The following is a 57671-nucleotide window of genomic DNA, read 5'->3' as shown; positions in this document are numbered from 1 at the left end:
TCCGTGTCGGGGGATGGCCATACGCTTACCGGGTTCTTGGATACGAACGGTGACAGCAGCTATACTGCCGGTACGGATACGCCGGTGTTCACTGTCGCCCTGAATCTCGACGGCAGCTTTGCCGCAGCCAACGACACCTACACGGTCAACCTCATCGGAACGATCGATGGCGGCGCGCAGAGCATCAATTTCAACGATGGCAACATATATCAATTTGTTGGAGGCAACACGGCTTGGGTTGGCTACGTTGACAAGACGGCGGCCGATCCACTTACAGCTCATGACCTTCTGGTGACGCCGTTAAGCGTCAGTGGCAGCACAGTCGCGAGCGGCGGAACCATGAACGGTACCGCCAATGCATTAGGCGTGAGCGGGGGGGCTTCCATAGGCAGTGGAGAGGGCGCACGGGTGGATTATGTAACCGGGCTGGCGGGCACCCCTGGCAGCTCTGGCGATTACGGCACATCAACAAGCCAAAACGAAACCTATACGGGCCATTATGATGTCAATGGCGCCACCGTCAGCTTCGCTCTCACCGGCAGCAAGTCGACATCAGTTGAGCTCTCCGCCTATGTGGATACCAGCGCAGACAATAGTTCCGGCGGTGGAAGCGTGATGGCCAATGATGGTACGCCAGACTCCGTCACGGGCGTCACCATCAAATATGGAGCCGGCAGCACGGTGTTCAATTATGCCGGCCATGCACTCAATACATTCTACGTTGTTGCGGTTGGCGGCCATAACTTTACGGTAGAGTTTGTGAACACCAGCGGCACCATACATGCCATCGTTGGCGGCATTGTCGACGGCACAACGCTGGGCGTCTATGGCGCAACAAACTATAATGCGCTCCAAGTCGATTATTATGGCACCAATCATATTTCAGCCAACGGCACCAGTGTCACTAGCACTACCAGTGACACCTTCCAGATCTCCGGCTTTGGTACGACGTCGATCACGCCCGGTCTTCCGGTCGACATGCATCTGCCGGTCAATGTGGTGGATGGCGATGGCGATGTCGCCCACGGCATCATCGGCGTGTATCTGATGCCGTCGTCACCCACGACGGCTGATCATTCGGCCGACTCCGCGGCTGTCTCGCATGTTTACACGGCGACCGCCTCGCAGCCCGACGTGATCGGCTCGCTCTACGATGACACGATCAGCGCAGCCGGCGTTTCGGGGAATCACATCCTCTATGGCGGCGCCGGCGGCAGCGACACGCTCACCGGCGGCGCAGGCAACGACACGCTGATCGCCAGCTCGGGCAACAACACGTTGACGGGCGGTGCTGGCGCGGACATCTTCGTGATCAATGCCGCCACATGGACCAGCCATGGCAGCATCCAGGACCTGATAGCCGACTATCACCCCGGCGAGGGTGACACTGTCGATCTGAGCAAGGTCCTAGATGCCGTTTTCGGCGGCAGCCAGACCCAGGCGGATACGTTCAGCAGTGTCAGCGCGACCAATGACGGGACAAACGTCCACGTCAACGTTACCCACGGCGGCTCGACTGTCGAAGTGGCGACTTTGACGGCCAATGCGGGCATCTCCCATACGATCAACATCGTGTATGACGATGCGCATCACGCGACGACTGTGAATGTGCCGTAAGCTACATGCTCGGCGATCAATCAGCTTCACCGAAGGGAAACGAATATCCCTTCGGTGAATCCTGGTTTGAGGAGGCATGAAGCCGTCTTCTCGTTGACTGTTTGGCTGGGGCGGACGGACAGGCGGCAGACACGAGTACCGTCCTTTGCGGCGATGACTGTGGCCTAAGTGGCACAGTACGCAGCCATGCTTGCATGCTATGCATTAGCGACGCGTGAATTGTAATCCGGGGAGGGGAGCTCATCATGAAGACTGTTGCAAAGCTGCTGGTTTCGGGGGCGGCCCTGTTGTTGACGGCCGGATCGGCGGGCTACGCCGCCGACATCATCGGCGGCTCGACGGCTGACTATTGCCGTGTCGCCGGCAACTCGGACCTGGTGCGGACCGACAACATCGTCGATCTGAAGAACCAGGTGGTGAAGCTGATGGACGAGTCGGTCGCTGTCGCCAACAGCCCGGAATGGATCAACTCGTCCAGGCCGGTTTTCGTCTGGGCGTCGGAAGCCAAGGTGGCCTGCGGCATGGCTTACGGCTACCTGAAGACGAATTATCGCGACGAGGATACACTCGACAAATGCGAGTGTTTTCACGAGCGCATGGTCGAGTACATGAACTGACCAGGCAGGCGGGAACGTCGGGCCGATGATTGGCGATCCCATGTCGCTCGCTGCGATCGCGGGAGCGACCGCATTGGTCGCCCTCTTGCCGTGGGTCACGCCGGCCGGTTCGAGGGAGCAGGCCGGCGAGCGAGCTTCCACTTCCATCCGCCACTGCCAGCCTGCGCCAGGACAAGGGCTGGAGGTGACCAAGCAGAAGAACGCAGTCCTTCCGCAGCCGAGGACCTCGGCGAGAACGGCGCAAATCCGCCGTAACATATTTTGACGATGAGACCGGGAAGGGCAAGGTCACACAATCTGGCGGCGTATCGGGTGGGAGCAAGCATGGGATTTGGCCGACAGGTACACCGTCTGCGAACGTTGGCGGCGGCCTCCGTGCTGGCGGGATCGTTGCTGGGTTGTCAGTCGAAAGGCAGCGTGTCCGACGCACTCGATCCGGCCGCCATCCAGGCCGGCAATCAACCGACTGTTGTCGCTGCCGCCAACGCAAGCCAGGCGACGCAGTCTCTCGGCACTGGCCCCACGAAGGTTGCCATGCTGCTGCCCCTCTCCGCGCCGGGAACGGCGGGGGAAAGTGGCAGGAAGATGCTCGACGCCGCAAAACTCGCGATGACCGATCTTGGCAATCCGCTGCTTACGGTGACCGTCGAGGACACGCGAGGCGACGTGGGTTATTCCCAGCAATTGGCGATCAAGGCCATAACGTCGGGGGCGAAAATTGTCATCGGCCCGACCGAACTGCCCGCGGCACAGCATGTCGCTCAACTGTCGGGGTCGAACCGGCCGCCGGTTCTGGCTCTTGCCGACAATTTCGCCGGCGGTCCGGGCGTCTACGCCGTGTGCCTCACTGAAGCAGACAGCGCCGCGGCGGGTGCTGGCGCCATCGCGGCCAAGGGCGGCAAGAAATTCGTCCTGCTTGTCCCGGCAGGGTCGAATGCCGGCATAGTCGAGAAGCGGGTTGCCAACAGCCTCAGCGTATACGGAGCCACACTTGCGGTCACCATACCCTATTCGGCCGCCGACAACGGCGCCAAGGCGGTCGCCGATATGGGTTCGCTTGTGGAGATGCCCGATGCCGTCGTCGTTGCCAGCGGTGATGGCAGCCCGTCGCCGATCCTCATCGCTCTGAAAGCAAAAGGCATTCCGGGAAAGTCGACCTCCGTGGTCGGCACAAATCGCTGGCTGGATCGCCCGATCGATCCGCTTTTCGAAGGCGCTTATATCGCAACGCTCGATCCACGCGAGACGGGTCCCATCGCGGATCGTTTCAAGACGACCTTCAAATACGAGCCCGACGTCAATGTCGCTTATGCTTATGATACAGTCGCCCTGACAGCCGGGATCGCAAGCGCACTTGGACCTGCCAGTTTCAGCAGAAAAGTCTTCGAGAATCCGAGCGGGTTTCGCGGGTCGACCGGTTTGTTCCGGTTTCGCGCCGACGGATCCAGCGAACGGTCGATGCCTTTCTATCGAATTGAAAAAGGGGCGCTCAAACTGGTTGCCAAATCGACGTCGGGTTTCTGACTGGGCGTAGACCCGATGGGCAAAGCACAACGGGTCCGCATCATGATCGCGATCGGAAGCCTTGAGCTCTTGATCGGAATTTTGTTGATTGTCCGGGCAGCGCACCTGTTCCGGGTCGATCCGCCAATTGTCGCCTCGGCCCCCGAAGCCGGGCACAAGGACCGTTGGCGCCCGGTTCGCTTCCTTTCCAGTTCGGCACGCACGATCGCTCAGGACCTCATCGCACCGCCGCAGATCGACGCGACGGGCATCGAGCGAGCGGAGCCACGTTCGCCGCTCGGCGAACTCGGCCTCGCGTCCCCTCCGAAAACGCCGATGCCGCAGGATTGGCGGGAGATGCTGCTGTACGGCCCGCAGGCCACGTCGTCAGCCGGCTTCGAATCCATGGGCCGAAGAGTGACGATCAGCGGCGTGCAGGGCGTCGAGATAGACAGGACTTGCCTGTTTGGCGATATCTCCTGGCCTTGCGGGCAAAGGGCACGCGCTGCTTTCAACCGCTGGCTTCGCGGACGAGCATTGAAATGTTTCGTGCCACCGGAAATTGACCGTTTCCCGATCGCCGCGCCGTGCCGGCTGGGACAGCAGGATGTCGGCGCCTGGCTCGTATCCAACGGCTGGGCCCTGGCTTTGCCTGATAGTATCTATGGCAAGGCCGAGGCGACAGCCAGAGCCGCGGAAATGGGAATCTTCGGCCCACCTGTGTAGGCGCTTCGGCCAACGATACCATCACACGCTGAACCGCTCTAAGGGCGGCTGCGCAAGATTATCCACCTCGATCCGTCAAATTGTATTGTTCCTGGAGACTAAAATCGTAACTTGCCGGCCATATGCTTGCCGATCAAACAGGAGATTGGCCGTGACGAAAGCATCGACGGGGACCAACGCATGGCAGGATGTCGTGCGTTTAGCCCTCTTGGGAACCATCGCCAGCCTGTGCGTTTCCTTTGGCTTGAATTATCTGCTTCTGTTCATCGATGCCTTGACCCCGTTCGGCCGCGGCGTGATCACCGCAGCGGTCCTGCCTCTGGTGATTTGCCTGCCGCTGTTTGTGTTCATAGGTCTGAAGTTGGCCGATATCCGCCACTATCGACGCGAACTCAACAAGGCGGCGAGCTATGATGGGTTGACCGGCTGCCTGAACGGGACTGTTTTCGCATCGCTCGTCGAACGCAGAGCGGTCAAGCCCTCGGCGCCGGGCTCGCGATCGGGCGCCTTCCTGGTGATTCACCCCGAGCATCTGCGCGCCATCAACCTGCGCTTCGGCCTTGGCTGGGGCGATGAAGCCCTGCGCCTCATCGCCTCGGCCATCCGATCCTCCGTTCGCTCGGAGGATGTGATTGGCCGCATCGGCGCTTCGATGTTCGGGGTGTTTCTGCCCGGAGCAAGCGAAGCCGACGCCAGAAAGGTTGGCGAGCGTATTCGTGCCGGCGTCTCGCAAGTCTATTTCGCGCCCCAAGGAGGCGAAGAAGTCCTGGCCGTGAAACTCGGAGGTGTGGTGTTTGAGCAGGAACTGGAGTTCGAGGACATGTTCCGGTCTGCGGCAGAGCGCTTGTCGGCGCCTCGACCGGACGGCGGTTTCGACTTGTCGCATCTTCACGCCTAGCCGCAGCTGACCAGCCGCGAAGCCGGCCGGTCTCTTCACCGCCGGTACTTGCGCAATTGCTAAAATAATGAAAAACCTTCAAACCGGGATGTGGCGTTCCAGTTAGGGAGACGTTTCGAGACTGGTGACAGTTAGAACGTTCTGGCAAAAATGTATTTTCCGCAGTTTCTGATAGGTATGTTCGGCACGCTGGGCTTCGTGGCTGTCTGGATCTTTGCGGCAACGGGTTCCTTATGGCATGCGCTTGGCTGGACCGCGGTCGCCGCGATAGTTTTGCAGATTGGGTATTTCGTCGCCGTAATGATGCTGGTCATTGGGCGCGCATCCCGGAAAATGGACTCCGAGGATTTTGCCGACAGTGATGCCGACTTGCCTGCGCCCTTTGAACATGACGGCGTCGCCTAAAAGCAAAGAGATAGGGCGGTTCTGCATTTCCGCGAAATGATGGAACGCTCTAACAGGCAGGGCAAAAGCCGGCCAAACCTGTCGGTCCCCTCTCCTTGTCGAAGGCAGGATGGCGGTCGACATTGATCGTGTGCAGCGCGACGCCGCCGGCAAGCGCCAGCGAATGCACGCCATTGGCGCGGTGAAGCAGATCGCCCCAACCGGCACTTGGCCGCCGGACCCCACGGACAGCGCCGGATCGCCTCCTCAGGCCGATCCGCCCGCCTGGTGCGCGGCGATCGCGGCGAGAAAAACCTGGCCGAACTCCTTGAGCTTCGCCCCGCCCACGCCATTCACCTCGGCGAAGGCGTCGAGATCGCGCGGGCGGCGTTCGGCCATGTCGATCAGCGTGCGATCGGAGAACACGACATAGGCCGGCACCTGACGCTCCCTGGCAAGACGCAGCCGCAGCGATTTGAGCGTGGCGAGCAGCGATGCATCCACGCCTTCGACGTTCGCGGCGCCCTCGGCCACCCACATCTTGCGCATGGCGCGGCCGCGCATCTCGACGCGGTAGTGGAACGGCACCTCGCCCCGGCCAAGCGCATGGCCTTTGTCGGCAATGGCAAGGCCGCCATGGCCGCTCGGGTCCGGCTCCAGGAAGCCTCCGGCGACGAGCTGCCGGATCAACGATATGAAGAAATCCTTCTTGTGCGCCACGCCGCTGCCGAAGCTCGCCAGCCGCTCATGGCCCCTGGCCAGGACCTTCTCGGTCTCGTGGCCGAGCAGGATGTCGATGACATGGGTGGCGCCGAAGCGCTCGCCACTCTGCGCCACCGCCGCCAGGATGACACGTGCCTCGGCGACGCCGTCCGCGCGCGGCACCTGGTCGAGGCAGTTGTCGCAATTGCCGCAAGGCTGCGCCTCCTCGCCGAAATAGCCGAGCAACACCTGGCGGCGGCACTGCGCCGTCTCGCAATAGCCGATCAGCGTGTCGAGCCGGCGATGCGCCCTCCGCTTGTGCTCGGTGGACGCGTCCTCGTCGTCGATGAACAGCCGGCGCATGCGGATATCGCCAAGGCCGTAAAGCATATGCGCCTCGGCCTTGCGCCCATCGCGGCCGGCGCGGCCGATCTCCTGATAATAGGCCTCCAGGCTGCCCGGCATGTCGGTATGGAAGACATAGGCGACATCGGGCTTGTCGATGCCCATGCCGAAGGCGATGGTCGCCACCATGACGACGCCGGAGAGCGTCATGAAGGCGTTTTGATTGGCCTCACGCGTCTCCTTGCTCATCCCGGCATGATAGGCGAGCGCGGTGACGCCGTTCTTCTCGAGGAAGGCTGCCATCTCCTCGGTCTTCTTGCGTGACAGGCAGTAGACGATGCCGCTCTTGCCGGCGTGGCGCTCGATGAAACGCAGCAATTGCCGCTTGCTGTCCTGCTTGGATTCGATCGCCAGCTTGATGTTTGGCCGGTCGAAACCCAGCACCAGGGTTTCGACCCGCTCGGCGAACAGCCGGGATTCGATGTCGGTGCGTGTGCTCTCGTCCGCCGTTGCCGTCACCGCGATGATCGGCACGTTGGGGAAGATGCCGCGCAGCCGCGACAAGTCCTCATACTCAGGCCGGAACGCCGGCCCCCATTGCGAGATGCAATGCGCCTCGTCGATGGCGATCAGGCTGACGTCGAGCCGCGAAAGCGCCTCGAGCATGCGCTCGGTCATCAGCCGCTCCGGCGCCAGATAGAGCAGCCGCGTCTGGCCGGAAGCGATACGGCGCCAGGCCGCGACATTGGCCTCGCGGTCGAGCGAGGAGTTGATCGTGTCGGCCGCCACGCCGGCAAGGCGCAAGGCGGCGACCTGATCCTGCATCAGCGCGACCAGCGGCGAGACGACGATAGTGAGCCCGCCCAGGACCAACGCCGGAACCTGGTAGCAGAGCGACTTGCCGGCGCCCGTCGGCATCACGGCCAGCACGTGTCGTCCGCTTAGCAGCGCGTCCATGACGTCGGCCTGGCCGGGGCGGAAGTCATCGAAGCCGAACACGTCCTTCAGGACGCGCCGCTTGGCATCCGGCTTGTCCGCCGATCCGTGCATGGAGAGATGGTTCCTCTTTGGCCGAACCATGGTCCTAAAGCGAAGCGCGCGGGAATGCCACCGGGAACTCATTCGTAAAGTCCGAGCTAGCAATTCATCTAAGGCCGCGTCGGTCTGCAGATTCCCGCATAGGGTGTATAGGTTGGCTCCCACACTTTAAGAATCGGACCCGAAACGGGAGCACCTGAAGGGCTGGCTGCGCCGCACTGGCTTGGCACCTTTCCTTGCGGGAGCCGCGGGCCGACTGGATTCCTGCAGGGACCGGGATGTAAGCTCAGCCCCTACGACAGGGGGAGGACGCGATGCTGCAGGTCAGACAGGACACGCTCGGCGACCGGTTCAAACGGCAGCGTGCGGCCTTCCAGGCACAGCCCTTTCCGGACCTTGGCGTACGAAAGGAGCGCCTGAAACGCCTGCTGGCGCTCACCGAAAAGCATGAGGCGGAAATCTGCGCGGCGATCGACGCCGACTTCGGCGGCCGCTCGGCGCATGAGACCCGCCTTGCCGAACTGTTCGTCGTGCGCGCCGGCATCCGCCACACGCTTTCCCATCTTCGCGGCTGGATGCGGAAGCGTCGTGTCGCCACCACCTTGCCGTTCCTGCCCGGCCGAAATCGCCTGCTGCCGCAGCCGCTTGGCGTCGTCGGCATCGTCTCGCCCTGGAACTACCCCTTCCAGCTCGCCATCGCACCGGTCACGGCAGCCCTGGCCGCCGGTAACCGCGTGCTGGTCAAGCCTTCCGAACTGACGCCTGCTTTCTCGGCGTTGCTCGCCAGACTGGCCAGCGAGCACTTTGCCCCCGACGAGTTGAGCGTGATCACCGGCGACGCCGAAATGGGCAAGGCCTTCGTATCGATGCCCTTTGATCATCTCCTGTTCACCGGCTCGACCGCGGTCGGCCGCCAGGTCGCTATCGCCGCTGCCGCCAATCTGACCCCGGTCACGCTCGAACTCGGCGGCAAGTCGCCGGCGATCCTCGATCCCTCATGCGATCTCGATGCGGCTACATCCAGCGTTGCTTATGGCAAGCTGCTCAATGCCGGGCAGACCTGCATCGCGCCGGATTATCTGCTGGTGCCCAGGGGACAGGCAGGCACGGTCGCCGCGAAGCTCGCCACGGCGGTGGCGCGGCTCTACCCCACCCTGCGCGACAACCCCGACTACACCGCCATCATCAGCGACCGGCATTACCAGCGCCTGCGCGCCATGATCGCGGAAGCCCGCCACGCCGGCGCCGATGTCGTCGAAATCAATCCGGCCGGCGAAGAGCTCGGCACTGCGAACCGAAAGCTGCCGCCGACCTTGGTCAGGAATGCCGGTCCGGACCTGCGGCTGATGCGCGAAGAGATTTTCGGCCCGGTGCTGCCGATCGTCGAATATGACACCGTCGACGATGCGATCGACCATGTGAACCGGGCCGACCGGCCGCTGGCGCTCTACTGGTTCGGCCACGACAGCCGCAACCGCCAACGCATCCTGCATGAGACCCTCGCCGGCGGCGTCACGATCAACGACTGCATGCTGCATCTGGTACAGGAGAACCAGCCTTTCGGCGGTGTCGGCGCCAGCGGCATGGGCGCCTATCACGGCGAATGGGGGTTCCGCACCTTCAGCAAGGACAAGCCGGTTTTCCTGCAGTCCAGACTGAGTGCGGGAGGACTTCTACGCCCGCCCTACGGCAAGACGTTCGAGCGGCTTTTCAGCCTGCTCAGGCATATCAGCTGACCAACGCCGGGCGTTTTAGTGCCGGAATGACCAGCGCACCGGCGATGATAGCGGTTGATACCGCCCCTATTATTGCGTTTGGCACATATTCCCTCTGGATTCGGCCGGAATTTGCTGTCTTTTTGCACGATCTTTTCCGACTTATTCCCGATCTCATAGCTAACGGATCCGCCTGGCCATGGATTTGCCCGCGCCGCTGCTTATCTTCTACGTCCGCAACGACGCCCTCGGCGACGGGTTGCTGAGGATACCGGCGTTGCGGGCGGCAAGAACGGCCTTCCCGCGAAGCCATATCGTCTATGGCAGCCAGGGCAAGTCCTCGCTTACGGGCATATTGCACAAGCATGCCGCCCCCTCGTCGACGACTTCAGGACGATTATGCCGCTTTCCGCCATTCTGGCTGAGTTCGCCCGGCCCGGCGGACAAACGACGGTCGTCGACTTCCGGGCGGGCGTGCCCGGGCTGATGGTGACAGCATTGCAGCTTGTCGGCCGCGGCGTCCGCTACGAGCCCAATTTTGCCGGTCATCTCCTGTCGCTGCGGTGGGGCACAAGATGGACCTTGCGGCCCGAACACAATGCCTGGCGCTACCACCGGCTGATCGAGCGCCTCGCCGGCCGGCACTTGCCATTCGACCATCGGCTCGATGTCCCGCAGGCCGCCCGGACCCAGGCGCGCCGGCTTCGCGGAAGCGGCGACCGGCCGCTGGTCCTGCTTGGCGGCAATGCCAGGGGCAACAAGTTCATGAGCGAGGCCCAGGTCGCCGCCATGGCCAGCAATCTCATCGATGCCGGCTATCAGGTTCTGTATCTGGTGACCCCCGGCGACGGACCGACGCCGCAGGCCCTTCTCGCCAGGGAGAGCCGTCTTTCGGTGGTCGGTCCGGAACGCGAGCTCGGTGTCGAGGCGTTCGGCGACCTCCTGCTGGCGCTTGGCGAGATGGCTGCCGCCTATGTGGGCATGGAAGGCGGGCTGGGGCACCTGTTCGCCACCGTCATGACGCCGACGGTGATCGTCAACAATGGCGCCAATCTCGAGCGGTGGCGGCCGCTGTCGAACCGGGTCGAAGTGGTGACGGCGCCGAGGCGCGGCAGAACAGCCAACGTCTCCGACACGCCGGTCGAGTCCATTCTCGAGGCCACGCACCGCTTGCTCGCCGCCGGTCGCCGCGACCACGCGGATTTAGTCTATTAAGTTAAGCTTATATTCACCACAATCCGGCAGGTTCCCAATCCTGCGGTGATGTTTTGAGTACCGCGGCGCCACAAGCGCCCAGGCAACGCCCGCGCCTCTTCGGAGGCGCGGGTTTTGATTTGCGCAAGGGATCAACGCAAGCGTGCATCCTCCGCCCGGCTCGCGGCAAACTGGCGGCGTCCGTCAGATCAGAAAATCAGCCCGGCGCGGCGTGAAACTGTCGACCAGCCGCCCCGCTTCCAGCGCCTTGACGCCATGCACCAGACCGGACGGCACGATGAAGCTGCCGCCGGCATCGAGGACCTTGGTCCGACCGTCTATGGTCACCTCGAAGCGGCCCTCGGCGACGTAGCTTGCCTGGACATGCGGATGCGAGTGCAATGCACCGATGCCGCCCTTGTCGAAACCGAACTCGACCATCATCAATTCGTCCGTGTGCAGCAGAACGCGCCGCCTGTTGCCGTCCGGCGTCGGCGTCCAGGCACCCTCGCCGGCTTGCGCGAACATCTTCGGCTCCGTCATCGTCACCTCCTCACCGCGCCAGCCAGCCGCCATCCACCGGCATCACCGCGCCATGCATGTAGTTCGATGCCTGAGCCAGCAAGAAAACGGCGGCATCGCCAATGTCTCCCGGCTCGCCCCAGCGGCCCGCCGGAATGCGCGCCAGGATGGCAGCGCTTCTGTCAGGGTCGGCACGCAGCGCCTGCGTATTGTTGGTTTCGATATAGCCCGGCGCGATGCCGTTGACGTTGATGCCTTTCGCCGCCCATTCGCAGGCGAGCAGCCGGGTGATGCCAAGCACGCCATGCTTGGAGGCGGTGTAGGACGCGACGCGGATGCCGCCCTGAAAGCTCAGCACCGAGGCGATGTTGACGATCTTGCCCTTGCGCCCACCGGCCAGGACGCGCCTGGCGAAGACCTGACAGAGCAGGAAGACCGTCTTCAGGTTGACGTCGAGCACGTCGTTCCATTCAGCCTCGCTCAGATCGACGGCATCGGCGCGCCGGATGATGCCGGCATTGTTGACCAGCCCGTCGAGCGGTCCGCTTTCTTCCCAGACCCGGTCCAGCATCGGTCCGGCCGCCGCCGTGTCGGCAAGGTCGGCGGTAACAGCTTCGAACTGCCCGCCGACCTCGGCGATCCTTGCCGCCGTCTCGTCCATCGATGAGCGGCCGACGCCGACGACCGCGCCGCCCGCACGCGCGATCGACACCGCTATGCCTTGGCCGATTCCGGTATTGGCGCCGGTAACGAGGATGCGTTTGCCGGCCAGACTGAAAGCGGAGAGGTCGCTCACCGCAGTTCTTCCATCGCCACCGGATCGACATCGGTGTAGTCGACATTGTCGCCGGCCATTGCCCAGATGAAGGCGTAGTTCGACGTACCGGCACCCGAATGGATCGACCAGCCGGGGGACAGCACAGCCTCCTCGTTGCGCATCACGATATGGCGCGTCTCGTCGGGTTCGCCCATGAAATGGAAGACCCGCGCCGTGTCCGCCAGATCGAAATAGAGATAGGCCTCCATGCGCCGGTCATGCACATGGCATGGCATGGTGTTCCAGACAGAGCCGGGTGCGAGCTGCGTCATGCCGACGACGAGCTGGCAGGTTTTCGCGCCATCGGCGTGGATGAACTGGAAGATCGAGCGCTCGTTGCAGGCGTCCTTGCTGCCGAGATCGACGCGCCTGGCGTCGCCGATGCGGATCAGCCGATTGGGATGAGCTTGATGCGCCGGCGCGCTCAACAGGTAGAACTTAGCCGGCTCATCGGCATTCGCCGACGCGAACAAGACGTCGCTGGTGCCCATGCCGAGATAGAACATGTCGCGCGCCAGGAGCGTGAACAGCTGGCCACCGGCTTCGATCGTGCCCGCACCGCCGATGTTGACGGCGATCAGCTCGCGGCGATCGAGAAAGCCCTTTGTTCCTGTCGGCTTGATCGCTTCCAGCCGAAGCGGACTGCCGGCCGGCACGGCGCCGCCGACGATCATCCGGTCGTAGTGGGTGTAGGTCAGGCGGATGCGGTCGAGCTGAAACAGGTCTTCGATATGGAAGTTATGGCGCAGTTCGTCGGCGCCCATGGCCGCCGCGGCGACGGGGTCGATGGCGAAACGCAATGTGTAGTCGGTATGGCTCTGGTTCATCTCTGCCCTGACTTCCAATAATCACTCGCCGGCGGCGGCTTTGACCGAACTGGCATAGAAGACCTGCCTAGCATGCAGGCGTTCGCGGTAGCGCTGCTGGCTGGCGGTGAGGTGCGTGCGCATCGCCTCGCGCGCGGCTTCTGCATCGCCGGACGTGATCGCGTTGAGGATCACCAGATGCTCCTCCTGCAGACCGCGCTGGTAGCTGTCGGATTGCACAAGTTCCGTCGACCAGGGCGAGGTCACGTCGCACGGTATGGCGCGCCGGCCGAGCACGTCGAGCATTTCGACATAGAACGGATTGTTGGTGGCGCTGGCGATGGCGCGGTGGAAGGCGAGATCGGCCGGCCCGGTCGGCTCGCTGTTGAGCAGCAGTCGTTCGAACTCGAAGAAGGCTTCCTGGATCGCCGCTTCCTGCGCGGCATTGCAGCGGATGGCGGCGAGCCCGGCGGATTCGATCTCGATCGCCAGGCGTACCTCCAACACGTTAAGCGCGATGGAATCCTTGGTGCCCATGTCGGCGGCCAGCGCGCCGAATATCGTCGAGATGTGCTCGATGACGAAGACGCCCGCCCCCTGGCGAGGCTCGACCAGGCCGTCGGCGGCAAGCTTGGCCAAGGCCTCGCGGATGACGGTGCGGCTGACGCCGAAGGTTTCGGTCAGCTGGCCTTCGGTCGGCAGTTTGTGGCCGGGCAGGATCTCGCCCGCCTGCAACTGCTTGCGGATCGCCGCCACGACGGTCTCCGAGAGTTTGGGTTTTCTCTCGACCCGGAGGTCGGCAACTGTTTCGGACACGTGGTGAACCTCCTAAAGCAATTCCAGGAAAGTGCGTAGCCGTCTTCCGTCCGGAATTGCGTAAAAACAAAAAGTTGGAGCGGGCCAGCGATTCTATCCGTCGCTGGCCCGCTCTAGTGGAACAGGCTCGGCAGCCATAACGAGATTTCCGGTATGTAGGTGACGAGCATCAGCACGGCGAAGGCCGCGCCATAGAACGGCCAGATCGAGCGCATCGCCGTCCAGATCGGGATGCGGCCGATGGCGCAGCTGACGAAGAGCACGGCGCCCACCGGCGGCGTGCACAGGCCGATGCCGAGATTGAGGATCAGGATGACGCCGAAATGCACGGGATCGACGCCATAGGCCATGACCACGGGCAGGAAGATCGGGGTGGTGATGATGATCAGCGGCGACATGTCCATGAATGTACCGAGGATGAGCAGGACGATGTTGATCAACAGCAGGATGACCAGCTTGTTGTCGGATACCGACTGTAGAAAGGCGACCAGCGCGGCGGGAACCCTGAGATAGGCGAGCAGCCAGCCAAAGGCGGCGGCGCAGCCGATGATCATCAGCACCATCGCCGTCGTGCGCACCGCCGCCGTGGTCGCGGCGACGAAGTCGCCCCAGCTCATCGAACGGTAGATGACAAGCGTCACCAGGAAGGCGTAGACGATGGCGATGCACGAGCTTTCCGTCGCCGTGAAGACGCCCGACCTGACGCCGCCGAAGATGATGCCGATCAGCACGAGGCCAGGAATAGCGGCGACAAGAAGTTGCATCGCGCGACCGAAGCCGGCGAAGGGCTCGGTGGGATAGCCGCGCCGGCTGGCGACCCAATAGGCCGTGATCATCAGCGAAAGCGCCAAGAGCAGGCCTGGTATGACGCCCGCCGTGAACAGGTCGGCGATCGAGATGCGGCCGCCAGCCGAGATCGAATAGATGATCATGTTGTGCGACGGCGGGATCAGCAAGGCGATGATGGCGCCGACCGAGGTGATGTTGACGGCATAGTCGACGCCGTAGCCGCGCGCCTTCATCTGCGGGATCATCAGCCCGCCGACCGCCGAGGCGTCCGCCACCGCCGATCCGGAAATGCCGCCGAACATGGTCGAGGCGGCGATGTTCACCTGGCCCAGGCCGCCGCGCAGATGGCCGACCAGCGATCCGGCCAGCGCCACCAGGCGCGCCGCGATCCCGCCGCGCACCATCAGATCGCCGGCGAAGATGAAGAAGGGAATGGCCATCAGCGAGAACACGCTGACCCCGGAATTGAGCCGCTGGAACACCACCACCGGCGGCAGGCCCAGTATGAGGATCGTCGCGAAGCTGGCAACGCCGAGGCAGAAGGCGATCGGCGTGCCGATAACGAGCAGGAACACAAAGGTTCCGAACAGGACGATCAGCGCCATGGTTCAGGGCTCCTCGCCGGTCGCATAAATGTCGGCGTCGACCGGCAATCCGGCAAAACGCCCGGCCAGGCGCTCCAGCGAAAACAGGCAAACCAGCGCACCGCCCAGAATAACCGGCAGGAAGCTGACCCCGCCCGGCAGGGCGAGCGAGGGCATCACGGTATTCCAGGTCAGCCTTGCCAGTTGTATGCCGTAGATGATCATGCCGGCGCCGAAGGCCAGAACGACAAGGTCGGAAATACTGCGCAGCACCGCCTTCGCCGAGGCGGGCAACACATAGAGCAGCACATCGAAACCAAGATGCGTGCGTTCGCGCACACCGACCGCGGCGCCCAGGAAGATGAACCATCCCATCAAAAGCACCGAGAAGGATTCGGTCCAGCTTGGCGACCGGTTGAGCACGTAGCGCGAGAACACCTGCCAGAAGATGATAATCGTCATCAGCGTCAATCCCGCTCCGCTGACCCATAGGGCCAGCCGGGCAAGCCCGGAAAGAAGGCGCTCCGCCCGCAGCCAGAACCCAGTCTGGCCCGACCGGCCGGAAGGCAGCGCGGGGGTCTCCGCGCTGCCCGGCGTGCTGCCCGTCATCGTCATTTCTCGGCTTGTATCCGAGCGGCCAGGTCTTTCAGCTCGGGCGTCGACAAATACTTGTCGTAGACAGGCTTCATCGCATCGATCAGCGGCTGCTTGTCGATGTCGCTAACCTTCACGCCGGCGGCCTCGACTATGCCGCGCGACTTCTTCTCCTGCGCGTCCCAGAGTTCGCGCATCTTGACGACGCTGTCCTTGGCTGCTTGCCGCACGATCGCCTGGTCTTCCGGCGACAGCTTGCCCCAGCTGGCCTTGGACATCACCAGCACTTCCGGGACGATCTGGTGTTCGTCCATCGTATAGTGCTTGGCAACTTCGTAATGCTTGGCGGATTCGAAGCTCGGCCAGTTGTTCTCGGCACCGTCGATAACGCCTGTCTGCAGTGCCGAATACACCTCGCCATAGGCCATTGGCGTGGCATTGGCGCCGAGCGCATTGACCATGTCGACGAACACGTCCGACTGGATGACGCGGAACTTCATGCCCTGCATGTCGACCATCGAGGTGATGTCCTTCTTGGTGTTGTAGAAGGAACGCGCGCCCGAATCGTAGAAGGCCAGGCCGATGAGGTCATGCGCCTCGAAGGCCTTCAGGATCTGATCGCCGATCGGACCGTCCATGACATGGCGCATATGCTCGACCGAGCGGAACATGTAGGGCAGCGACGGCACCGCGGTTTCCGGTACGATGCCGTTGAATGGACCCATCGAGACGCGGTCGAGATCGATGACGCCGGCCTGGGTCTGTTCGATCGTGTCCTTTTCCTCGCCAAGCTGCGCGGAATGATAGACCTCGATCGAATAGCGGCCATTGCTGCGCTGTTTGATCAGGTCACCCATGTATTTCACCGCCTCGACCGTCGGATAGCCGTCCGGATGGGTATCCGACGATCGCAGTACGGTTTCAGCGTTGGCAATGCCGATCAGCAGCGAGCCGAAGGCGAATGTGGCCGCCGTCACTTTCGATAAAAACAACATGACTTCCTCCCTTTGAAATCAAAACGCCCGGCTCACAGCCGGTACGCCTTCTTGGCAAGCGTGTAGGCAAGCTCTCTGGCCAGTTCATGCGCCTCGTCCTCGCGCAGCCGGTGCGCGGCGACGAGGCGCGCGAGGAACGCACAGTCGACCCGCCGGGCCACGTCATGACGAGCCGGGATCGAGGGAAAGGCACGGGTGTCGTCGTTGAAACCGACGGTGTTGTAGAAGCCCGCTGTTTCCGTCGTCATCTCGCGGAAACGGCGCATACCTTCCGGACTGTCATGGAACCACCAGGCTGGCCCGAGCTTCAGTGCCGGATAGACGCCGGCAAGCGGCGCCAGTTCGCGCGCATAGCTGCTTTCGTCCAGCGTGAAGACGATGACGGTCAGGTCGCGTTCCAGCCCGACGCAATCGAGCAGTGGTTTCAGCGCCGTCACATAATCGGTCCGCGTCGGGATATCGAAGCCCTTGTCGCGGCCGAACTTGTGGAAGATGCCAGGCGAATGGTTGCGCCAGGAGCCGGGGTGGATCTGCAGCACCAGCCCGTCGTCCCGGCTCATCTTGGCCATCTCGGTCAGCATCTGGGCGCGGAACAGTTTTCGCTCGCGTTCGTCCTCCGAGCCGCCGCGGATGCGGTTGAACAGCTCTTGCGCCGCCGCATCGGAAAGATTGGCCGTCTCGGCGGTCGGATGGCCGTGATCGGACGAGGTTGCGCCAAACTCCTTGAAGAAGGCGCGGCGCTGGCGATGCGCGTCGAGATAGCCGGCCCAGGTGCCGGTGTCGCGGCCGGTGATTTCGCCGAGCCGATCGAGATTGGCCGAGAACCCCTCGAAATCGGGATCGACAACCGCGTCCGGCCGATAGGCGGTGACGACGTGGCCATCCCAGCCACTGTCGCGGATCATGCTGTGCCACTTGAGATCGTCCAGTGCACCTTCGGTCGTCGCGATGACCTCGATGTTGAAGCGCTCGAACAGGGCGCGGGGGCGGAAATTCTCCCACTGCAGCAAGGTCGCGATCATGTCGTAGTGACGGTCGGCCGTCGCGGCACTCAGCGGCTCGTCGATGCCGAACAGATGCTCCAGCACATGGTCGAACCACAGCCGCGTAGGCGTGCCCCGGAACAGATGATAGTGCTCGGCGAAGCGCCGCCAGATCGTCCTGCCGTCGGTCTCGACCGGCGCGCCGTCCACGGTCGGCACGCCGAGATCCTCCAGCCGCACGCCCTGGCTGAACAGCATGCGGAAAATGTAGTGGTCGGGCACGATGAGCAATTGCGCCGGATCCGGGAACGGCTCGTTGAGCGCATACCAGCGCGGATCGGTGTGGCCGTGCGGGCTGACGATCGGCAGGTCCTTGATCCCGGCATAAAGGCCCCGGGCGATCGAACGCGGATGGGCCTCGGTGGGAAACAGCAAATCCGCATTGATCAGTGCCACGGTCATCCTCCCGAAGGCGCTATCGGTAGGTTCGGCGGGAAATAATGTCAACATACAAAAATTAGATTGTTGTATGATGACTTCTCTCATTGTGTGGCAGGAGATCGGATGTTACGCCGTCTGCCGATCAGTGCTGAGGCGATTTCATGCCGTCCGACCAGACCAGCCGCGCCACGACGAATAACCGTCTCTCGGGCAAAACCGTTCAGGCGTTACCGGCAGCGGTCGCGACACCCTCCTATGACCGCAGCCGTATTGTCCCGGGTCTCGTGCATCTCGGCGTCGGAGCTTTCCATCGGGCCCATCAGGCCGCCTATGTCGACGACTGCCTGGCGGCGGGCGAGACGGACTGGGGCATAACAGGCGTCTCCTTGCGCAGCGCCGACACGCGCGACGCGCTGGCGCCGCAGGATGGGCTCTACACGCTGGCAATCCGCGGCAGCGGCGGAGAGCGGCTTCAGGTCATCGGTTCCGTCGGTTCGATGCTGGTCGCGCCGGAAGATCCGGACGCGGTGCTGGCGGCGCTGACCGATCCGCACACCCGCATCGTCACGCTGACCATCACCGAGAAGGCTTATCTGAGGGCGGCGGGCGGCGGACTGGACACCACGCATCCCGACATCGTCCACGATCTCGCCAATCCCGGGGCGCCTAGGACGGCGCATGGTTTTCTCGCCGAAGCGCTTGCCCGCAGGCGGGCCGCCGGCACACCGCCCTTCACCGTGCTCTGTTGCGACAACCTGCCCGCCAACGGCGCCACCTTGCACCGGCTGCTGACCGAATTCGCAACGTTGCGCGATGCCGGGCTCGGCTCAACGGGCGAACCCAGCCTCGCTCCGCACATTGCCGACCGGGTCGCATTTCCGTCGAGCATGGTCGACCGCATCGTCCCGGCGACCACGGATGCCGACCGGGCAAGGATATCAGGCGAACTCGGTGTCGAGGATGCCTGGCCCGTGATGACCGAGCCCTTCCGCCAATGGGTGGTCGAAGACAAGTTTCCGTCGGGCCGTCCTGCCTGGGAAAAATTCGGCGTCACCATGGTCGATGATGTCAGGCCCTTCGAGGACATGAAGCTGAGGCTGCTCAACGGTGCGCATTCGGCCATCGCCTATCTCGGCCTGCTCAGCGGCCACGCCACCGTCGATCGCGCCTTTGCCGATCCGGCGATAAGAAGCTTTGTCGATGCGCTGTGGGCCGAGGCCATCCCGACATTGCCGACGGACGCCGGGCTCAACACATCCGCCTATACGGCGGAACTTGCCGAGCGGTTCTCCAACACAGCGCTCGCCCACCGCACGGCGCAGATCGCCAATGACGGCAGCCAGAAGCTGCCGCAGCGCATCGTTGCTGGCGCGATCGAACGTCTCCACGCAAGTGCCGCGCCAAGGCATCTCGCGCTAGTGGTCGCTGCGTGGATCGCGGCTTGTGAAGCGCGCGGCAAGTCGCTGCCGGAAGCGCATTTCACCGATCCGCTCGATGGACCGCTGACGGCACTTCTTGACCGACGGTCGCCGGCGGACGAAACGGTGGCGGCGGCGTTCGACGTGGCCGGCTTTGCCATGGGCGACCGGGCGCGCGAAACACTGATAGGTCTTGTCGCCGACAGTCTCGGACAGGTGCGCGGCGGCGGACCGGCAGCGGCCATCGCTGCATTGGACTTTTAAACAAAAAAGCGAGGCGAGGCCCCGCTTTTCAGTCGGTGATCTGGTGCCGATCTCAGGCCGGCAGAATGGCGCCTTCCAGGGTGGTGAGCTGGCCGAGGAACTGTTCCGCCTTGCTGCGCGCCTGGTCGTCCTTGGCGTCGGCGGCATCTTCCTTGGCTTCCTGGATGCGGCGCGCGAGATCGGCCCGGTCGACATCCTTCACCGCGACAGCCGATTCCGCCAGCAGCGTGCAGCCGGCCGGGACGATGTCGGCGAAGCCGCCGAACACGACATACCGCTCTTCGCCGCCGGACGCGGCCTTCACCGTGACGACACCCGGCTGGATCGTGGTCATGACCGGCGCGTGATGCGCCATGACGGTCATCTCGCCCTCGGCGCCCGGGATGACGACCGACTCGACCTCGGCGGAAACCAGCAGGCGCTCCGGTGAGACCAGTTCGAACTTGAAAGCTTCAGCCATGTCCATTTAGCGAGTAGGGAATAGTGAGTAGAAAGTAGGGAGAGAGGACAACTGCCCCGATAACCCAGCTGCTATTCACTATCGACTACCGACTACTCCCTATTGCCTTGATTACGCCGCTTCAGCCGCCAGGCGCTGTGCCTTCTCGACCGCTTCCTCGATGCCACCGACCATGTAGAAGGCGGCTTCCGGAAGATGGTCGTAGTCGCCGTTGCAGAGGCCCTTGAAGCCCTTGATGGTGTCGGCGAGATCGACCAGCTTGCCCGGCGCGCCGGTGAACACTTCGGCGACAAAAAAGGGCTGCGACAGGAAGCGCTCGATCTTGCGGGCGCGCGCCACCGTCTGCTTATCCTCTTCGGAAAGCTCGTCCATGCCCAGGATGGCGATGATGTCCTGCAGCGACTTGTAGCGCTGGAGGATCGACTGCACCTGGCGGGCGACGCCATAATGCTCGTCGCCGACGACCAGCGGGTCAAGCATGCGCGAGGTCGAATCGAGCGGGTCGACCGCAGGGTAAATGCCTTTTTCGGCGATGGCGCGGTTAAGCGTCGTCGTCGCGTCAAGGTGCGCGAACGAGGTCGCCGGCGCCGGGTCGGTCAAGTCGTCGGCCGGCACGTAGATGGCCTGCACCGAGGTGATCGAGCCCTTGGTGGTGGTGGTGATGCGTTCCTGCAGCGCGCCCATGTCGGTGGCGAGCGTCGGCTGATAGCCCACGGCCGACGGGATACGGCCCAGAAGCGCGGACACTTCCGAACCCGCCTGCGTGAAGCGGAAGATGTTGTCGACGAAGAACAGCACGTCCTGGCCCTGGTCGCGGAAATATTCGGCAACCGTCAGGCCGGTCAGGCCGACGCGGGCGCGCGCGCCCGGCGGCTCGTTCATCTGGCCGTACACCAGTGCCGCCTTGGAGCCTTCGCCGCCGCCCTTCTTGTTGACGCCGGACTCGATGAACTCGTGATAGAGGTCGTTGCCTTCGCGGGTGCGCTCGCCGACGCCGGCGAACACCGAATAGCCGCCATGCGCCTTGGCGATGTTGTTGATCAGTTCCTGGATCAGCACGGTCTTGCCGACGCCGGCGCCGCCGAACAGGCCGATCTTGCCGCCCTTGGCGTAAGGCGCGAGCAGGTCGAGCACCTTGATGCCGGTGATCAGGATCTGCGCTTCCGTCGACTGGTCGATATAGGCCGGAGCCGGCTGATGGATCGAACGCAGTTCGACCGCGTCGACCGGGCCGGCTTCGTCGACCGGCTCGCCGATGACGTTGATGATGCGGCCGAGCATGCCGGGGCCGACCGGAACCGCGATCGGGCCGCCGGTGTCACGCACTTCCTGGCCGCGCACCAGGCCTTCGGTGGAGTCCATGGCGATGCAGCGCACGGTGTTCTCGCCAAGATGCTGGGCAACTTCGAGCACGAGCCGGTTGCCGACATTGGTCGTCTCCAGCGCGTTCAGGATCGGCGGCAGATGCTCGCCGAACTGAACGTCGACGACGGCGCCGATGACCTGGCGGACCTTGCCGACTACGCCCGTTGCCTTGGTCGCCACTGCCGAAGTCCCGGCCGCCGCTGCCATGGCCGGCGCTGCCGCCGTGCTGGCAGGAGCCGCCTTCGCTGCTGCCGGAACCTTTGCCGCCTTGGCGGGAACCGCGGATTTCGGGGCCGCCGTCTTGGGGGTCGCTGCTTTCGCCATCGTCTTTACCCTTTTTCGTCCTTTGTTTTTCACGCGGTCCAGTCGCGGGCCGATGACCCGCGAACCGCGCCTAGAGCGCCTCGGCGCCCGAAATGATTTCAATCAGTTCCTTGGTGATCTGCGCCTGCCGCTGACGGTTGTAGGTGATCGACAGCTTGTTGATCATCTCGCCGGCGTTGCGCGTCGCATTGTCCATGGCGCTCATCTTGGCGCCCATTTCGCCGGCCGCGTTTTCAAGCAGCGCGCGGAAGATCTGCACCGCGATGTTGCGCGGGATGAGGTCGGACAGGATTTCGCCCGGCTCCGGCTCATATTCATAAACGGCGCTGGCGCCATCCGCCGACTCGGCCTGGGCCGAAGAAGCGGTAGCGGCCGGAATGATCTGCTGCGCGGTCGGAACCTGGCTGATCACCGACTTGAACTGCGAGTAGAACAGGGTGCAGACGTCGAAGGCGCCCTCGTTGAAGAGATTGATGACCTTGCGGGCTATCGCGTCGGCATTGACGAAGCCGAGCGTCTTGACCTCGCGCAGATCGACACGCTCGAGAATCATCGACGCATAGTCGCGGCGCAGTATGTCGAAACCCTTCTTGCCGACGCAGATGATCTTGACCTGCTTGCCGTCGGCCAGCAGCCGGCGGATGTGGTCGCGGGCATGACGGGCGATCTGCGAATTGAAGCCGCCGCAAAGGCCGCGCTCGGCCGTGCAGACGATGAGCAGATGCACATCATCCTTGCCGGTGCCGGTCATCAGCGCCGGGGCATCGCCACCGCCGCCGACCGCCTGGGTGATGTTGGCCAGCACGGAACCCATGCGCTCCGAATAGGGGCGCGCCGCTTCCGCGGCCTCTTGCGCGCGGCGCAGCTTCGCCGCGGCGACCATCTGCATCGCCTTGGTGATCTTCTGCGTCGCCTTGACCGAGGCGATACGGTTACGAAGGTCTTTTAATGAAGGCATGCTTCAAACCTGATCCCGTCTTGTCTCATCCGGACTGGCGCTTCGCTCAGGCGAAGGTCTTGGCGAAAGCGTCGATCTCGGCCTTCAGCTTGGCGCGTAGATCGTCCGACAGCGCCTTTTCGTTGCGGATGGCGTCGAGAACGTCCTTGCCGGCCGAGCGCATGTGGCTGAGCAGGCCATGCTCGAACTTGCCGACCTGGTTGACCGGAAGCTTGTCGAGATAGCCGTTGACGCCGGCGAAGATCACCGCGACCTGCTCTTCCGTCTTCAGCGGCGAGAACTGCGGCTGCTTCAGGAGCTCGGTCAAACGCGATCCGCGGTTGAGCAGGCGCTGCGTGGCGGCATCGAGATCCGAGCCGAACTGCGCGAAAGCCGCCATTTCGCGGTACTGCGCGAGCTCGCCCTTGATCGAGCCGGCGACCTGCTTCATCGCCTTGATCTGCGCCGAGGAACCGACGCGCGACACCGACAGGCCGACGTTGACGGCCGGACGGATGCCCTGGAAGAACAGGTTGGTTTCGAGGAAGATCTGGCCGTCGGTGATCGAGATCACGTTGGTCGGGATGTAGGCCGACACGTCGTTGGCCTGCGTCTCGATGACCGGCAGGGCCGTCAGCGAGCCACCGCCGAGATCGTCATTGAGCTTGGCGGCGCGCTCGAGCAGGCGCGAGTGCAGGTAGAAGACGTCGCCCGGATAGGCTTCGCGGCCCGGCGGGCGGCGCAGCAGCAGCGACATCTGGCGGTAGGCGACGGCCTGCTTCGACAGATCATCATAGCTGATCAGCGCATGCATGCCGTTGTCGCGGAAAAATTCGCCCATGGTGCAGGCCGTGAACGGCGCCAGGAACTGCATCGGCGCCGGATCGGAAGCGGTGGCGGCGACGATGATCGAATATTCAAGCGCGCCGCGCTCTTCCAGCACCTTGACGAACTGCGCGACGGTCGAGCGCTTCTGGCCGACGGCGACGTAGACGCAGTAGAGCTTTTCCTTCTCGGGGCCGTTGTCGTGCACCGACTTCTGGTTGAGCATCGTGTCGAGGATGATCGCGGTCTTGCCGGTCTGGCGGTCGCCGATGACCAGCTCGCGCTGGCCGCGACCGACCGGGATCAGCGCGTCGATGGCCTTGAGGCCGGTTGACATCGGCTCGTTCACCGACTTGCGCGGGATGATGCCGGGCGCCTTGACGTCGACACGCCTGCGCTCGGTCGCCTTGATTGGGCCCTTGCCGTCGATCGGGTTGCCAAGCGCGTCAACGACGCGGCCGAGCAGGCCGGGGCCGACAGGCGCGTCGACAATGGCGCCGGTGCGCTTGACGGTGTCGCCTTCCTTGATGTCGCGGTCAGCGCCGAAGATGACGACGCCGACATTGTCGGCTTCGAGGTTGAGCGCCATGCCGCGGATGCCGCCGGGGAATTCGACCATCTCGCCGGCCTGGACATTGTCGAGGCCGTAGACGCGGGCGATACCGTCACCGACGGACAGCACCTGTCCAACTTCGGAGACCTCGGCCTCCTTGCCGAAATTCTTGATCTGGTCTTTCAGAATTGCGGAAATTTCCGCGGCGCGGATGTCCATCAGCCGACCTCTTTCAGTGCAAGCTTGAGCGAATTGAGTTTGGTTTTGAGCGACGTATCGATCTGGCGTGAGCCCATCTTGACCACCAGCCCGCCGAGCAGCGACGGATCGACGGTAACGGAGATGGCCACGTCCTTGCCGGCAACGCTCTTCAGCGTCGCCTTGAGTTCGGCCTCCTGGGCAGCGCTCAGTTCATGAGCCGACGTCACTTCGGCGGCGGCCTCGCCGCGATGTTCGGCTGCGATCTGGCGGAACGCTTTGATCATGCCGGGCACCGCGAACAGGCGGCGATTCTTGGCCACGACGCGCAGGAAATTACCGGTGAGGCCGGTGATGCCAGCCGTGTCGGCGATCGCCGCGATGGCCTTGGCCTGGTCTTCACTGGAAAACACCGGGCTGTTGATCAGCCGCGCCAAGTCGGCGCTACCGGCGAGCATCGCTTCGAAACTGTTGAGGTCGGCTTCGACCTTGGCAACGGAATTTGACTGCAGCGCGAGTTCGAACAGCGAACCCGCATAGCGTTCTGCGACACCTGAGATTGGCGATGACGATTGGGCCACGGACCGACTTTTCTCTTGTCTGACAGGCCGCAGATTATTGGCGCGAGCAAAAACTCTGGCTAAATCTTTGACCTTACTGCATTTTTTCAAGCACGGAGGCGCGGCTTCCGCTATCCCCGGCCGAAAGTCGATTGCCGTCTAGCACAGGCATTTTAAGACCGCAATGCGTCGTTCCGCATGGTTTTCAGGCACTATTGTCGCATCCGGCGAAAGATCGACGCCTCCGACACCGCAATACCCCTGGATTCAGGGCACAAAGCCGAAGGCAAAGGCGAGCGGCAATGCCGCCAGGGCCAATTCCACCACAATGGAAACCCAATTGAAAGGTGTGTTGGCGCCATCCGACATCATCGACAGCAGGCGGCCAAAGGCGGTGAACAGCCAGGAGAAGCCGAGTGCCATATAAACCAATGGCTGCGCGAGCAGGACGCAGCACAGGCCGACGCCGAGATAAAAGCCCGACATCCTGCCGCGCCCCTCGGCGATTGCCGCTGCCTTCTCCGGCCTTGCCTGCAGGCGCAGGATGCGGAAGGCAACGCCCGGCGCCAGGAAAAACAGCAAGCCCAGCAGCACTGTGACGACGGCGCTCGACCAGGCCAGCCACTCGCCCTGGCTCGTCGGCCATGGAAACGCAAAATCCATCTTGTCCCTCGAAACGCCTGCTTTGAAATTTTTGGCATTCTAGCTGAGGTAAAGCGCCGCGCCAGATGGCTCCAGGCACTTTAGGCCAAGCGCATCAACCGAGCGCGAATTGCACTGCCGCCTCGGCATGGATGCGCGTCGTGTCGAAGACCGGAATGTCGAAATCGCGGCGGCCAATCAGCATGGTGATCTCGGTGCAGCCCATGATGAGGCTGTCGGCGGCCTCTTCCCGGCGCAGACGCTCGACCTCGGCGATATAGGCCGCCTTCGAAACGTCGGTGACGATGCCCTGGCAGAGCTCGTCATAGATGACGCGGTGGACCATGTCGCGACCGGCCGCGTCCGGCACCACCGGCTGCAATCCATATTCGTCGGTGAGCCGGCGCTTATAGAAATCCTGCTCCATGGTGAACCGCGTCGCCAGCAGCGCCGGGCGCTGCATGCCGGCGCGCTTGATCGCGACCGCGGTGGCATCGGCGATGTGGATCAGCGGGATGAATATGGACGCCTGCACCTGGTCGGCTAGCTTGTGCATGGTGTTGGTGCACAAAAGCAGCCCTTCGGCGCCGCCCGCCTCCAGCTTGCGCGCCGCTTCGACGAGAAGCACGCCGGCGCCATCCCAGTCGCCATGGTGCTGCCGCTCGGCGATCTCGGCGAAATCGAACGACCAGAGCAGCAGTTTCGCCGAATGCAGCCCGCCAAGGCGCTCGCGCACGATCTCGTTCAGCAGGCGGTAGTAGATGGCGGTCGATTCCCAGCTCATGCCGCCGAGCAGGCCAAGGGTTTTCATGACGGGCTGTTCCTTTACCGTGCAATTCCTATATTATGACCACAAGAGACCACAAGGAGATTGCCGTGAAAACAATGCAGGTTCGGGAAGCCAAGGCAGGGTTCTCGGCACTCGTCGAGGCCGCGGAGAGCGGCGAGCCCACCATTATCACAAAGCACGGTAAGCCAGCAGCGGCTGTCGTTTCGGTCAAGGACTTGCAAAAGCTTTATCCAGCCAAGCGTCGAAACTTCGGGGAGTTTCTTCTGAGCTACCCGGGAGGGATCGAGCTGGAAAGGAATGAGTCACCGTCGCGGGATATCGATCTTTGAGCGGCTATCTTCTCGACACGTCCATCTTATCGGCGTTCGCGCCCGGCAGGCTGCCACTTGCGAAAGACATTGCCAATTGGATCGTATCGCAAGGTGAACAGCAAACGCTCTTCATACCGGTTATTGCTATCACCGAAATCGAGAAAGGCATACGCAAGCTCGATCGTGCCGGGGCATCAAAGCGCGCCGAGAACCTCGCTGTCTGGCTCAATGACACCATTGAAGAATTCGCGGATCAAATTCTGGGGATCAATGCCGACATAGCGCGAAGAGCGGGCCGAATGGAGGAAGCGGTCTCTGCGAAAGGCAAGAACCCGGACTTGGCGGACATACTGATCGCTGCTACGGCGGCAGCCAATGAGCTTACCGTGCTTACGGCAAACGTCAGGCACTTTGAAGCGCTTGATGTTGGGTGCTGGAATATACTGCAAGATCCGCCAGGCCCCGACTGATCCATTCTCACAAAAAGCTCTGCGGATCGATATCGACCTGCACCCGGACCGAGCCGCGCTGTTTCGGGCCATTGGCCAGCATGGCGCGGATGAAACCTTGCATGTCGGCCCGCCGTTCGCCCTGGATCAAAAGCCGGAAGCGATGGCGGCCGCCGAGCAGGGACAACGGCGCTTCGGCCGGCCCGAGCACGAACAGGTCCGACGCTTCGGGCGCCGCCCGGCGCAGGCCGCGCGCATGGCCCTCGGCCTCCGCTCGCGTCACCGCGCTGACGATGACGCCGGCGAGCCGTCCGAAGGGCGGCAAGGCAGCCCGTTCGCGCTCGGCGATCTCGCGCTCGTAAAAGGCTTCCGAATCGCCGGAGACGATCGCCCGCATCACCGGATGGTCGGGCTGGAAGGTCTGCAGCAGGCCGAGGCTCTTCTTGCCCGTGCGGCCGGCGCGGCCGGTCACCTGGCTGAGCAGTTGAAAGGTGCGCTCGGCGGCGCGCGGATCGCCATTGGCGAGACCGAGGTCGGCGTCGACGACGCCGACCAGCGTCATGTTGGGGAAGTTGTGCCCCTTGGCGACCAGCTGCGTGCCGATGACGATATCGGCCTCGCCATCGGCGATCGCCTCCAGTTCCAGTCGCAGCCGCCGCACGCCGCCCATCAGATCCGACGACAGGACGATGGTGCGCGCGTCGGGGAAATGCGTGACGACCTCCTCGGCGATGCGCTCGACGCCCGGCCCGCAGGCGACCAGATGATCGAGCGTGCCGCATTCGGGGCAAGCCTCGGGGCGGCGCTCATTGTGCCCGCAATGGTGGCAGACCAGCTGGCCGCGAAAGCGGTGCTCGACCAGCCAGGCCGAGCAGACCGGGCAGCCGAAACGGTGACCGCAGACACGGCACAGCGTCAGCGGCGCATAGCCGCGCCGGTTGAGGAACAGCAGCGACTGTTCCTTCTTCTCCAGTGTCCGGCGCATATGCTCGATCAGCACCGGCGACAGGAAGCCGCCACGCGCCGGCGGCGCGCGGCGCATGTCGATCGATTTGAGATCGGGCAATGCCGCCTCGGCGAAGCGGGCGGAAAGAACAGCCCTGTTGTATTTGCCCTGGCTGGCGTTGACCCGGCTTTCGACCGATGGCGTGGCCGATGCCAGCACCACCGGAAAGCCACCAATGTGGCCGCGCACCACGGCCATGTCGCGCGCATTGTAGAAGACGCGGTCTTCCTGCTTGTAGGCGGGGTCGTGCTCCTCGTCGACGACGATCAGGCCAAGCTCCTTGAACGGCAGGAACAGCGCCGAGCGCGCGCCGGCAACGACGCGCACGCGGCCTTCCGCCACCTGCCGCCAGACTTTTTCGCGCGTCCTGGGCGGCAGGTCCGAATGCCATTCGGCCGGCTTGGCGCCGAAGCGGCGCTGGAAGCGCTCCAGAAACGCGTGGGTCAGCGCGATTTCCGGCAGCAGGATCAGCACCTGTTTGCCCTGGTCGAGGGCCGCCGCCACCGCCTCGAAATAAACCTCCGTCTTGCCCGAACCGGTGACGCCGTCGAGCAGCGCCACATTGAAAGCACCGGCCGCGACATTGGTGCGCAGCATCGAGGCGGCATCATTCTGGTCCGGCATCAGCTCCGGCACGGCATAGTTCGGATCAGGCGCGGCCACGACCGGGCGCGGCGGGATCATCACCGTCTCGAACACGCCTTGCGCCTTGAGCCCCTCGATCACCGTCGAGGACACGCCGGCGGCGTGGGCGAGGCCGGAACGCGTCCAGGCAAGACCGCCCTCCGCCGTCTCCAGCACGCGCGACCGCGCATCCGTCATCCGGTCGGGAACGGCCGTGGTTCGCTGCAGCCCCTCGATCCAGGGTTCGGGATCGAAAGCCTCCGGCGCCCTGAGCAGCATGCGCGCCACCATGCCGGGCGCCGATAGCGTGTATTGCGCCACCCAGTCGACGAAGCGGCGCATGGCACGGTCGATCGGCGGGCAGTCGAAGACCTGTTCGATCGGGCGCAGCCTTTTCGCATCGACCTTCTCGACCGCGCCGTCCCAGACGATGCCGGCGACCTGGCGCGGCCCAAGCGGCACGCGCACGATCGAGCCCGGCACGACACGCATGCCGGCCGGTACGGCATAGGTGTAGGGGCGTTCGGCCGGCATCGGCACCAGCACCGGTGCGGCCGAGACAAAGGGCGAATCTTCACTCATGAGGCGTGACCTTGCCCCGACTTTGGTCTAGATCAAAGAGTAACGCTGAACGTGCCTTTCCCAAGCACGAGGAAATCGTCAGGAGACCGCCATGAAATTTTTTGTCGATACCGCCGACATCAAGGATATCCGTGAGCTGAACGATCTGGGGCTGCTCGACGGCGTCACCACCAATCCGTCTCTCATTCTCAAATCCGGCGGCAAGATCGCCGACGTCACCAAGCAGATCTGCGACATCGTCGAAGGCCCGGTTTCGGCCGAAGTGGTGGCGACCGAATACAAGGACATGATGGCGGAGGCCGAGGTTCTGGCCAAGATCGCGCCCAATGTCTGCATCAAGGTGCCGTTGACGCTCGATGGCCTGAAGGCCTGCAAGACGATCCGCACCGAGATGAACCGCATGGTCAACGTCACGCTGTGCTTCTCGGCCAATCAGGCGCTGCTCGCCGCCAAGGCCGGCGCCTCGTTCATCTCGCCCTTCGTCGGCCGCATCGATGACACCGGCTCGGATGGCATGGAACTGATCCAGGAAATCCGGCAGATCTACGACAATTATGATTACCAGACCGAGATCCTGACCGCGTCGGTGCGCACGGTGAACCACGTCAAGCAGGCCGCGCTCATCGGCGCCGACGTCATCACCGCCCCGCCGGCGACGCTGAAGGCGCTGGTCAACCATCCGCTGACCGACAAGGGCCTCGCCGCCTTCCTCGCCGACTGGGCCAAGACCGGCCAGAAGATCGGCTGAAGCCACTTGGTTTTCAAGAAAAAGGCCGAGTACCCGGCCTTTTTTGTGCGCTGCGGATCAAGGCGAGGCCGTCAATCATTCCGCTCCGTCATCGTCGGGCACGGTCGCCTGGGGGCGGCGCCCCATGATGATCTCGCGCTTGCCGACATGGTTGGGCGCGCCGACCAGTCCTTCCTTCTCCATGCGCTCGACCAATGAAGCGGCGCGGTTATAGCCGATGCCGAGGCGGCGCTGGATGTACGACGTCGAGCACTTCTTGTCGCGCAACACCACCTTGACCGCCTCGTCATAGCTGGAATCGCCATCCTCGGCGGCGACGGATCCCTTGTCGAAGACCGCGCCCTGGTCGGCTTCGTCTTCTTCTTCATCCTCGTCGGCCGTCACGGTTTCCAGATATTCGGGGCGGCCCTGCGCCTTCAGATGCGCCACGACATGTTCGACTTCCGCGTCGGAAACAAAGGGGCCATGCACGCGGGAAATACGCCCGCCGCCCATCATGTGCAGCATGTCGCCCTGGCCGAGCAGCTGCTCGGCGCCCTGCTCGCCGAGGATCGTGCGGCTGTCGATCTTGGATGTCACCTGGAAGGAAATGCGGGTCGGGAAGTTGGCCTTGATGGTGCCGGTGATGACATCGACGGACGGGCGCTGCGTCGCCATGATCAGGTGAATGCCGGCCGCACGCGCCATCTGCGCCAGGCGCTGGATGGCGCCTTCGATCTCCTTGCCGGCGACCATCATGAGGTCGGCCATCTCGTCGACGATGACGACGATATAGGGCATCGGTGCGAGGTCGATTTCCTGCTGCTCGAAAAGCGGCTCTCCGGTGCCCTTCTCGAAACCGGTCTGGATCGTCATGACGACCGTCTCGCCCTTGTCGCGGGCAGCGGCGGCGCGCTCATTGTAGCCATCGATGTTGCGCACGCCGAGCCGCGCCATCTTGCGATAGCGGTCCTCCATCTCGCGCACCGCCCATTTGAGCGCGGTGACGGCCTTCTTGGGATCGGTGACAACAGGCGTCAGAAGATGCGGGATGCCGTCATAGACGGAGAGCTCCAGCATCTTGGGATCGACCATGATCAACCGGCACTCTTCCGGCTTCAGCCGGTAGAGCAGCGACAGGATCATGGTGTTGATGGCGACCGATTTGCCGGAGCCGGTGGTGCCGGCGACCAGCAAATGCGGCATTTTTGCCAGCTCGGCGATGACCGGCTCGCCGCCGATGGTCTTGCCCAGGCATAGCGCCAGCTTGCAGCTGGTCTTGCGGAAACCCTGGGATTCGATCAGCTCGCGGAAATAGACCGTCTCGCGCGTCTCGTTCGGAAGCTCGATGCCGATGACGTTGCGGCCGGGCACGACGGCGACGCGTGCCGAGACCGCAGACATCGAACGGGCGATATCATCGGCGAGACCAATGACGCGGGAGGATTTGACGCCCGGCGCCGGCTCGAACTCGTAGAGGGTGACGACCGGACCGGGGCGGACATGGATGATTTCGCCGCGCACGCCGAAATCCTCGAGCACGCTTTCCAGAAGGTCGGCGTTCTGCTCGAGCCGCTCCTGCGACATGTAGAAGCCCTGGCCTTCCGGTGGCTGCTGCAGCAGCTCTTCCGAGGGAAGTTCGTATGCTTCGCCAGTGGTGGCCGGCACAATCTTGCCGACCATGGGCAGCGGCGAAGAGCCGCGCATGGCTGGAGCCGAGACGGCCTCCTCCGCCCCTTGCCCGACCTGCGCCGGAACGGCCTTGCTGGCAGCGACCGGAATTGCACCCGCCGCCTGAACCTCCTGCGGGGCGCTGTTCGCCACCGACTGAACCGCGGCTTCGTTCGAATTGGCCGGACGGACATCCGGCAAGGCGGGTGGAGCTTGCAGGCCCGGCAGGCATTCGATGACGCGGAACAACGCGGTGGGATCGGCCGTCGGCGCGCGGCGAATGTCCACCCGGCCGGCGACAGCCGGCGCTAGCGGGCGCGAAGCCGGGACGGCCTGCGGCGCCGGCACCGGGCCTTCGATCATGTAAGGCGCCATGAGCTCGAAGAAGACGTGATCCGACAGATAGGGCCAGCGGAAAGTCTCGCGCCCTGTTGTCTTGACCGGTGCCGCCGGCGTTCCCGGAGCAGAAGCTGCTGATGCGGATGCACGTGTCATTGCGGCCGTCCTCGGATCCGTCGGTGCGACAACCCGCGCCTTATCGCCGGCACGCCCTGGTGAAACGGATGCCACGGGCGGGGCAGGCTGCCTTTCATGGATCAAGGCTCTGTTGCCGGCCGGCGCCCGGGCAGCGTCTGGAGCGGGGCTCCGGTTTTTCATCGGCGATGACAAGGATGAGGCTGCCTGGAGCGCCGAGGCGGATCGCGCCATGGTTGGCGGCGCCGGTTGCCCCAGCGGTTCGTTTTGCACGGTGGCAGCGTGGTCGAGCGGCGGATGGCGTGGACTGGCCTCATAGTCCGGCGTGCGCGTAAAACGCACATTGGGGGCCAGGAAGAAATACTCCTGCCATGCCGGGCTTTCGTTGCCGCCGAGATCAACAGGCGGCGGCGGAGAACCGACCCTGGCCGCGCCGGAACGCTGGCCGTTCCCCTTGTCGCTCATGCCGTTGAAACGCTCACCCTCGGGATCATCGGGCGAAGCGGACTTCGATAAATTCACCCGAGGAAAACGCTTGGATTCCATGCTCAAGACTCACTCTGAAACGTCTGCTGAGCAATAGGGAGCGAGTGGTTAACAGTTGCTTCCCGTCAGCGCCGCTGGAGCGTCCGAAACGTATCTTTCGCGACGATGTCGAACGATCCGGATTCGAGCGGATGATCGCCATCCACGATCACCCACTCGCACATACGCGCCGGCAAAAAAAGGTGAACGGAAGGGTTCGGCTCTTGGCCCTCGCGAGCGGTCCGAGCACCAGGATTGAGACGGTATTTTCCGAAGACGAAGACTGGCGCCAGAGCAATTCCAGGAAAAGTGCGTAACGGCTTTCCGTCCGGAATTGCGTAAAGACAGAGAGCTCTAGCCAGCTGCCTTGCCGTGCCGGGCCAGATCCTGGGCGATCGACAATTGCAGGGCTTCGGCCAGTTCGCGCGCGGCGCGATTCTCGGCATCGATCTGCGCCCGGTAGGAGGCAAATTCCTGGCGCGGCTTGTCGAAGGACGAGGTGATCGCCCGCTTGCCGACAGCGATCACCGCACCGGTTGTCGCATCGGTCAGCGTATAGCCGGCGGTGAGCGTCACCGAACCGGCGGTCGGCTCGTCCTCATCGGTTCCGACCTGCACGAGAGCCGAGGATTCGACGGCTTCGGTCACGCCGAGATCGAGCGAATAAAGCGGCGAGGCCGGTTCGCCGGCGCCGCGCCCAAATCCGAAGATCAGATTGTTGCGCACCTGCTGGGCATAACGCGTCCTGACCGGCTTGATGGCGATCGACGCCATTTCAGCATTGGCGGTCGAGCCAGTCGACAGCGGCGCGCTGGAATAGAGCGGCCGCACGGTGCAGGCCGAAACCAGCGCGAGCGAGCCGACAAGGCCGGCCAGCGCAATGCGGCGCAGCAAGCGGCTCAGCTCTGTCTTCTCCCGATCAGGCAACGACATTGACGATCCTCTGCGGCACGATGATCACCTTGCGCGGAGCCTTACCCTCAAGTGCTTTCTGCACGAAGTCGAGAGCCAATACCGCTTTTTCGACCGCACCTTGGTCCGCGTCGCGGGCAATTGTCAAATCCCCCCGCTTCTTGCCGTTGACCTGGACCGGATAGGTCACTTCATTGTCGACGACCAGCGCCGGATCGAAGACCGGCCACGGCCGTTCGGCAACCAGTTCGGCGCCCCCGAGCGTCTCCCAGCACTCCTCGGCCAGGTGCGGCATGACGGGCGCGATCAGATGCACCAGGATCTCCACCGCCTGTCGGGAGGCGCCTTGCAGCGCCTGGTCGGCTTTGCCGTCCGCCACGTCGTTGAGCGGCGTGGTCAGCGCATTGGCCAGCTCATAGATGCGGGCGATGGCACGATTGAAGGCGAGCTTCTCGATATCCTCGCCGACCGCCTTCAGGATTTTGTGTGTGGCCCTGGAGACCGCTCCCGCCTCGCCGGCGGCAGCCGCGGCAGGCTTGACCCCTGCCAGCGTCTCGGCCGCCGTCGACACCAGGCGCCAGATGCGCTGCATGAAGCGATGCGCGCCGGCCGCGCCATCGTCTGTCCATTCGACGTCGCGCTCGGGCGGCGAATCCGACAGCATGAACCAGCGCGCCGTGTCGGCGCCGTAGCCATCGGTGATATCTTCCGGGCTGACCGTGTTCTTTTTGGACTTCGACATCTTCTCGAGCGGGCCGATGGTCACCGCCTCGCCGGTGGCGATGTCGACGGCGCGGCGCTTGCCGTCGATGTCTTCCAGCCGCACCTCGGTCGGCGCCAGCCAGCGGCCATTCGATGCCGAGCCGACGCGATAGGTCTCGTGCACCACCATGCCTTGCGTGAACAGGCCCTTGAATGGCTCGGCCAGGTCGACATGGCCGGTCTCGCGCATGGCCCGGGTGAAAAAGCGCGAATAGAGCAGATGCAGGATCGCATGCTCTATGCCGCCGATATACTGGTCGACCGGCAGCCATTCATTGGCCGCCTTGGGGTCGGTCGGCTCATGCGCCCAGGGCGCGGTGAAGCGGGAGAAATACCAGGACGAATCGACGAAGGTGTCCATCGTGTCGGTCTCGCGGCGTGCATCCCCACCGCATTGCGGGCACTTCACATGCCGCCATGTCGGATGCCGGTCGAGCGGATTGCCCGGCCGGTCGAAATCGACATCGTCCGGCAGCTTGACCGGCAGGTCGGCCTTCGGCACCGGCACCACGCCGCAATGCTCGCAATGGATCATCGGGATCGGGCACCCCCAGTAGCGCTGGCGCGAAATGCCCCAGTCGCGCAGGCGGAAATTCACCTTGCGCTCGGCCATCGGCCGGTTGCCGATCGTCTTCTTTTCCAAGAGCTTCGCCACCTCGTCGAAGGCCTGGTTTGGCTTCATCCCATCGAGGAAGCGTGAATTGATCATCGCGCCGTCATCGACATAGGCAACGTCGATAATTTGGAACGCGGACCGGTTCTCGCCGTCAGGCATTACCACCGGCACAACCGGCAGCCCGTATTTGTTGGCGAAGTCGAGATCGCGCTGATCATGCGCAGGGCAGCCGAAAATGGCGCCGGCGCCATATTCCATCAGCACGAAATTGGCGACATAGACAGGCAGCGTCCAACTGTCGTCGAACGGATGAACGACGCGGATGCCGGTGTCGAACCCCTTCTTCTCGGCCGTCTCCAGCGCCGCCACCGAAGTGCCCATATGGCGCACTTCCTCGATGAACTTGGCCAGCGCCGGATCGGTCTCGGCGGCCTTCCTGGCCAGCGGGTGGTCGGCCGCGATCGCCATGAAGGAGGCGCCGAAGATGGTGTCGGGCCTTGTCGTGTAGACTTCCAATTCATGCTCGCCGGCAACCTCCGAGGCCAGCGGCCAGCGGATCAGCAGGCCTTCCGAACGGCCGATCCAGTTCTGCTGCATCAGCTTCACTTTTTCGGGCCATTCGTCGAGGCCGTCGAGCGAATCCAGCAGATCCTGCGCAAAGTCGGTGATCTTGAAGAACCACTGCGTCAGTTCGCGCTGCTCGACCAACGCGCCCGAACGCCAGCCGCGCCCGTCGATGACCTGCTCGTTGGCGAGCACGGTCATGTCCTCCGGGTCCCAGTTGACCTTGGACGATTTGCGCGTCACCAGCCCCTTCTCGACGAAGTCGAGGAACAGCATCTGCTGGCGGTGGTAATAGTCGACATCGCAGGTGGCGAATTCGCGCGCCCAGTCCAGCGACAGGCCCATCACCTTGAGCTGCTCGCGCATGGTGGCGATGTTTTGGTAGGTCCATTCCTTGGGGTGGACCTTGTTCTGCATCGCCGCGTTCTCGGCCGGCATGCCGAAGGCGTCCCAGCCCATCGGATGCAGCACGTTGAAACCTTTGGCCCGCTTGTAGCGCGCCACCACGTCGCCCATCGTATAGTTGCGGGTATGGCCGATATGAATGCGCCCTGACGGATAGGGGAACATCTCCAGCACGTAGTATTTCGGGCGCGGATCGTCATTGTGCGCTTCGAACAGCTTCTTTTCGGCCCAGGCCTTCTGCCATTTGGGTTCTGACGCGCGCGGATTGTATCGTTCGGTTGCCATGGGACGTTTTTCACTTAAAAGCATGCGGACCGCCGAAAGCCCGGCGGTTCATGGAATGTGGTCCGGGTGTTCACCATGGTTTGGCAAACCCGTCAACCATATGGGCATCGCGGCTGACAAAAACGCGGGTCAAAACAGCGGGATTTGCATATGGGCGACACCGTTCAGCAGTTTTTCGCGGTCAAGGCGAAGATCGCCGCCGCCGAGCAGGAGGCCGGCCGCGAAGCCGGCGCGGTGACGCTGGTGGCCGTTTCCAAGACCTTTGACGCCGCCGACATCCAGCCGGTGATCGAAGCCGGCCAGCGCGTGTTCGGCGAGAACCGCGTGCAGGAAGCGCAAGGCAAATGGCCTGATCTGAAGCAGGCTTTCCCGGATATCGAACTGCATCTGATCGGCCCGCTGCAGTCGAATAAGGCCAAGGAGGCGGTGACGCTGTTCGACGTCATCGAAACGGTCGACCGCGAAAAGATCGCCGCCGAACTTGCCAAGGAGATCGCCAGGCAAGGCCGCGCGCCAAGGCTTTACGTCCAGGTCAACACCGGCTCCGAGCCGCAGAAGGCCGGCATCGAACCACGCGAGGCGGTTGCCTTTGTGACCCGCTGCCGCGATGTGCACGGCCTCGCCATTGAAGGCCTGATGTGCATCCCGCCGGCCGACGAGAACCCGGGCCCGCATTTTGCCTTGCTGGAGAAGCTCGGTAAGGAAGCCGGCGTTACCAAACTGTCGATGGGCATGTCGGGCGACTACGAGACGGCAATCGCTTTCGGCGCCACCAGCGTTCGTGTTGGTTCGGCGATCTTCGGCAGTAGATAGCGGTTAGGCCAGATCAGCAGGTCCGTTGCGCCAGCGCTGGAAACGAAACGTGCCGTTCCTATTTGAACCCTGTCACCTTACTGCCTCTGGAGCCTTCACCATGCGTTACAATCAGCTTGGAAATACCGGGCTATTCGTCTCCGAACTGTGCCTCGGCACCATGACCTTCGGCGCCGCCGGCCAGAATGCCCAATGGGGCCTGATCGCCAGTCTCGACCAGAAAGGCGTCAACGAGATCGTCGGCCGCTCGCTCGCCGCCGGCGTCAACTTCTTCGACACGGCCGACGTCTATTCCTTCGGCGAGTCCGAAAAATTGCTCGGCCAGTCCCTCCGCGATCTCGGCGTCGCCAGGCAGAACGTGGTCATCGCCACCAAGGTGCATGGCCCCATGGGCGAAGGCCCGAACCAGCGCGGCTCCTCGCGCGGCCACATCATGGATTCGGTCGACGCCAGTCTCGAACGGCTGCAACTCGACCATATCGATCTCTACCAGTTGCATGGTACCGACGCGGTGACGCCGATCGACGAGACGATGCGGGCACTGGACGATCTCGTCTCCAGCGGCAAGGTCCGCTATGTCGGCGTCTCCAACTGGGCAGCGTGGCGCATCGCCAAGGCGCTGGGCATCGCCGACCGCAAGGGCTTTGCCCGCTTCGAGACCATCCAGTCCTACTACTCGATCGCCGGCCGCGATCTCGAGCGCGAGATCGTACCGCTCATCAATGAGGAGAAGCTCGGTCTGATGGTATGGTCGCCGTTGGCCGGCGGCCTGCTCTCGGGCAAATACGGACCCGGCGCGCTCGGCAATGGCGAGGGCCGCCGCGCCTCGTTCAATTTCCCACCGGTCAACGAGGACCGCGCCTGGGCGGCTGTCGCCGCCATGCGCGAGATCGCCAAAAAGCACGACGTCAGCGTCGCCACGGTGGCGCTCGGTTATGTCCTGGCCAAGCCCTTCGTGATGAGCGTCATCATCGGCGCCAGCCGCATGGACCAGCTCGAACAAAACCTTGCCGCGACCGAGGTGAAGCTTGACGCCGACGATCTCGCCCGTCTTGACGAAGTCAGCGCGCTGCCCGCCGAATATCCCGGCTGGATGCTCGAGCGCCAGGGCGTCGGCCGCCGTCCGGCGCCGTTCACGCCGAAAGCATGAAGCAGTTGGGGCAGACGTCTCGGGAGCCGATCGGCTTCCGAGATCGCTTCAGGCCAACCTGACGCTCTCCCCGAGAAAATCGAGAAAAGCCCGCACCCGTGCCGGCAGGTGCCGGCCTTGGCCGACATAGACGGCGTGGGTGGCCTCCTGGTCTCCGGGATTGAAATCCTCCAGCAGCGGCACCAACCGCCCGGCGGCGATATCAGCCGCGACATGCCAGCGCGCCAGCCTGGAGATGCCCGCCCCGGCCAGCGTCATCAGCCGCATCGCCTCGCCATCGCTGACCAGCGTGTTGCCGGTGATCGGGATCATGACTGCGTTGCCGGCCGCGTCGAGGAATGGCCAGCCATCGATATGCCTGACGAAGCCGAAGCCCATGCGGTTGTGGCTGTCGAGATCGACCGGCGTCAGCGGCGTACCGTGCGCATCGAGATAGGATGGGGCCGCAACGACGACCCCCGGGCTCTGCCCAAGCTTGCGCGCCACCAGCCGTGATTCGCCGAGCGGGCCGGCCCGGATGGCGACGTCGGCGCGCTCTGCCATCAGGTCGATGACGCTGTCGGTCAGCACCAGATCGACCGAGATCTCGGAATAGCGTTCGAGGAAGCGCGGCAGCAGCGGGATCAGCCGGTGCACCCCGAAGGGCACGTAGGTGTTGACGCGCAGCCGCCCGCGCGGCGCGGCACCGGCCGCCGCTTCGCGCTCGGCCGCCGCCATGTCGGCCAGGATGCGCTGCCCGCTTTCGTGGAAGGCCGCTCCTTCCGGCGTCAGCAGCAGCTTGCGCGTCGAGCGGCTGACCAGTCTGGCCCCTAGCCGGGCCTCCAGCCGCGCGATCAGCTTACTGACCGCCGATGGCGTCATGCGCAATGCGCGGGCGGCCGCCGAGAAGCTGCCGGCCTCGACGACGCGCACAAATACTTCGATCTCGCCGGAGCGGTTGATATCGGGTCTCGCCATCTGTGAATCTATTTCACAGAAAATATGCCTTGGGCAAGTCTGGTTCACAGTGCGGGCCGATACGATCTTCCCGGTAGGGGCGCGGATTGGACAGGGCGCTCGTCGTCTTGGAAGTGGAAACCACCATGCCTCTTGCTCTTTACGCCCTCGCCGCCGGTGCCTTCGGCATCGGCGTCACGGAATTCGTCATCATGGGCCTGCTTATCGACGTCAGCAAAGACCTTGGCGTCTCGATCTCGGCCGCCGGCCAGCTCATTTCGGGCTACGCGCTGGGCGTCGTCATCGGCGCGCCCTTGCTGACCATCGCCACCGGCAACTGGCCCCGCAAGACGGTGCTCCTGGCGCTAATGGCCATCTTCACGCTTGGCAATCTCGCCTGCGCGCTGGCGCCCGATTACTGGACGCTGATGGGCGCCCGTATCATCACCGCCTTTGCCCATGGCACCTTCTTCGGCGTCGGCTCGGTGGTCGCCACCAGCCTCGTCGCGCCCAACAAGAAGGCCTCGGCGATCGCGCTGATGTTCACCGGCCTGACCATCGCCAATATTCTCGGCGTGCCCGTCGGCACCTGGCTCGGCCAGGCCTTTGGCTGGCGTGCGACCTTCTGGGCGGTAACCGCGGTCGGCCTCGCCGCCTTCGCCGTCATCTTGGTTCTGGTGCCGCGCAGCCAGGCGGCACCTGAAAAGAGCGGGCTTCGTGCCGACCTCGCCGTGCTGCGCCGCGCGCCCGTGCTGCTCGGCCTCGCGACCACGGTGCTCGGCTATGCCGGTGTCTTCGCCGTCTTCACCTACATCGCCCCTCTGCTCACCGAGATCAGCGGCTTCAAGGAAGCGGCGGTGTCGCCGATCCTGCTCGTCTTCGGCGGCGGCCTCATCGCCGGCAACCTCGCCGGGGGCAAGGTCGCCGACCGTTGGCTCGTGCCCGCGGTCCTGGGCAGCCTTGTGGTGCTGGCGCTGGTGCTGGCGACAATGAGCTTCGCCATTCACAGCCAGGTCATGGCCGTGATCTATGTCGGCCTGCTGGGTGCGGCCGCCTTCGCCACCGTGGCGCCGCTGCAAATGTGGGTGCTGGAGAAGGCGCAAGGCGCCGGCCAGAGCCTCGCCTCCTCCTTCAACATCGCAGCCTTCAATCTCGGCAATGCCTTGGGCGCCTGGCTGGGCGGCGCGGTCATCGCCCACGGCCTTGGCCTCGGTGCCCTCACCTGGGTGGCCGCGCTGCTGCCGCTTGGCGCCCTCGCCGTGGCCGCATTGGCGCTGCGCCTCGACCGCGCGCCGGCGCTCGGCGAGCCGGCTTCCGCCCGGCCGTGAGCCGGCAACCCTAATTTCGCTTTCGACGTCTCTCCCTACAGCATAAGGAGCAAGAAAATGGACTATCGACGTCTCGGCGCATCGGGCCTGAAGGTGCCGGCGCTTTCGTTCGGCGCGGGAACTTTTGGCGGCTCCGGGCCACTGTTCGGCGCCTGGGGCAACAGCGATGCCAGGGAAGCGCGGCGGCTTATCGACATCTGCTTGGACGCCGGTGTCAACCTGTTCGACAGCGCCGACGTCTATTCGAACGGCGCGTCGGAGCAAGTGCTCGGCGAAGCCATCAAGGGCCGCCGCGATGCGGTGCTGATCTCAACCAAGACCTCGCTGCCGACGGGCGACGGCCCGGCCGATTATGGCTCCTCGCGCTCGCGGCTGGTCAGATCGGTCGACGCCGCGCTGAAGCGCCTCGGCACCGACTACATCGACCTGTTGCAACTGCACGCTTTCGATGCAGGCACGCCGATCGAGGAGGTGCTGTCGACGCTCGACGACCTCGTGCGCGCCGGCAAACTGCGCTATGTCGGCGTCTCCAATTTCTCCGGCTGGCAAGTGATGAAGTCGCTTGGGCTCGCCGACAGGCACGGCTACCCGCGCTACGTCGCGCATCAGGTCTATTATTCGCTGCTTGGCCGCGACTATGAATGGGAGCTGATGCCGCTTGGACTCGACCAGGACGTCGGTGCGCTGGTGTGGAGCCCGCTCGGCTGGGGCCGCCTGACCGGCAAGATCCGCCGTGGCCAACCTCTGCCGGAAAAGAGCCGGCTGCACGATACGGCGAGCTTCGGCCCGCCTGTCGAGGATGAACATCTGTATAAAGTGGTCGACGCGCTCGATGCCGTTGCCGCGGAGACCGGCAAGACCGTGCCGCAGATCGCCATCAATTGGCTGCTGCAGCGCCCGACCGTGTCATCCGTCATCATCGGCGCCCGCAACGAGGAGCAATTGCGCCAAAACCTCGGTGCCATCGGCTGGACGCTGACGCCGGAGCAGATGAAGAAGCTTGATGCGGCCAGCGAGGTCACCACACCCTATCCGTATTTCCCTTACCGGCGTCAGGAAGGATTTGCCCGGCTCAATCCGCCGACGGTGTGACCGTCAGCACTGAAGCCGCTAATCTCCCCCCTTGAGGGGGAGATGTCCGGTAGGACAGAGGGGGTCGTCTCACGTAGATCTCGGCACAATCCGGCGTCGCTGTCGGCGTTGGTGCTCCACGCGCGGCGACCCCCTCTGTCGCCTTCGGCGACACCTCCCCCTCAAGAGGGGAGATTACCTCGTTCAATGCAGCACGAACTCACCATCCAGCTTGCGCCATTCGTTCGGCGCGATCAGCTTCTGGTGCGTGTAGACCACCGAATGCAGCGGCCCGTCGAGCCTCGCTCTCCAGAACTCGATGAACTTGATCAGTACCGGAAATTGCGGAGCGATATCGTAGTCCTGCCAGATGAAGCTCTGCAACAGGTGCGGGTGGTCGGGGAAGTGATAGAGAATCTTGGCCGTGGTCAGGCCGTAGCCCTTGAGCATTAGGTCCATTTCGCCATGGTCGCGCATCGCAGTCCTCAGGTTGATTCTCCTTCCTCCCAACGCTGGATTGTGCGCGTGGTTGCTTAACTGTCTATTGATTTTCGTAGACCATGACGGCCTTTTCCTCCACGAAAGCATGTGCTTAGCAGCGATGCTCCGGGAGTGCTGACAGCGTTTTGCGCAGCCGCTGCGGCATCGCGCCACGCGAATCCAACGTCTAATGTTGCCGTCTTCGCGGAACTGTTAATAATGCGCGCGAATTCGCGGCCGCTTCGCCGCGATCCCGCTGGCCGCCAAGCCAGCGGTTTGGTTTCGGGAGGAAAGCGAACACATGTCCGAGGCAAAGATCCATCGCGTCCAGCCGGCGTGGAAGAAGAACGCGCTGATCGACAACGACACCTATCTCAAATGGTATGGCGACAGCGTCAAGAACCCGGACAAGTTCTGGGGCAAGCACGGCAAGCGCATCGACTGGTTCAAGCCCTTCACCAAAGTCAAGAACACCTCCTTCGACGGCAAGGTCTCGATCAAGTGGTTCGAGGACGGGCTGACCAACGTCTCCTACAACTGCATCGACCGCCACCTGAAGAAGCGCGGCAACCAGACCGCCATCATCTGGGAAGGCGACAACCCCTACGACGACAAGAAGATCACCTACAACGAGCTTTACGAGCATGTCTGCCGGCTCGCCAACGTGATGAAGAAGCACGGCGTCAGGAAGGGCGACCGCGTCACCATCTACATGCCGATGATCCCGGAAGCCGCCTATGCGATGCTGGCCTGCACCCGGCTGGGCGCCATCCATTCGATCGTCTTCGGCGGCTTTTCGCCGGACGCGCTGGCCGGCCGCATCGTCGACTGCGAATCGACCTTCGTCATCACCGCCGACGAGGGCCTGCGCGGCGGCAAGCCGATCCCGTTGAAGGAGAACACCGACAAGGCGATCGACATCGCTGCCAAGCACGATGTGACAGTGAACAACGTAATCGTCGTGCGCCGCACCGGCGGCAAGATCGGCTGGGCGCCGGGCCGCGACCGCTGGTACCACGACGAGATCGCGACGGTTAAGCCCGACTGCAAGCCGGAAAAGATGAAGGCGGAGGACCCGCTGTTCATCCTCTACACCTCCGGCTCGACCGGCAAGCCGAAGGGCGTGCTGCACACCACCGCCGGCTATCTCGTGTATGCCTCGATGACGCACCAATATGTCTTCGATTACCATGACGGCGACATCTACTGGTGCACCGCCGATGTCGGCTGGGTCACCGGCCACAGCTACATCGTCTATGGACCGCTCGCCAATGGCGCCACCACGTTGATGTTCGAGGGCGTGCCCAACTATCCCTCGCAGTCCCGCTTCTGGGAGGTCATCGACAAGCACAAGGTCAACATCTTCTACACCGCGCCGACGGCGCTACGTGCGTTGATGGGCGCCGGCGACGATCCGGTGAAGAAGACCTCACGCAAGTCGCTGCGCGTGCTTGGCTCGGTCGGCGAGCCGATCAATCCGGAAGCCTGGGAGTGGTATTTCAACGTCGTCGGCAACGGCAAGGTGCCGATCGTCGATACATGGTGGCAGACCGAGACCGGCGGCATCCTGATCACGCCGCTGCCCGGCGCCACCGACCTCAAGGCAGGCTCGGCGACCCGGCCCTTCTTCGGCGTCAAGCCGCAGCTGGTCGACGGCGAAGGCAAGGTGCTGGAAGGAGCCGCCGACGGCAACCTCTGCATCACCGATTCCTGGCCCGGCCAGATGCGCACCGTCTATGGCGACCACGACCGCTTCGTGCAGACCTATTTTTCCACCTACAAGGGAAAATACTTCACCGGTGACGGCTGTCGCCGCGACGCCGACGGCTATTACTGGATCACCGGCCGCGTCGACGACGTCATCAACGTCTCCGGTCACCGCATGGGCACGGCCGAGGTCGAATCGGCGCTGGTCAGCCATGAGAAGGTCTCGGAGGCCGCCGTCGTCGGCTACCCGCACGACATCAAGGGCCAGGGCATCTACAGCTACGTCACCTTGATGAAGGGCATTGAGCCTACCGAAGAGTTGCGCAAGGATCTCATCGCCCATGTCCGCAAGGAGATCGGCGCCATCGCCTCGCCCGACAAGATCCAGTTCGCGCCGGGCTTGCCCAAGACACGCTCGGGTAAGATCATGCGCCGCATCCTGCGCAAGATCGCCGAGGACGATTTTGCCGCCCTTGGCGACACCTCGACGCTCGCCGATCCGGCCGTCGTCGACGATCTCGTCGCCAACCGGCAGAACAGGAAAGGCTGAGACGAGCCATGGCCGCGATCGGCAGGGTTGCCGAACTCTGGCGCTATCCGGCGAGCTCGCTCGCCGGCGAACGCCTGCAAGCGATCGCGGTCGGCACCGACAGCATCGACGGCGACCGCATGTTCGGTCTGGTCGATGCCGCCGACAACGAGATCGCCCGGCCCGACCGCGAGGCGAAATGGCACAAGGTGCCGCGCATCCGCGCCCGGCTGACCGGTGACCGCAAGCTCGAGATCGCCATTCCCGGCGGCGACTGGCTGGCGGCACCGGGCACGGAAAGCGATGCTGCCGTTTCGGCCTATCTCGGCTTCGCGGCCTCGATCCGGCCGTTCGGCCCGCAGAACGCGCCGCCCGCCTACACCGGTCCGCTCACGCAAGCGCGCTACAACAAGGCGCCCATCCATCTTTTGACCACGGCTTCGCTGGCGCGCCTGAAGGCGCTGCATCCGGAAGGAACGCCAGATGCGCGCCGCTTCCGCCCCAACGTCGTCGTCGACATGGCGGCGGTCGAAGGCTCATTTCCGGAGACGGAGTGGATCGGCCGCAAGCTTGCGATCGGCGATCTGCTCTTGACCATCTCCGAGCCCTGCCGCCGTTGCGGCTTCACCATCATTGCCCAGGATGGCTTCGACTACGATCCCGGCATCCTGCGCAACCTGGTCCGCCACAACGCCCACAATCTGGGCGTCTACTGCACGGTCGACCAGCCGGCCAGCGTCGAGATCGGCGCGACGATGCGGTTCGTCTAGCTGGCGGCATGGTCTCCGCAGGCGTTGCGCCGTCGAAAATCTCGTCGCGCAGCCTGTAATACGCGTGACAGAAAACGGCGCCATACAGGGCCCGGCGCGACCCCACCTTGTCGCTTTCGCCAATTTCAAATCCCACCGATCGGAGTACCGATGACTTCCCTGCCCATCCTTGGCGCCGCCATGACCCTGGACGACCTCGAAATCCATCGCGCCTGGCTTCTCGAAAAGCAGCGCGACCTGGAATTGCAGAGCTTCACCAACGCCGATGTTCTCAACGGCGACTGGGCACCGCTCGCCGCCCGCGCCAAAAAGCTCCTCGACGGCCACCAGGGACGGCTCGGGATTCACGGGCCTTTCTGGGGCTTCGTCATCGCCTCGCAGGATCCCGATATTCGCGCCGTGGTCAGCAAACGTCTGATGCAAGGTCTTGATGTCTGCGCCCAAATCGGCGCGACGCAGATGGTCGTCCACAGCCCCTACACGACATGGTCCTACAACAATCTCGACAACAATCCCGGCGAGCGCGAGAAGATCGTCGAATATTGCCACCTGACGCTGAGCGAAGCCGTCAGGCGGGCCGAAGAGATCGGCTGCACCATGGTTCTCGAGAACATCGAGGACAGGGATCCGCATATCCGGGTTGCTTTGGCCGAAAGCTACAAGTCCCCTGCCGTCGCCGTGTCGATCGACACCGGCCACGCCTATTATGCCCATGGTTCGACAGGTGCGCCGCCGGTCGACTACTATGTGCACGCCGCCGGCAACCGCCTGCAGCATGTCCATCTGCAGGACGCCGACGGCTACGCCGATCGTCACTGGAGCCTCGGTGAGGGCACGATCCAGTGGCGTTCGGTGTTCGCCGCGCTCGCGAAACTCGAAAGCAATCCGCGTCTCATCATCGAGATCAAGGACAAGGCCAAGATCCCGGCGTCGGCGGCCTATATCGCTTCGCTCGGCATCGCCGAGTGAGAGGGCGGCGGGCGCCCAGGCGGCGCCGTTACCGATAAAGATCCGCCCGCGTCGGCGGCAGGCCGCTCGGCCCGCGTACACGCTTGGTGGCGACGGTCTGGAAAATCTGCGCCGAGGCACGCTCGAAGGTGATGGAGCATCCGGTGAGATAGAGCAGCCAAAGCCTTGCCCTGGCCTCCCCCACCTCGGCAATGGCCTCATCGAACCGCGCATGCAGGCGCTCGGCCCATAGCCTGCAGGTGCGGGCGTAGTGCTCACGCAGATTCTCGACGTCGTAGACGAGGAAGCTATGCGCTTCGAGATTGCCGAGCGTCATGCCAATCGTGTCGAGCTCGCCGCCCGGGAAGATGTACTTGATCAGCGCCTTGTATTCCGGCCCTTTGCGCAAGGTCTTCTTCAGGTTGCCCTTGCTGCGCCGCGTGATGGCGTGGTGCAGGTAGATACCGCCCGGCTTCAACAAGCGGTGGACGGTCGAGAAATAGGCGGCATGGTTGGCGAGGCCCAGATGCTCGAACATGCCGATCGACGATATCTTGTCGAAAGTGCCGGAGAGCTCGGCATAGGATTTGATCTCGATGGTGATGCGGTCCTCAAGCCCCTCGGCGCGGATGCGCTCGCGCGCCAGCTTCGTCTGCTCTTCGGACAGCGACACGCCATGACCGACGACGCCGTAGTGCTTCGCCGCGTGGATCAGCATCGCCCCCCAGCCGCAGCCGATGTCGAGCAGGCTTTCGCCCGGCTTCAGCCGGAGCTTGCGGCAGATGTGATCGAGCTTGTCGATCTGCGCCTGGTCTATGCTGTTGGCAAAATCCGTGAAGTAGCCGCAGCTGTAGACCATGCGCTCGTCGAGAAAGAGCCGGTAGAAAGCATTCGATATGTCGTAATGATGCTGGATCGCCTCCTTGTTCGACCCGCTGACATAAGGGTTGCGACCGGACAAATCGGTCCGCGCCGTCATCTGCTTTCGCGAAAACAGCACGGCCGGCAGGTCCCGCAGAATCGCCAGCTTCGGCAGTGATCTGAGTTTTGCCTTCAACTTGCCTTGCGAAGGCAGGGCGTAGAAGTCGAACAGCGAGCCATCCTCGACGTCGACCGCCTTGGATATCCACATCTCCACCAGTGTCGAAAAGCTGGGGCGCCGGACCATCTGCCAGACAATATCCTGGTCGTTGATGGCAAGCACGGGCCCCGTCGCCGGGCCGATCCGCTCACCGGTCCACAGCCTGACCGCGAAACCAGGCTTCAGCGTCTCGACGACACGTCGCACGATCCGTGCGGCTCTGTCGGCAGCGTCCATCTCCACCTCCCATGCATCGAATATCGCCCTGATCCCGAATTGCACTGTCGTCCAATCGGTCCGCGGACCGCAATCCCTATCTGTTGCGCAAAAACATCGCGCCAGACGATTTCCCGGGCGGGGCTCGGCCATTCCGTTGCGGCACCTTGCCATTTGCTGCGACGCACCCCATCATTAGGGCGTGTTCAACAAATCGAAAGGAGGTGATCCGATGTCGAGTGATTTCGTTTTCCAGAACGTGGCCTCAGCGGATTGCACTTTCGGGAAGCAGTCTTCCCGTTAAGGCGCGAGATGCGCGGCGGGTGACCCGAAGGGGTTGCCGCCACAGGCCGCGCCACGGACGGAAACACGGAAGGCCGCCGGCTTCGCACGAAGCGGCGGCCTTTTCCTTTTGGGGCCTGTTGCAAGCTGCCCGGTTCAGCACACTCTAATGGCAAGAGCCCTGTCGCAGGCATCTGTCTCGATCACGCGCCTGGTCCTATCTGGTCAGCGCCGGAGCGGAGCGTGCTTAAATACGTGAGCACCGGAGGCGCAGGAAGCTGCCGTTTGCAGGCCTGCATCACCTGAATATCGACGCCCCTTAGGCCAGCATCTGCGCGCTGACCGTCCTGTCGATGCGGTGATTGGGCGGATTGAACAGCCTGCCTTCCTGTTCATAGGTCCAGACCTTGAACAGGGTCAGCCGGTGCGGGCCGAAGCTGTGCAGCAGAGGCACGTCCGTGGCGTCGCGCCCGCGCGCGATGACGACGCGGCCGATCCTGGGCCGATTGTGGCGCGGATCGAACGTGTACCACTTGCCGTCGAGGAACACTTCCATCCAGGCCGAGAAGTCCATCGGCGCCGGATCGGCTGGCACGCCGATATCGCCGAGATAGCCGTTCACATAGCGCGCCGGAATGTTCATGCAGCGGCAGAGCGTGATCGCCAGATGGGCGAAGTCGCGGCACACCCCGACCCGTTCCTCATGCGCCTGCGTCGCCGTGCGGGTCGACCGCGCGTAGCCATAGCCGAACGACAGACGGTTGTGGACATAGTCGACGATCGCCTGCACCCGCGCCCAGCCGGGTGGAAGATGGCCGAACCGTTGCCAGGCGAGATCGCTCAAATGATCGGTCTCGCAGTAGCGGCTGCCGAGGAGATAACCGAGCACCTCGTCGGGCAATTCGGCCACCGGCATTTCCCTGGCCAGCGTGTTGACCTCGTCCGGCTCGCCGCTGTCCTCGACCACCGCGTCGTAGAGGATGCGAAAGATGCCGGCAGGCGCGGTGAAGCGGCGGCAGCCATTGCCGTGCAAATCCTGGTAGAGCCTGGTCGGCACCGAGGGCGAGGTCAGCACGCGCGTTTGCCGCTTGATGTCGGCCTGCCTGTCCTTGTGGATCTCGAGCAATGAAATCACGGGAGTGGCCTCGGCGCATTCAATGGCGATCTCGTAGCCGAGGCGGATCAGCATGGGCGTCGTCCCTTGGGTCGCATGGTGGGGATGTGGGATTGCAACGTCGGACGGTGGCGGTGGTTCCCCGCATTGCCGCGAAATATGCCTGTGCGCCTTCCATGTCCGCGCCTGGACGTTACGGTTGCGCCCTCCCCTCGACGCCCCCCGGATTTCAAGGAAAATCATGTTTGCTGGCAGAAAATTCGCCGCCTTCCTCTTCGACATGGACGGCACACTCATCAATTCCATTGCGTCGGCGGAGCGGGTGTGGAGCGATTGGGCGCGCCGACAGGGCCTCGACGTCACCGCCTTCCTGCCGACGATCCATGGCGTGCGGGCGATCGAGACCATCACCGGCCTTGCCCTCCCAGGCATTGATCCGGCGCATGAGGCGGATCTGCTGCTGAAGGCCGAGGCCGCCGATCTGGACGGCATTGTCCCGATCGCCGGCGCAGTGGCGTTCCTCAATTTGCTACCGCGCGAAAGCTGGGCGATCGTGACCTCCGCGCCACGCGAACTGGCGCTGCTGCGGATGAAGGCCGCCGGCATTCCGGTTCCCGCCATCCTCGTCGCCGCGGAAAATGTTTCGCGTGGCAAGCCGGCGCCGGACTGCTTCCTGCTGGGTGCCGAACGGCTCGGCGTCGATGCGCGCGACTGCCTTGTGTTCGAGGATGCTCCGGCCGGCATCGCGGCGGCCGAGGCTGCGGATGCCGCGGTCATGGTGATCAACGCCACGCACCGGCATCCCATGGCAACGCGGCACGCGTCGATCGCAGGCTACGACACGATCGGCATCACCATCGACGAACGCGGCTGGATCGCACTTGAGGCGCAGCGCAGCGCCGCCTAGGCCGGTTTCTAGAAGTCGCTGGTCAGGCCCTTGACCTCCCAGTCGCCGTAGCGGCCAGGTTCCTTGCCGCCGCGGCCGCCGATCTCCTTCGGCATGGCGGCTTCCTTCTTGCGATAATCCTGACGCCGCGCCTCGGCTTCGGCCAGCGCGCGGCGGGCGGCGGGCGTCAACTCCTTTGGCAGCGCGCCGTCATCCGAGCCGGCGGCCGGCGTTTTACTGGTCTCGTCGTTCATGGATATTTCCAAGCGGATTGAAACAGGGGCAGGCGTTTCCCATCATATAGCGATGAGCCTAGGACTATCGACCCCCTTTCATCACCAGCCTGACAGGAGCAGACGATGAACACTTTGCGCACCGCGATGCTTCTGGCCGCCATGACGGCCCTGTTCATGGGAGTCGGCTTCCTGATCGGCGGTTCGGGCGGCATGATGATCGCTTTGCTGATCGCCGCCGGCACCAATCTGTTCAGCTATTGGAATGCCGACAAGATGGTGCTGTCGATGAACCATGCCGTCGAGGTCGACGAGAAGAACGCGCCGGAATATTACGCCATTGTCCAGGCCCTGGCCAAGCAGGCCGGCCTGCCGATGCCCAGGACCTATCTGATCGATAGCCCGCAGCCGAATGCGTTTGCCACCGGCCGCAACCCGCAGAACGCGGCGGTCGCGGCCTCCACCGGCCTGCTGGAGCGGCTGACCCACGAAGAGATCGCCGCCGTGATGGCGCACGAACTCGCCCATGTCCAGCATCGCGACACGCTGACCATGACCATCGTAGCGACGTTTGCAGGCGCCATCTCGATGCTGGGCAATTTCGCCTTCTTCCTCGGCGGCAATCGCGACAACAACAATCCTTTCGGCTTTGTCGGCGTCCTGGCGGCGATGATCGTGGCGCCCTTCGCGGCCATGATCGTGCAGATGGCGGTGAGCCGCACCCGCGAATACGAAGCCGACCGGCGCGGCGCCGAAATCTGTGGACACCCGCTGTGGCTGGCCTCCGCGCTTGACAAGATCGCCCGCGGGGCCGAGCGCATTCCCAACTCCGATGCCGAGCGCAACCCGGCGATGGCGCATCTCTTCATCATCAACCCCCTGCATGGCGAGCGCATGGACAGTCTGTTCTCCACCCACCCGAGCACCGAGAACCGCATCGCCGCCTTGCAGGCCATGGCGCGCGAAATGGGCGACGGCGCATCCCAGGCCACAGAGCGCCAGGCGCCGGCGCAGGCCGACGAGCAGCAGCAAGCCGGACCGTGGGGCAAGCGGGCCACGCCAGAACCGGCTACGGAGCCAAGCCCGGGGAAATCCAATCCATGGGGTCGCAATCCGACCGGGCCCAAGGGCCGGTGGTCGTGAGCGTGGCGGGCAGACCTCGACGCACCGTTTCAGGCGATCAGGAACACAATGCCGGCGGCGAATTCGTTGCCGGCCTCGCCGCGCGCAAGGCGGCGGCGCGGCTGCTTGCCGCCGTCATCGACGCCAGGACGCCGCTAGACGGGCTGACCGATCACGAGAACGGCCACCCGCAATACAAGGCGCTCGATTTGCGTGACCGAGGCCTGGTGCGCGCTATCCTTGTCACGGCGCTACGCTATCGCATGACCATATCAGGACTGCTGGCGCGCCGCTTGGAGAAGCCGCTGCCGCCAAACGCCACCGCGCTGTCGCACATCTTGAATGTAGCGGCGGCGCAGATCCTGTTCCTCGATATTCCAGACAGCGCAGCCGTCGACCTCGCGGTGACGCACGCCAAGTCCGATCCGCGCACACAGCGCTTTTCCGGCCTGGTGAATGGCGTTCTGCGTACCCTGGCGCGCGCCAAGGAAACCGAATTGCCGGCCGCTCTCGCCGCCACCGACGAAGCACCGAAATGGTTTTCCGACCGTCTGAAGGCCGCCTATGGCGTGGACAAGGCCAGGCAGATCCTCGCGGCCCACCGCTACGAGGCGCCCGTCGATTTCACGGTCAAGGCCGAGCCCGAACCCTGGGCCGAAAAGCTCGGCGGTATCGTCCTGCCGACCGGCACGGTGCGGGTGGAAAAACTCAGCGCATCCGTCACCGAACTGCCCGGCTTCGAAGCAGGCGCATGGTGGGTTCAGGATGCCGCCGCCAGCCTGCCCGCGCGGCTGTTCGGCGATGTCGCCGGCCTCAGCGTCGCCGATCTCTGCGCCGCGCCCGGCGGCAAGACCGCGCAGTTGATCCTCGCCGGCGCCAGGGTCACCGCGGTCGACACCTCGAAGAACCGGCTGGCGCGGCTAGCGCAGAATCTCGACCGTCTCGGGCTCACCGCCGATAAAGTCCAGGCGGACCTGCTCAACTACGAGCCGAGGGAATTGTTCGACGCCGTGCTGCTCGACGCGCCCTGCTCCTCGACCGGCACGGTGCGCCGGCACCCCGACGTGCCCTGGACCAAAACCACAGCCGACGTCGAAAAGCTCGCCGACCTGCAGCGCAGGCTGCTCGCCCGCGCCGTCACTTTGGTGAAACCGGGCGGCAGGATCGTCTTTTCCAACTGTTCGCTCGACCCGCTCGAAGGCGAGGAGCTCTATCGCGCCTTCCTCAAGGAGACGCCGACAGTCGTCGACGATCCGCTGCGGCAGGGCGAGATCGCCGGCATCGATTCGTTCCTGACGGCGCAAGGCACGCTGCGCACAACGCCCGCCGATCTCGATCTCGGCGCGCCGGAGCGCTCGGGCCTGGATGGTTTCTTCGCCGCGCGCATGCGTAGAGCCGGCTAATGCATTTTGCTGACTTTTTTACGGAGAGCCTGGGTAAAACCGGGTGACCCGCAGCCGTTCCCGGGAATTCGCCTTCGCACGTCTCGTTCAATCATGTAAACTCGTGCTTGGGGTTGAGGACGACCAGGAGGGCTTTTGGCACTTGCTGCCGGCAACACGACGCGTCTGTGGACGCTGGTCGCGAAGGAGTTCTGGCGCAAGACGCGTCGACGCCTGCGCGCCGGGCCGGTCTATCGCTGGCGCTATTCCGGCCGCACGCCGGAACGTGTTCTGATCGCGCCACCGGACCTGCGCCTCGCCGACCCGCAGATCGCGCTTGAGATCTATTACGGCCGCTATCCCTTGTCCGGGCATCTGGTCGAGACCGGCGGCAAGTCGCCGTTCCAGATCAACGTGCCCAATCACGGCTGGCAGAAGACTTTGCATGGCTTTCGCTGGCTGCGCCACATGCGGGCCGCCGGCACCGAGCTTGCCGCCGCCAATGCCCGCGCCCTGGTTTCCGACTGGATCGCCATGCATGGCAGCCATATTGCCGGAGTTGCCTGGGAGCCCGGGACGGCGGCCAAGCGCATCATCGCCTGGCTGCAACATTCTTCCGTCGTGCTGCAGGGTGCCGAGTTTCCCTTCTATCGCGCCTTCCTGAAATCGCTGGCCATGCAGATCCGCTATCTCAGGTCGATGGCGCGCGAAATGCCCGACGGCAAGGATCGGCTGCGTGCCCGCATCGCACTGGCCTTCGCGGCACTCTCGCTGCCGGCGCCGGCCTCGGCGCTGCGCGGCGCCACCCGCAACCTCGCCGAGGAACTCAACCGCCAGATTCTCGCCGATGGCGGCCATATCTCACGCAATCCGATGACGGTGCTGGAAATCCTCGCCGATCTCTTGCCGCTGCGCCAGACCTACGCCAACCAGGCGGAAGCCCCGCCGCAGGCGCTGATCGGCGCCATCGACCGCATGCTGCCGGCGCTGCGCTTCTTCCGCCATCAGGATGGCAGCCTCGCCCGCTTCAACGGCATGGGCGCCACCATCCACGACCGCATCGCCACCATCCTTCGTCACGACGACACCGCCGGCGCGCCGCTGCTGCATGCACCGCATTCGGGCTATGAGCGCCTGTCGATGGGCGGCACCACCGTCATTGCCGACACTGGCCTGCCGCCGCCGGTCGACGTGTCCAACGCGGCACACGCCGGCTGTCTTGCCTTCGAATTGTCGTCCGGCCGCCAGCACTTCATCGTCAATGCGGGCATCGATACCTATGGCGCCGCCGAGTTCCGGCCTTTGGCGCGCGCCACCGCCGCGCACTCCACCGCCACCATCAACGACACCTCGTCGGCTCGCTTCAGCCATTCGCTGCGGGTGAACGACCTGCTCGGTTCGCCGCTGATTGGCGGCCCGCAGCTTGTGCATTGCAAGCGCACCGACCAGAAGGGCGTTCATGGCTTCATCGCCCGCCATGACGGCTATGTCCAGCGTTTCGGCTTCCTGCATGAGCGCGAGCTGAAGCTGTCGTCGAACGGCGATGTGCTGTCCGGCAGGGATCGGTTCCAGCGGCCCGGCAATGCCGCGATCCGCAACAATGGCCGCGACTTCATCACCGTGCGCTTCCATGTCCATCCCGACATCAACCTGCTGCAGGACGAGCACGACCGCCTGGTGCTGGCCGCCGACCAGGCCGACACCTGGGTGTTCACGTCAAGCGAAGTGGCGCCCGAAGTCGAGGAATCGATCTATTTCGCCGGTCTTGGCGGGCCGCGCCGAAGCCGGCAGATCGTGCTCGCCTTCAAGGCCTCGGACGTGTCCGAGATCCACTGGCAGCTGACGCGCACCCGCATCGCCGGCTACGCTGAAAACAACTGACCGCGCTGGCCGCCACTGAGCTTGGCGCTTGATTTCCTGATGTCATATGCTAGGGCGCGGGCTTGCCCCTCCAGCCGTGAAAGGCCGCGCCCATGGCCATCGCCGCCAAGAACATCCCCGCGCCGGACCTCGTTCCCGTCCGCCGCGCTTTGCTCTCCGTCTTCGACAAGACCGGCCTGATCGACTTCGCCAGGGCATTGGCTGCGGCCGGTGTAGAACTGGTCTCGACCGGAGGCACCGCCAAGGCGATTGCCGAGGCCGGCATGGCGGTGCGCGACGTCTCCGAACTCACCGGCTTTCCCGAGATCATGGACGGCCGCGTCAAGACCTTGCATCCTTCCGTTCACGGCGCGCTGCTTGGCGTGCGCGACGACCCCGAGCACGCGGCGGCGATGCGCAAATACAGAATCGAGCCGATCGACCTCGTCGTCTCTAATCTCTATCCGTTCGAGGAGGTCCGCCGCTCCGGCGCCGACTATGCCGCGATCGTCGAGAACATCGACATTGGCGGCCCGGCGATGATCCGCGCCTCGGCCAAGAACCACGCCTATGTCGCCATCGTCACCGATCCCAGCGATTACGCCTCGGTGCTGAACGCGCTGGAAATGAACATCGGCTCGCTGTCGCTGGATTTCCGCAAGAAGCTGGCGGCCAAGGCCTTTGCCCGCACCGCCACCTATGACGCGGCGATCTCCGGCTGGTTCGCCGAGGCGCTGGAGATCGAGCATCCGACATGGCGCGCCTTCGGCGGCAGGCTGGCCGAGGTGATGCGCTACGGCGAGAACCCGCACCAGGTCGCCGGCTTCTATGTCAATGGCGACAAGCGGCCGGGCGTCGCCACGGCGCGCCAGTTGCAGGGTAAGCAGCTCTCCTACAACAATATCAACGACACCGACGCGGCCTTCGAACTGGCCGGCGAATTCGACCCGGCACGGTCCGCCGCAGTGGCGATCATCAAGCATGCCAACCCTTGCGGTGTCGCCGAGAGCGCGTCGCTGAGGGCAGCCTATGCCAAGGCGCTGGCCTGCGATCCGGTCTCCGCCTTTGGCGGCATCGTCGCCATGAATCGCGCCCTTGATGCCGAAGCCGCCGAGGAGATCGTGAAAACCTTCACCGAGGTGATCATCGCGCCCGATGCGACCGACGAGGCGGCGGCGATCGTCGCGGCGAAGAAGAACCTGCGCCTGCTGGTCACCGGCGGCCTGCCGGATCCGCGCGCGGCGGGCACGATGGTCAAGTCCGTAGCCGGCGGCCTGCTCGTCCAGGGCCGCGACAATGCCGTCGTCGACGACCTCGATCTGAAGGTGGTGACCAGGCGCGCGCCGACCCCGGCCGAAATGGCCGACCTCAAATTCGCCTTCCGCGTCGCCAAGCACGTCAAGTCGAACGCCATCGTCTATGCCAGGGACGGCGCCACGGTCGGCATCGGCGCCGGCCAGATGAGCCGGGTCGATTCTTCACGCATCGCCGCCCGCAAGGCGCTCGACGCGGCGGAAACGGCAGGTCTTTCGGAGCCGCTGACCAGGGGCTCGGTCGTCGCTTCGGACGCGTTCTTCCCCTTCGCCGATGGCTTGCTGTCGGCCATCGAAGCCGGCGCCACCGCCGTCATCCAGCCCGGTGGCTCGATGCGCGACGACGACGTCATCGCCGCCGCCGACGAACACGGCATCGCCATGGTGTTTACGGGCGTGCGGCATTTCAGGCATTGAGCGCCTTGCCCTCCCCCTTGTGGGGAGGGTCGGCGAACGATTTTGCGAAGCAAAACTCGTGAGACGGGGTGGGGCAGCGCCGACCCCACCCCGCTCCGCTTCGCGGATCGACCCTCCCCACAAGGGCCCACAAGGGGAGGGTAAACTCACCCCGCCGGCCGATCCGCCGGATACGGCGTCCTCACCAGGATCGCCATGCCGATGCCGAGGAACAGGATGATCACCGCCATGCCGAGCCGCGCCGAACCGCTGAGCGCGGTGATGGTCGCCACCAGAAACGGCGCCAGGAAACTGGTCGCCCGGCCGGCCAGCGCGTAAATGCCGAAATAGCGGCCGGATTCCGCCGCCGTGACGCTGCGCGCCATGTAGGAACGCGACGACGCCTGCACCGGTCCGAAAGCCAGGCCGATCAACAGGCCGTACAGGATATAAGCTTTCTCAGCCGCCGTGCCGAACAGGCCGCCTGAATCGGTTGTCGAGAGCGGTATCAGGCCGAGCAGGGTGAAGCCCGGCCCCGTCGAGATGATACCGATGGTGGCGACCGACAGCATCACCAGCGCGATCATCACCACCGCCTTGGAGCCGAGCGCGGTATCCAGCCGCGCCGCGATCCAGCAGCCGAAAATGGCGACGATATTGAGGATGATGCCGAACATGCCGATCTCGGTGATCGACCAGTGGAACATGCCCGCAGCGAACGTGCCGCCGAGCGCCAGCAGCGCGTTGACGCCGTCCTGATAGATCATCCGTGCGACGAGGAAGCGGAAGATGCCGCCGCGCCGGCGCACCTCGGCCAGCGTCGATTTCAGCTCCGACAGGCCCTCGCGCACCGCCGGCCCGATGGGGATGCCCTTGATGGCATCAGGCGTGAAGAAGAACATCGGCAGGATGAACAGGAAGTACCAGCCGGCCGACAGCGGCCCGGTGGCGCGGGCATCTTCGCCCAGATGCGGATCGAGCCCGAACAGCGGGGTGAGGCCGATGATGGTCTTGCCGGTCTCGGGCGAACCAGCCAGGCATGTCACCACGAAGATCAGCGCGATCATGCCGCCGAGATAGCCAAGGCCCCAGGCCGTGTTGGAGATGCGGCCTATCTCGCTCTTCGGCACCAGGCGCGGCATCATCGAATCATTGAACACGGTGGAGAATTCCGCCGCGACCGACGCCAGCGAGAACAGTGCCACGATCAGGAACAGGTTCGAGCCGGGCGCGGCGAACCAGAGCAAGCTAAGGCTGGTGATCTTGACGGCGGCGAAGAAGGCGATCCACGGTTTACGCGGCCCTGTCTGGTCGGCGATAGAACCAAGAATGGGCGATAGAACCGCGATCACCAGCCCGGCCGCGGCGATGCCGTAGCCCCAGACCGCCTGGCCGGTGTTGGGGTCGGCAGCCATGCGCGAGACGAAATAGGGACCGAAGATGAAGGTGGTGACGACCGTGAAGAACGGCTGCGCCGCCCAGTCGAAGAACATCCATCCCCAGATGCCGCGCCCGGACGCCCGCTGCATTGTCTCTACCGCCATCCTGACTCCCCTGGCACCCGCTCGGCCCGTGTCGGGCGCCATGTCTGCATGTTTCCGATGCTCATGCAAATGACAAGCGTCGCGCTGCCCCTCATCGCCCTGCCGGTGTCCAGCCGATAGATGGGTAACACTTTGAACCGGATAGATAGGTAACAGTTTTCTCCCTCATGATGGG

Annotated in this window: 50 protein-coding genes (1 of these 50 running past the window's edge); 24 read left to right on the top strand and 26 right to left on the bottom strand. The window is 64.0% G+C overall.

Annotated elements, in window-relative coordinates:
• From FJ938_RS23685 to FJ938_RS23660, 6 genes are all read left to right on the top strand, one after another.
• On the top strand, positions 1-1617 hold part of the coding region annotated (locus FJ938_RS23685; protein ID WP_140697962.1) for a type I secretion C-terminal target domain-containing protein (this coding region is incomplete at its 5' end). Its footprint begins 1071 nt before the window's first position; 1617 of 2688 annotated nt are visible.
• 245 nt (positions 1618-1862) lie between these two features.
• Complete coding sequence (locus FJ938_RS23680) at positions 1863-2234, top strand: hypothetical protein (RefSeq protein WP_140697959.1); 372 nt, start codon at positions 1863-1865, stop codon at positions 2232-2234.
• A 324-nt stretch (positions 2235-2558) separates the two neighbouring features.
• Complete coding sequence (locus tag FJ938_RS23675; protein ID WP_140697956.1) at positions 2559-3758, top strand: ABC transporter substrate-binding protein; 1200 nt, start codon at positions 2559-2561, stop codon at positions 3756-3758.
• Positions 3759-3773: 15 nt separating this feature from the next.
• A complete protein-coding gene (locus tag FJ938_RS23670; RefSeq protein ID WP_140697953.1) occupies positions 3774-4463 on the top strand; it encodes a thermonuclease family protein in 690 nt (229 codons plus the stop codon).
• 151 nt (positions 4464-4614) lie between these two features.
• Positions 4615-5361: a GGDEF domain-containing protein gene (locus FJ938_RS23665; protein ID WP_246673475.1), complete on the top strand. Its 747-nt coding sequence runs from the start codon at positions 4615-4617 to the stop codon at positions 5359-5361.
• A gap of 150 nt (positions 5362-5511) precedes the next feature.
• Positions 5512-5766: an exopolysaccharide production repressor protein gene (locus FJ938_RS23660; RefSeq protein WP_140697947.1), complete on the top strand. Its 255-nt coding sequence runs from the start codon at positions 5512-5514 to the stop codon at positions 5764-5766.
• A 246-nt stretch (positions 5767-6012) separates the two neighbouring features.
• Here FJ938_RS23660 and recQ read toward each other — a convergent pair whose 3' ends face one another.
• Positions 6013-7842, bottom strand: coding sequence for a DNA helicase RecQ (gene recQ, locus FJ938_RS23655; protein WP_140612261.1), 1830 nt, complete (start codon positions 7840-7842; stop codon positions 6013-6015).
• Between the two features lie 302 nt (positions 7843-8144).
• Here recQ and FJ938_RS23650 point away from each other — a divergent pair, with 302 nt between their 5' ends.
• Together FJ938_RS23650 and FJ938_RS23645 are read left to right on the top strand one after the other, a co-directional pair.
• Positions 8145-9566, top strand: a complete 1422-nt coding sequence (locus FJ938_RS23650) for a coniferyl aldehyde dehydrogenase (RefSeq protein ID WP_140612259.1) — start codon at positions 8145-8147, stop codon at positions 9564-9566.
• Between the two features lie 378 nt (positions 9567-9944).
• Positions 9945-10760: a glycosyltransferase family 9 protein gene (locus FJ938_RS23645; RefSeq protein WP_140697944.1), complete on the top strand. Its 816-nt coding sequence runs from the start codon at positions 9945-9947 to the stop codon at positions 10758-10760.
• Positions 10761-10943: 183 nt separating this feature from the next.
• On the opposite strand, the gene FJ938_RS23640 is transcribed toward FJ938_RS23645, so the two are convergent.
• The 8 genes from FJ938_RS23640 to uxaC all read right to left on the bottom strand — a co-directional run bounded on the left by FJ938_RS23640 (position 10944) and on the right by uxaC (position 18107).
• A complete protein-coding gene (locus FJ938_RS23640; RefSeq protein ID WP_140697941.1) occupies positions 10944-11282 on the bottom strand; it encodes a cupin domain-containing protein in 339 nt (112 codons plus the stop codon).
• A 10-nt stretch (positions 11283-11292) separates the two neighbouring features.
• Positions 11293-12057, bottom strand: coding sequence for a 2-dehydro-3-deoxy-D-gluconate 5-dehydrogenase KduD (kduD, locus tag FJ938_RS23635; protein WP_140697938.1), 765 nt, complete (start codon positions 12055-12057; stop codon positions 11293-11295).
• Complete coding sequence (gene kduI, locus FJ938_RS23630) at positions 12054-12905, bottom strand: 5-dehydro-4-deoxy-D-glucuronate isomerase (RefSeq protein ID WP_140697936.1); 852 nt, start codon at positions 12903-12905, stop codon at positions 12054-12056. Before kduI ends, kduD begins: the two co-directional genes overlap by 4 nt.
• 21 nt (positions 12906-12926) lie before the next feature.
• Entirely contained in the window at positions 12927-13700 is a 774-nt protein-coding gene (locus FJ938_RS23625; RefSeq protein ID WP_140697934.1) for a FadR/GntR family transcriptional regulator, read from the bottom strand.
• 113 nt (positions 13701-13813) lie between these two features.
• A complete protein-coding gene (locus FJ938_RS23620; protein ID WP_140697932.1) occupies positions 13814-15094 on the bottom strand; it encodes a TRAP transporter large permease in 1281 nt (426 codons plus the stop codon).
• A 3-nt stretch (positions 15095-15097) separates the two neighbouring features.
• Positions 15098-15682 carry a TRAP transporter small permease gene (locus tag FJ938_RS23615; protein WP_181165712.1) on the bottom strand — a complete coding sequence of 195 codons (585 nt, stop codon included), beginning with the start codon at positions 15680-15682 and terminating at the stop codon, positions 15098-15100.
• Positions 15683-15684: 2 nt separating this feature from the next.
• Positions 15685-16662, bottom strand: coding sequence for a TRAP transporter substrate-binding protein (locus FJ938_RS23610; protein ID WP_140612245.1), 978 nt, complete (start codon positions 16660-16662; stop codon positions 15685-15687).
• 32 nt (positions 16663-16694) lie between these two features.
• Positions 16695-18107 carry a glucuronate isomerase gene (uxaC, locus tag FJ938_RS23605; protein ID WP_140697930.1) on the bottom strand — a complete coding sequence of 471 codons (1413 nt, stop codon included), beginning with the start codon at positions 18105-18107 and terminating at the stop codon, positions 16695-16697.
• A gap of 140 nt (positions 18108-18247) precedes the next feature.
• On the opposite strand from uxaC, the gene FJ938_RS23600 reads away from it, so the two are divergent.
• Positions 18248-19768 carry a mannitol dehydrogenase family protein gene (locus FJ938_RS23600; RefSeq protein WP_140697928.1) on the top strand — a complete coding sequence of 507 codons (1521 nt, stop codon included), beginning with the start codon at positions 18248-18250 and terminating at the stop codon, positions 19766-19768.
• A 52-nt stretch (positions 19769-19820) separates the two neighbouring features.
• On the opposite strand, the gene FJ938_RS23595 is transcribed toward FJ938_RS23600, so the two are convergent.
• The 7 genes from FJ938_RS23595 to FJ938_RS23565 all read right to left on the bottom strand — a co-directional run bounded on the left by FJ938_RS23595 (position 19821) and on the right by FJ938_RS23565 (position 26443).
• A complete protein-coding gene (locus FJ938_RS23595) occupies positions 19821-20228 on the bottom strand; it encodes a F0F1 ATP synthase subunit epsilon (RefSeq protein ID WP_140697926.1) in 408 nt (135 codons plus the stop codon).
• A gap of 111 nt (positions 20229-20339) precedes the next feature.
• On the bottom strand, positions 20340-21917 hold the full coding sequence (atpD, locus tag FJ938_RS23590; protein ID WP_181169168.1) for a F0F1 ATP synthase subunit beta: 1578 nt from the start codon (positions 21915-21917) through the stop codon (positions 20340-20342).
• Between the two features lie 70 nt (positions 21918-21987).
• Positions 21988-22875, bottom strand: coding sequence for a F0F1 ATP synthase subunit gamma (locus tag FJ938_RS23585; RefSeq protein WP_140697923.1), 888 nt, complete (start codon positions 22873-22875; stop codon positions 21988-21990).
• 46 nt (positions 22876-22921) lie between these two features.
• Positions 22922-24451, bottom strand: a complete 1530-nt coding sequence (gene atpA / locus FJ938_RS23580; protein WP_140697920.1) for a F0F1 ATP synthase subunit alpha — start codon at positions 24449-24451, stop codon at positions 22922-22924.
• On the bottom strand, positions 24451-25011 hold the full coding sequence (locus FJ938_RS23575; RefSeq protein ID WP_140697917.1) for a F0F1 ATP synthase subunit delta: 561 nt from the start codon (positions 25009-25011) through the stop codon (positions 24451-24453). The genes atpA and FJ938_RS23575 overlap by 1 nt, the downstream gene beginning before the upstream one ends.
• Positions 25012-25257: 246 nt before the next feature.
• On the bottom strand, positions 25258-25653 hold the full coding sequence (locus FJ938_RS23570) for a DUF4345 family protein (protein ID WP_140612232.1): 396 nt from the start codon (positions 25651-25653) through the stop codon (positions 25258-25260).
• 94 nt (positions 25654-25747) lie between these two features.
• Positions 25748-26443: an aspartate/glutamate racemase family protein gene (locus FJ938_RS23565; RefSeq protein WP_140697914.1), complete on the bottom strand. Its 696-nt coding sequence runs from the start codon at positions 26441-26443 to the stop codon at positions 25748-25750.
• Positions 26444-26508: 65 nt separating this feature from the next.
• On the opposite strand from FJ938_RS23565, the gene FJ938_RS23560 reads away from it, so the two are divergent.
• Both FJ938_RS23560 and FJ938_RS23555 read left to right on the top strand, forming a co-directional pair.
• Positions 26509-26751 carry a type II toxin-antitoxin system Phd/YefM family antitoxin gene (locus FJ938_RS23560; protein WP_140697911.1) on the top strand — a complete coding sequence of 81 codons (243 nt, stop codon included), beginning with the start codon at positions 26509-26511 and terminating at the stop codon, positions 26749-26751.
• Entirely contained in the window at positions 26748-27203 is a 456-nt protein-coding gene (locus FJ938_RS23555; protein WP_140697908.1) for a type II toxin-antitoxin system VapC family toxin, read from the top strand. The genes FJ938_RS23560 and FJ938_RS23555 overlap by 4 nt, the downstream gene beginning before the upstream one ends.
• A gap of 7 nt (positions 27204-27210) precedes the next feature.
• On the opposite strand, the gene FJ938_RS23550 is transcribed toward FJ938_RS23555, so the two are convergent.
• Positions 27211-29394 (bottom strand): primosomal protein N', encoded by a 2184-nt coding sequence (locus tag FJ938_RS23550; RefSeq protein ID WP_140697905.1) that lies wholly within the window; start codon positions 29392-29394, stop codon positions 27211-27213.
• Between the two features lie 91 nt (positions 29395-29485).
• Between FJ938_RS23550 and fsa the strand changes: the two genes are divergently transcribed.
• On the top strand, positions 29486-30142 hold the full coding sequence (gene fsa, locus FJ938_RS23545; RefSeq protein ID WP_140697902.1) for a fructose-6-phosphate aldolase: 657 nt from the start codon (positions 29486-29488) through the stop codon (positions 30140-30142).
• Positions 30143-30217: 75 nt separating this feature from the next.
• Here the strand turns inward: fsa and FJ938_RS23540 are convergent, their stop codons facing one another.
• The 3 genes from FJ938_RS23540 to leuS form a co-directional block, all read right to left on the bottom strand.
• Positions 30218-32812 carry a DNA translocase FtsK gene (locus FJ938_RS23540; RefSeq protein WP_140697965.1) on the bottom strand — a complete coding sequence of 865 codons (2595 nt, stop codon included), beginning with the start codon at positions 32810-32812 and terminating at the stop codon, positions 30218-30220.
• Positions 32813-33145: 333 nt separating this feature from the next.
• The gene (lptE, locus tag FJ938_RS23535) at positions 33146-33724 is read right to left on the bottom strand and encodes an LPS assembly lipoprotein LptE (RefSeq protein ID WP_140697899.1); all 579 of its coding nucleotides are present in this window, start codon (positions 33722-33724) and stop codon (positions 33146-33148) included.
• Positions 33711-36335, bottom strand: a complete 2625-nt coding sequence (gene leuS, locus FJ938_RS23530) for a leucine--tRNA ligase (protein WP_140697896.1) — start codon at positions 36333-36335, stop codon at positions 33711-33713. Before leuS ends, lptE begins: the two co-directional genes overlap by 14 nt.
• Positions 36336-36485: 150 nt before the next feature.
• Here leuS and FJ938_RS23525 point away from each other — a divergent pair, with 150 nt between their 5' ends.
• Together FJ938_RS23525 and FJ938_RS23520 are read left to right on the top strand one after the other, a co-directional pair.
• A complete protein-coding gene (locus FJ938_RS23525) occupies positions 36486-37148 on the top strand; it encodes a YggS family pyridoxal phosphate-dependent enzyme (RefSeq protein WP_140697893.1) in 663 nt (220 codons plus the stop codon).
• A gap of 100 nt (positions 37149-37248) precedes the next feature.
• Positions 37249-38298, top strand: coding sequence for an aldo/keto reductase (locus tag FJ938_RS23520; RefSeq protein WP_140697890.1), 1050 nt, complete (start codon positions 37249-37251; stop codon positions 38296-38298).
• A gap of 48 nt (positions 38299-38346) precedes the next feature.
• Here FJ938_RS23520 and FJ938_RS23515 read toward each other — a convergent pair whose 3' ends face one another.
• Positions 38347-39255: a LysR family transcriptional regulator gene (locus tag FJ938_RS23515; protein ID WP_140697887.1), complete on the bottom strand. Its 909-nt coding sequence runs from the start codon at positions 39253-39255 to the stop codon at positions 38347-38349.
• Positions 39256-39380: 125 nt separating this feature from the next.
• On the opposite strand from FJ938_RS23515, the gene FJ938_RS23510 reads away from it, so the two are divergent.
• Together FJ938_RS23510 and FJ938_RS23505 are read left to right on the top strand one after the other, a co-directional pair.
• Entirely contained in the window at positions 39381-40562 is a 1182-nt protein-coding gene (locus FJ938_RS23510) for an MFS transporter (protein ID WP_140697884.1), read from the top strand.
• Between the two features lie 57 nt (positions 40563-40619).
• The gene (locus FJ938_RS23505; protein ID WP_140697881.1) at positions 40620-41654 is read left to right on the top strand and encodes an aldo/keto reductase; all 1035 of its coding nucleotides are present in this window, start codon (positions 40620-40622) and stop codon (positions 41652-41654) included.
• Positions 41655-41837: 183 nt separating this feature from the next.
• Here the strand turns inward: FJ938_RS23505 and FJ938_RS23500 are convergent, their stop codons facing one another.
• Positions 41838-42110 (bottom strand): usg protein, encoded by a 273-nt coding sequence (locus FJ938_RS23500; RefSeq protein ID WP_140697878.1) that lies wholly within the window; start codon positions 42108-42110, stop codon positions 41838-41840.
• 304 nt (positions 42111-42414) lie between these two features.
• On the opposite strand from FJ938_RS23500, the gene acs reads away from it, so the two are divergent.
• The 3 genes from acs (at position 42415) to FJ938_RS23485 (ending at position 46088) form a co-directional block, all read left to right on the top strand.
• Positions 42415-44370, top strand: a complete 1956-nt coding sequence (gene acs, locus FJ938_RS23495) for an acetate--CoA ligase (RefSeq protein ID WP_140697875.1) — start codon at positions 42415-42417, stop codon at positions 44368-44370.
• Positions 44371-44378: 8 nt separating this feature from the next.
• Positions 44379-45119 carry an MOSC domain-containing protein gene (locus FJ938_RS23490; RefSeq protein WP_140697873.1) on the top strand — a complete coding sequence of 247 codons (741 nt, stop codon included), beginning with the start codon at positions 44379-44381 and terminating at the stop codon, positions 45117-45119.
• 150 nt (positions 45120-45269) lie between these two features.
• The gene (locus tag FJ938_RS23485; RefSeq protein ID WP_140697871.1) at positions 45270-46088 is read left to right on the top strand and encodes a sugar phosphate isomerase/epimerase family protein; all 819 of its coding nucleotides are present in this window, start codon (positions 45270-45272) and stop codon (positions 46086-46088) included.
• A 28-nt stretch (positions 46089-46116) separates the two neighbouring features.
• Here FJ938_RS23485 and FJ938_RS23480 read toward each other — a convergent pair whose 3' ends face one another.
• Positions 46117-47385 (bottom strand): cyclopropane-fatty-acyl-phospholipid synthase family protein, encoded by a 1269-nt coding sequence (locus FJ938_RS23480; protein WP_140697868.1) that lies wholly within the window; start codon positions 47383-47385, stop codon positions 46117-46119.
• A 580-nt stretch (positions 47386-47965) separates the two neighbouring features.
• The gene (locus tag FJ938_RS23475) at positions 47966-48835 is read right to left on the bottom strand and encodes a transglutaminase family protein (protein WP_140697865.1); all 870 of its coding nucleotides are present in this window, start codon (positions 48833-48835) and stop codon (positions 47966-47968) included.
• Between the two features lie 166 nt (positions 48836-49001).
• On the opposite strand from FJ938_RS23475, the gene FJ938_RS23470 reads away from it, so the two are divergent.
• Complete coding sequence (locus tag FJ938_RS23470) at positions 49002-49667, top strand: HAD-IA family hydrolase (RefSeq protein WP_140697862.1); 666 nt, start codon at positions 49002-49004, stop codon at positions 49665-49667.
• An 8-nt stretch (positions 49668-49675) separates the two neighbouring features.
• Here the strand turns inward: FJ938_RS23470 and FJ938_RS23465 are convergent, their stop codons facing one another.
• Positions 49676-49900 (bottom strand): DUF1674 domain-containing protein, encoded by a 225-nt coding sequence (locus FJ938_RS23465; protein WP_140612188.1) that lies wholly within the window; start codon positions 49898-49900, stop codon positions 49676-49678.
• Positions 49901-50005: 105 nt separating this feature from the next.
• Between FJ938_RS23465 and htpX the strand changes: the two genes are divergently transcribed.
• The 4 genes from htpX to purH all read left to right on the top strand — a co-directional run bounded on the left by htpX (position 50006) and on the right by purH (position 55973).
• Positions 50006-51022 carry a zinc metalloprotease HtpX gene (gene htpX / locus FJ938_RS23460; RefSeq protein WP_140697859.1) on the top strand — a complete coding sequence of 339 codons (1017 nt, stop codon included), beginning with the start codon at positions 50006-50008 and terminating at the stop codon, positions 51020-51022.
• The gene (locus tag FJ938_RS23455) at positions 50980-52404 is read left to right on the top strand and encodes an RsmB/NOP family class I SAM-dependent RNA methyltransferase (protein ID WP_140697856.1); all 1425 of its coding nucleotides are present in this window, start codon (positions 50980-50982) and stop codon (positions 52402-52404) included. Before htpX ends, FJ938_RS23455 begins: the two co-directional genes overlap by 43 nt.
• Before the next feature lie 135 nt (positions 52405-52539).
• Entirely contained in the window at positions 52540-54264 is a 1725-nt protein-coding gene (locus tag FJ938_RS23450) for a heparinase II/III family protein (RefSeq protein ID WP_140697853.1), read from the top strand.
• A 92-nt stretch (positions 54265-54356) separates the two neighbouring features.
• The gene (purH, locus tag FJ938_RS23445; RefSeq protein ID WP_140697850.1) at positions 54357-55973 is read left to right on the top strand and encodes a bifunctional phosphoribosylaminoimidazolecarboxamide formyltransferase/IMP cyclohydrolase; all 1617 of its coding nucleotides are present in this window, start codon (positions 54357-54359) and stop codon (positions 55971-55973) included.
• Between the two features lie 146 nt (positions 55974-56119).
• Here purH and FJ938_RS23440 read toward each other — a convergent pair whose 3' ends face one another.
• Positions 56120-57496, bottom strand: a complete 1377-nt coding sequence (locus FJ938_RS23440) for an MFS transporter (protein WP_140697847.1) — start codon at positions 57494-57496, stop codon at positions 56120-56122.
• Positions 57497-57671: the final 175 nt, after the last annotated feature.

This window comes from Mesorhizobium sp. B2-4-14 (assembly GCF_006442155.1).
Classification (GTDB): Bacteria; Pseudomonadota; Alphaproteobacteria; order Rhizobiales; family Rhizobiaceae; genus Mesorhizobium.
The sequence above is the reverse complement of the archived record's forward strand: the minus strand, read 5'-3'. Positions and strand labels throughout refer to the sequence as shown.

What these genes read in the sequence shown, in the direction of transcription:
- FJ938_RS23470 (WP_140697862.1), top strand. Translation starts at nt 49,002, where the DNA reads ATGTTTGCTGGCAGAAAATTCGCCGCCTTCCTCTTCGACATGGACGGC.
- purH (WP_140697850.1), top strand. Translation starts at nt 54,357, where the DNA reads ATGGCCATCGCCGCCAAGAACATCCCCGCGCCGGACCTCGTTCCCGTC.
- FJ938_RS23610 (WP_140612245.1), bottom strand. Translation starts at nt 16,662, where the DNA reads ATGTTGTTTTTATCGAAAGTGACGGCGGCCACATTCGCCTTCGGCTCG.
- FJ938_RS23675 (WP_140697956.1), top strand. Translation starts at nt 2,559, where the DNA reads ATGGGATTTGGCCGACAGGTACACCGTCTGCGAACGTTGGCGGCGGCC.
- FJ938_RS23455 (WP_140697856.1), top strand. Translation starts at nt 50,980, where the DNA reads ATGGGGTCGCAATCCGACCGGGCCCAAGGGCCGGTGGTCGTGAGCGTG.
- recQ (WP_140612261.1), bottom strand. Translation starts at nt 7,842, where the DNA reads ATGCACGGATCGGCGGACAAGCCGGATGCCAAGCGGCGCGTCCTGAAG.
- leuS (WP_140697896.1), bottom strand. Translation starts at nt 36,335, where the DNA reads ATGGCAACCGAACGATACAATCCGCGCGCGTCAGAACCCAAATGGCAG.
- FJ938_RS23490 (WP_140697873.1), top strand. Translation starts at nt 44,379, where the DNA reads ATGGCCGCGATCGGCAGGGTTGCCGAACTCTGGCGCTATCCGGCGAGC.
- kduI (WP_140697936.1), bottom strand. Translation starts at nt 12,905, where the DNA reads ATGAACCAGAGCCATACCGACTACACATTGCGTTTCGCCATCGACCCC.
- FJ938_RS23520 (WP_140697890.1), top strand. Translation starts at nt 37,249, where the DNA reads ATGCGTTACAATCAGCTTGGAAATACCGGGCTATTCGTCTCCGAACTG.
- FJ938_RS23670 (WP_140697953.1), top strand. Translation starts at nt 3,774, where the DNA reads ATGGGCAAAGCACAACGGGTCCGCATCATGATCGCGATCGGAAGCCTT.
- FJ938_RS23475 (WP_140697865.1), bottom strand. Translation starts at nt 48,835, where the DNA reads ATGCTGATCCGCCTCGGCTACGAGATCGCCATTGAATGCGCCGAGGCC.
- FJ938_RS23485 (WP_140697871.1), top strand. Translation starts at nt 45,270, where the DNA reads ATGACTTCCCTGCCCATCCTTGGCGCCGCCATGACCCTGGACGACCTC.
- FJ938_RS23525 (WP_140697893.1), top strand. Translation starts at nt 36,486, where the DNA reads ATGGGCGACACCGTTCAGCAGTTTTTCGCGGTCAAGGCGAAGATCGCC.
- FJ938_RS23615 (WP_181165712.1), bottom strand. Translation starts at nt 15,682, where the DNA reads ATGACGGGCAGCACGCCGGGCAGCGCGGAGACCCCCGCGCTGCCTTCC.
- FJ938_RS23550 (WP_140697905.1), bottom strand. Translation starts at nt 29,394, where the DNA reads ATGAGTGAAGATTCGCCCTTTGTCTCGGCCGCACCGGTGCTGGTGCCG.
- atpD (WP_181169168.1), bottom strand. Translation starts at nt 21,917, where the DNA reads ATGGCGAAAGCAGCGACCCCCAAGACGGCGGCCCCGAAATCCGCGGTT.
- FJ938_RS23480 (WP_140697868.1), bottom strand. Translation starts at nt 47,385, where the DNA reads ATGGACGCTGCCGACAGAGCCGCACGGATCGTGCGACGTGTCGTCGAG.
- lptE (WP_140697899.1), bottom strand. Translation starts at nt 33,724, where the DNA reads ATGTCGTTGCCTGATCGGGAGAAGACAGAGCTGAGCCGCTTGCTGCGC.
- atpA (WP_140697920.1), bottom strand. Translation starts at nt 24,451, where the DNA reads ATGGACATCCGCGCCGCGGAAATTTCCGCAATTCTGAAAGACCAGATC.
- FJ938_RS23660 (WP_140697947.1), top strand. Translation starts at nt 5,512, where the DNA reads ATGTATTTTCCGCAGTTTCTGATAGGTATGTTCGGCACGCTGGGCTTC.
- uxaC (WP_140697930.1), bottom strand. Translation starts at nt 18,107, where the DNA reads ATGACCGTGGCACTGATCAATGCGGATTTGCTGTTTCCCACCGAGGCC.
- FJ938_RS23465 (WP_140612188.1), bottom strand. Translation starts at nt 49,900, where the DNA reads ATGAACGACGAGACCAGTAAAACGCCGGCCGCCGGCTCGGATGACGGC.
- fsa (WP_140697902.1), top strand. Translation starts at nt 29,486, where the DNA reads ATGAAATTTTTTGTCGATACCGCCGACATCAAGGATATCCGTGAGCTG.
- acs (WP_140697875.1), top strand. Translation starts at nt 42,415, where the DNA reads ATGTCCGAGGCAAAGATCCATCGCGTCCAGCCGGCGTGGAAGAAGAAC.
- FJ938_RS23680 (WP_140697959.1), top strand. Translation starts at nt 1,863, where the DNA reads ATGAAGACTGTTGCAAAGCTGCTGGTTTCGGGGGCGGCCCTGTTGTTG.
- FJ938_RS23620 (WP_140697932.1), bottom strand. Translation starts at nt 15,094, where the DNA reads ATGGCGCTGATCGTCCTGTTCGGAACCTTTGTGTTCCTGCTCGTTATC.
- FJ938_RS23440 (WP_140697847.1), bottom strand. Translation starts at nt 57,496, where the DNA reads ATGGCGGTAGAGACAATGCAGCGGGCGTCCGGGCGCGGCATCTGGGGA.
- FJ938_RS23585 (WP_140697923.1), bottom strand. Translation starts at nt 22,875, where the DNA reads ATGCCTTCATTAAAAGACCTTCGTAACCGTATCGCCTCGGTCAAGGCG.
- FJ938_RS23565 (WP_140697914.1), bottom strand. Translation starts at nt 26,443, where the DNA reads ATGAAAACCCTTGGCCTGCTCGGCGGCATGAGCTGGGAATCGACCGCC.
- FJ938_RS23505 (WP_140697881.1), top strand. Translation starts at nt 40,620, where the DNA reads ATGGACTATCGACGTCTCGGCGCATCGGGCCTGAAGGTGCCGGCGCTT.
- FJ938_RS23515 (WP_140697887.1), bottom strand. Translation starts at nt 39,255, where the DNA reads ATGGCGAGACCCGATATCAACCGCTCCGGCGAGATCGAAGTATTTGTG.
- FJ938_RS23640 (WP_140697941.1), bottom strand. Translation starts at nt 11,282, where the DNA reads ATGACGGAGCCGAAGATGTTCGCGCAAGCCGGCGAGGGTGCCTGGACG.
- FJ938_RS23600 (WP_140697928.1), top strand. Translation starts at nt 18,248, where the DNA reads ATGCCGTCCGACCAGACCAGCCGCGCCACGACGAATAACCGTCTCTCG.
- FJ938_RS23500 (WP_140697878.1), bottom strand. Translation starts at nt 42,110, where the DNA reads ATGCGCGACCATGGCGAAATGGACCTAATGCTCAAGGGCTACGGCCTG.
- FJ938_RS23540 (WP_140697965.1), bottom strand. Translation starts at nt 32,812, where the DNA reads ATGGAATCCAAGCGTTTTCCTCGGGTGAATTTATCGAAGTCCGCTTCG.
- FJ938_RS23650 (WP_140612259.1), top strand. Translation starts at nt 8,145, where the DNA reads ATGCTGCAGGTCAGACAGGACACGCTCGGCGACCGGTTCAAACGGCAG.
- FJ938_RS23510 (WP_140697884.1), top strand. Translation starts at nt 39,381, where the DNA reads ATGCCTCTTGCTCTTTACGCCCTCGCCGCCGGTGCCTTCGGCATCGGC.
- htpX (WP_140697859.1), top strand. Translation starts at nt 50,006, where the DNA reads ATGAACACTTTGCGCACCGCGATGCTTCTGGCCGCCATGACGGCCCTG.
- FJ938_RS23645 (WP_140697944.1), top strand. Translation starts at nt 9,945, where the DNA reads ATGCCGCTTTCCGCCATTCTGGCTGAGTTCGCCCGGCCCGGCGGACAA.
- FJ938_RS23570 (WP_140612232.1), bottom strand. Translation starts at nt 25,653, where the DNA reads ATGGATTTTGCGTTTCCATGGCCGACGAGCCAGGGCGAGTGGCTGGCC.
- FJ938_RS23595 (WP_140697926.1), bottom strand. Translation starts at nt 20,228, where the DNA reads ATGGCTGAAGCTTTCAAGTTCGAACTGGTCTCACCGGAGCGCCTGCTG.